Origin of the sequence: Mesorhizobium sp. M0018, from assembly GCF_040323955.1 — a bacterium.
Classification (GTDB): domain Bacteria; phylum Pseudomonadota; class Alphaproteobacteria; order Rhizobiales; family Rhizobiaceae; genus Mesorhizobium.
In genome coordinates, this window is record NZ_JAMYVL010000001.1 from 111,966 (window position 1) to 168,504 (window position 56,539).

The window sequence follows — 56,539 nt, forward strand, 5'->3', positions numbered from 1 at the left end:
GATGCTGATGTGCCCGAATTCGCCGGCGCCGCCGGCGATGCCGCTCACCAGCCGACCGTGCTGGACAATGGCCCCGCCGACGCCCAGATCGACCTTGAACAGCACGAAGTCGTCCTGGCCGACGGCCGCACCCCACATCAGCTCCGCAATGGCCGAGCAGTTGCTCTCATTGTCGGCGAAGATCGGCTGTTCGAGGACCGGCCCGAACACATCGCGGATGTTGACCCCGGCCCAGGTCGGAACGATACTCGCGCGCAGCACCACTCCTTCGCGGCTGACTGGGCCCGAGACGGAGACCCCAACCCCCAGGAGCCCCGCCATCGGCAGACCGTTCTCTTCATAGCATCGGGCAATTACTGACTTGGCGAGCTGGGCCGCTTGTTGCGGCTGGTAGTCCAGACCCATGGGGATGGTTTGTTCGGCAACGAAAGAATGCGAGACGTCAGCGACGACACACCGCATCTCGTCGAGGCCCAGATGGATGCCGACGCAGGTGCCCGCAGCGGGATTGAGCGTCAATGTCGTGGCAGGCCTGCCAATACCCCTCGCCGCGTCATGATGGGCCGGGGATTCGATTACCATCCCCGACTTTCTCAAGCCATTGAGCGCGGTTGAAACCGTCGACCGCGCCAAACCGGTAATGCGGGTAATTTGCGACGCAGAAAGCACGCCGCGCTCGCGCAGGCATCGGACGATCAGGCTCTCCGGCGACGCGGACGGCCTGTCGATTAGCCAATTTCTAAGCGAAGGTTTGTTCATGATGGGCACAAAGCACGTTGACTGATAGCCCAGATATGTCATCTTGGAAAGAACGGAGATTACTGCATCTCGCCGGCCACGACCTCAAATCGCGGGCCACAAGCGGTCGATACGAACCGTGCATCATATATGGGAGTGAAACGATGAAATACCTGAGGACGGCCTTTGCGGCCGCTACCGCCCTCACCTTGATTACCGGAACAGCCCTCGCGGAGCCGAAGACCAACCTCTTGCATCAATGGGCCACCGGATCGGACGCCCAGGCTATCGCCAAGCTCGGCGAGATGTTTACCGCCAAGGGTGGCACCTGGCAGCAGACCTCCATCGCGGGCCATACGGCCAATACCCTGGCCAAACTGCGTGCCGATGTGATCGCCGGCAACGCCCCTCCCGCTGTGCAGCTAAAGGGCCCCGAGATCGCCGAATGGAACGAGACGGGCATGACAGCCAATCTCGACGACCTGGCGAAAGCGGAAAATTGGGAGAAGGTCGTCGCTCCCGAATTGCTGCCGGTGATGAAGCCGACCGGGAATTGGGTGGCCGCGCCGATGAACATCCACCGCATCAACTGGCTGTGGGCATCGCCGAAGGTCATGAAGGACGCGGGCGTCACCGAGATGCCGAAGACATGGGCGGAATTCAATGCCGCCTGCGACAAGATTGTGGCCAGCGGCAAGATCTGCATTTCGCACTCGACCGCCGACTGGACCGACTCGACCGTCTTCGAAGTGGTCGTGTACGGTCAGGACCTCGATCTCTACAAGAAAGCCTTCGTCGAGGGCGACGTCGACGCCATGCGCAGCGACGGCATGGTCAAGGCCTTCGAGCAGTTCCGCACCATGACCTCGAAGTACATGGACCCCGGCATGAACGGGCGTGACTGGGATACCATGTCGCATCTGGTCGGCCGCGGCGAGGCCGCCTTTCACATCATGGGCGACTGGACGATCGGCCTGCTGACGGCCGGCGGCTTCAAGGAGGGCACCGACTATGTCTGCGCCCAGGCGCCGACCGATTGGGGCAAGCCGGGCTTCATCCTGAATTCAGATTCGGTCGTGTTCTTCAAGCAGAAGGACCCGGACTATATCGAGGGACAGAAGCTGCTTGCCAGCATCATCCTGTCGCCCGAATTCCAGACCATTTTCAATCAGACCAAAGGGTCCATTCCGGCGCGCCTCGATGTCGATCTTTCGAACGGCTTCAATCCCTGCCAGCAACTCTCGCAAAAGGATTTGCAAGCCTCGATCGCCGCCGGCACGCTCGTGCGTTCGATGGCGCACAACATGACGGTTCCGCAAAAGGTCCGCGGCGCAATAATGGATAGCATCACGGAGTTTGTAGCAACGCCGGATATGAGTGCGCAGGACGCGGCCAATGCGATGGCGGATGCGGCCGAAGCGCAGAAGTGACGCTGCCGATGATGGCCGGGGGCGAAGCTCCCGGCCAGACCTCGCCGGAGCAGCCCGATGTCCACCCATGATCTGATTGTACCAGCCGCAGCTGCCGCGGCCCGTCCGTGGCGCGAGCGCCTGGGCACGATGGTGCCCATTCTGGTGCTGGCGCCGTCGATAGCGGCGAGTTTCATCTATGTTTTCGTCTTCACGCTCTGGACGCTCTACATCTCGCTGTCCAATTCGTCGCTGTTGCCGACCTATGGGTTCGTCGGCCTGGACAATTACGCTTCGCTCTGGGCAAACCGGCGCTGGAACATCGCCTATACCAATCTCTTCCTGTTCAGCGGCTTCTATATCGTTGGCTCGATGGCCGTTGGCCTGCTGCTCGCGATCGCGATCGACCAGCGCGTCCGCGGCGAGGCGGTTTGGCGCACCATCTTCCTCTATCCGTTGGCGGTGTCCTTCATCGTCACCGGTACGGTGTGGAGTTGGCTCTATAATCCTGTCGACGGTATCCAGGCCTTCGTTCGCGGGCTTGGCTGGACCGACTTCAGCTTCGCCCTGACGGCCAACCGCAACACTGCGATCTATGCGGTGATCATAACCGGTATCTGGCAGTCGTCCGGCTTCGCAATGGCACTTTTCCTGGCCGGTCTGCGGTCGGTCGATCCGGATCTCGTCAAGGCCGCGCAAATCGACGGCGCGTCGGTTTTCCGGACCTATCGGAGGGTCATCCTGCCAACCATCGCCCCGATATTCCTGGCGGTGGCGGTCATTCAGATACAATTCGCCATCAAGACCTTCGACCTGGTGGCGGCGTTGACGCGGGGCGGGCCAGGTGTGTCCACCACCTTCCCAGCCATCTATGTCTACGACCTGATGTTCCAGCGCGGCCAAATCGGTGAGGGTGCCGCCGCGGCGATGATGATGCTCGCGGCGGTCGCGGTGGTGCTGGTGCCGTACTCCTTGTGGATCGTCTGGCGCCGGCGGGCGGAGGGCCGCAATGGCTGAAATTGGCCCTAATGCCCGTTTTGATCCGGAAGAAGCCGCTGCCACGCGCCGGCATTTCTGGAGCCGCTTCCTTGTCTATGCCGTGCTGACGCTTTTCGCGGTCGTCTATCTCGTGCCGCTACTGGTGGTGATCTTCAACTCATTGCGCGAGCAGTCGGAGATTGCCCGCAACGGCCTCATCTCCGTACCGCGCAGCTTCCGGTTCGATGCGTGGGCGCAGGCCTGGGGATCCTACTGCGTCAGCGGTACCTGCGAGGGAATGAAGCGCAATTTCTTCAACTCCCTGGCCATGACGATCCCCGCCACCATCATCTCGACCATTCTCGGCGCCATGAACGGCTACATCCTCTCCAAATGGCGCTTCAGGGGCTCCGAACTGATCTTCAATCTGATGCTGCTCGGCGTATTCATGCCCGGCCAGATTTCGTTGATGCCGTGGGCGTTCCTGCTCGGCAAGCTCGGCCTGACCAATTCCACATACGGGCTGGTGTTGATCCACGTCGTCCAGGGCATCTCGTTCACCACCCTGTTCTGCCGCAATTTCTACGTCAGCATACCGGACGACCTGATCAAGGCGGCACGCATCGACGGCGCCGGGTTCTGGCGGATCTTCCGCAAGATCATCCTGCCCCTGTCGCCGCCCATCCTGATCGTCACCGTCATCTGGCAGTTCACCGGCATCTGGAACGAGTATCTGTTCGGCGTCGTCTTCACATCGGGCCAGCAGCAGCCGATCACAGCGGCACTGGTCGCGCTCACGGCCGGCGGCACGACCGCGCGTGCTTACGATGTGATGAGCGCAGCCGTGCTGATCGGCGCGTTGCCTCCGCTGCTGATCTATCTGTTTGGTGGAAAATACTTCGTGCGCGGCCTCACCCAGGGCGCCATAAAATGAGGCGTCGCCCATGTCCGCGTTGATGATCCGCAACCTTCACAAGAGCTACGGCTCGCTCGAGATTCTTGCCGGCATCGATCTCGAGGCTAAGACCGGAGAATTCGTCGCCCTTGTCGGCCCGTCGGGTTGCGGCAAGTCAACCTTGCTCGCCATGATCGCCGGACTGGAAACCGTCACGTCGGGCGAGATATGGATCGGCGACCGGCTGGTGAACTCGGTGCAACCCAAGGACCGCGATATTGCGATGGTGTTCCAGTCATACGCCCTCTATCCCACCATGACGGTGCGCCAGAACATCACCTTCGGCATGGAGAGCCGCGGCGTGCCAAAAGCGGCGCAGGCGGAAGCTGTCCAGCGGGTTACCGCACTCCTGCAGATCGAACAGCTGCTTAAACGCAAGCCCGGCCAGCTCTCGGGAGGCCAGCGGCAGCGCGTTGCGATGGGGCGTGCCCTCGTGCGCGACCCGAAGCTGTTTCTGTTCGACGAGCCCTTGTCCAACCTCGACGCCAAGCTGCGCGTCGACATGCGTACCGAAATCAAGAAGCTTCACCATCGCGTCGGCAAGACCACGGTGTATGTCACCCACGATCAGGTCGAGGCGATGACGCTTGCATCCCGCATTGCGGTGATGAACCAGGGCTCGGTACAGCAGTTCGACACGCCGAAACGGATCTACGACCGGCCGACCAACATGTTCGTTGCCGGTTTCATGGGATCGCCGGCGATGAATTTCATTCCCGCCCGGCTTACGGGCTCGACCAGCATCTCGGTACGCGCCGCTGACGGCAGCGACGTCAGCCTCGCCCTTGCCGCGCCGATGCCCGCCGGCGCGCCAAAGGACGTCGTGCTCGGTATCCGGCCGGAACACATCTACCGTTTCACGACCGATCTGAAGTCGCGCAAACCTGCTGTAGCGTCCATGCAGGCGCCGGTCGAATTGGTCGAGCCTACCGGGGCCGAGACGCTTGCCGTGCTCAGGCTGGGTGACCTGGAGATCACCGGCCGTTTCGAGCCGGATGACGCTCCCGTCATGGGCGAGACGATAACGCTCGGCATCGACATGTCACGCGCCTGTCTGTTCGATCCAACAACCAAGGCGCTTCTGTAGTTTGATGTCCGTACAATTCGCGACTTATCCGAGCTTGACCGATCGGGTCGTGCTGATCTCCGGCGGCGCCTCCGGTATTGGCGCCGATATGGTCCGCGCCTTCGTGGCGAACGGCGCCCGGATAGCCTTTCTCGATGTGCAGGACGAACCAGCGGAGGCGTTGGTGCGCGAGCTCGCTGGTGCCGCCGGGCAGGCTCCGTTATATCTCCATTGCGATGTGACCGACGTCGATGCGCTAAAGGCGTCGGTAGCAGGCGTGCGCGCGCGGCTTGGTCCGGTCGCCGTCCTGGTGAATAACGCAGCCAATGATCAGCGCCATCCCGTCGACGCGATAACGGCCGACTATTGGGACCGCAGCTTCGATGTCAATCTGAGGCATCACTTCTTCGCCGCGCAGGCAGTGCATCCGCATATGAAGGAACTCGGCTTCGGCTCGATCATAAACTTCTCCTCCATTGCCTGGCGGTTCGGAGCGGACCAGATGGTGGCCTATGCCACCGCCAAGGGGGCCGTGGTGGCGCTGACGCGTGCGTTGGCGCGGTCGTTCGGACCGGATAACATCCGCGTCAATGCGATCGAACCCGGCGCCGTCATGACCGAGCGGCAGCGCGAGCTGTGGTTCAAGACGCAGGAGGCAGTCGAACAGACGGTGCAGCGGCAATTGATCCGCCGCGTCCTGCTGGGCGAGGAGATTGCACGCACGGTGCTCTTCCTGGCAGCCGACGACAGCCGCATGATCACCAAACAGTCCATTACCGTCGATGCCGGTCTGCGCTAGTGACGCCTCTCCGCTCTCCATTGGAACCGCCAAGCTGATGCTTCGTCTCGGCCTCAACCCCTACGGACTGACCTATCATCTCGGACTGCAGGGCCGCGGCACGCCGCGGCACAATCCGCACGGCGCGGGGCTGGAAGGCTTCATCACGCTGGGGCAGGAACTGGGCGCACGCACGCTCGAGATCTACGAACCCTGGTTGACCGACTTGACTGACGCCGAAATCGTCGCGCTGCGCAGGCGTCTTGCCGCGCTGGACATCGTCCCGGTGGTGAGCGGCGGACTGGTGGTGGCAGGTCCGCTGGACACCGCCTTCCGGGCTGCGCGCCTGCTCGAGGCGACGACGATCCGTATCGCACTGACGCCTGTCCTGTGCGGCGACCGCAATGCGTGGGGTCCGAAATGGAGCGAGTTCAACGCAACGATTCGCGCTGCCTTGACGGAATGGGGGCCGCGTGCGGCGGCCGAGGGACGCGTGCTCGGCATCGAGAACCATCAGGACTTCGGCAGCGACGAACTGGTTGCGTTCTGCGAACTTGGCGGACCGGGTGTCGGCATCACCTACGACACCGGCAACACCTTTCCTGTCGGCGAGGCGCCGCTTGCCTTCACGCGCCGGATCGCGCCCCATGTCCGCCACGTTCACCTCAAGGACTATCGCGTCCAGTTCACGGATGAGGGCTACCGTCTGGTCCGCTGCGCGATCGGCGACGGCGCCGTGCCTTTCGCCGAACTGGCAGCCATCCTTGGCGAGCACCACGACACGCTGACGGCGGTGCTTGAGCCCGGCGCGCTGGAGGCTCGTCACGTTCGCTGTCTCACCGACGACTGGTGGAACGGATATGCGCCGAAGACCGCCCGCGAATTCGCGGCCTGCCTGAGTGCTGCGCGCCTGAACCGCCTTGGGGACGACGCCGACTACCGCACGCCATGGGAGCGCAATGATGACGGTGCGCTCGTTTCGTACGAGCTCGACATGATCCGGCGCAGCGCCGCCAACATGATGAAATTCGATTTCATTGCAATGGAGAAATCAGCATGACTGCCCGAGAACTCAGCGGCCTGACCGCCTTCGTCACCGGCTCGGGACGCGGCCTCGGCCGCGTGATGGCCGACCGCTTGGCCGAACTTGGCGCAAACGTCGCGGTCCACGACCTCGATTGGGCCCGGCCATCTCAATATGGCGAATTCGCGGACCTCGGCGACTCTGCCAGGGGCTTGGAGAAGCACGGGACGCGCATCACCGCGGTCACCGGCAACATCGGCGACAAGCAAGCTGTCGCGGAAATGAAGAGGAAGATCGAGGCGGAGCTCGGCGACGTGCACGTCTTGGTAAACTGCGCCGGCGGCGACATCGGCGCCAAGGGCGTAAAGCCCAATCCCAACAACGCACTGGACATCGACTACGAAGACATCAAGGTTCTAACCGAGAACAACCTCATCGGCACGATGCTGGTCTGCCAGGCGTTCGTTCCGCCGATGGTCAAGCGTGGCTCGGGCTCGGTGATCAACATCGCCTCGGCGGCAGCGCATATCGGCTGCTCGCCCGAGGTGGTCTACTCGACGCTCAAGGCGGCTGTCGTCCATTATACGCGCTGCCTCGCCAAGGAACTGATCGACGATGGCGTACGCGTCAATGCGGTGAGCCCCGGCGCCACCAAGACCGCACGGTTCCAGGCGAGCCGCGTGGTCGATCCACAGCGCATGGATTCGAGCAAGAAATCGCTGAACCGGTATGCGGAGCCTGAAGAGATCGCCGAAGCGGTTGCCTTCCTCGCCGGTCCGCGCGCGCGCTTCATCAACGGGCAGGTAATCCGCGTCGATGGCGGTTTCACGATCTTTCCAGGTTAGGCCGCGATCGTCCAGACCAGCAACTTCGGCATCGCGCGCTGTAGATAGCTCCGCCCGAGTTCGGCCAGAACTATGCACTGCATTACAGTCGGAGCTTGACAAAAACGGCGGTATAGCGGGTATATTAATCGAATAATATGTCGCCATCCATTGTGAGGAAGGCGGTGGCAAACCTGGAGGAGACCAAGATGCGCCGCTACAAGTCAGTCGGGTTCCTGCACGGTGTGGTTTTAGGCGTGGCCCTGACGACCGCGAGTGCAGCCCATGCCGAGACCCTGACGCTCTATTGGAACGCCGGCCACGCGTATCAAGCTTATGCCGACGCAATAGCAAAGTTCGAGGCCGATCATCCCGGATGGTCGGTGCAGTGGGAGAAATTCCAGTGGCCGGATATGCGCACCAAGCTGGTGGCGGATTTTGCTGCGAAGAGCCCGCCCGATCTCGTCGCCGAACCCGGCGGCTGGGTGCAGGAATTCGGCCAGCGGAATCTGCTGCGGCCGCTGAACGACTTCATCGAACAAGACGGCAAGGCGATCGGCTATCCCGACGACTGGCAAGCCTATTCCGTGGAGCGCAACAAACTCGGCGGCCAGTACTATGGCATCCAGATCCACCTCACCTGCGCCACCCTCGTCTACAACGTCGATATGCTGAAGCAGGCGGGCTTCGACGCGCCGCCTGCGACCTGGGAGGAGTTCCTGAAGGTTGCCAAGGCGACGACGACCGGCGCCCGCTTCGGCTTCGCTCCCAACCCGAGCATCGGATATTATTCGTCGTGGCTGCTGCAGAACGGCGTAAGCTATTACGATCCCAAGACAAACAAGGTCAATCTCGACAGTCCTGAGGCGATCGAAGCGATCCAGTTCCTCGCCGACCTGATCCACAAGGAAAAAGCAGCGACCAAGCCGGCGGCGGGTGCTGACTATGAGGGTCCGCAAAAGCTGTTCACGGCCAACCGGGTCGCAATGATCATAACCGGTCCGTGGGACGTGAAGCCGATCCGCTCGGGCAACCCGAAGCTCAACTGGGCGGTTGCGCCATCACTCAAGCACAAGGTGCAGGCGACGTTCGCGGGCGGCGTCAGCGTGATGATCCCTAAGGACGCCAAGCACCCGAAGGAGGCCTGGGAGTTGTTGAAGCGGCTCGTCGCGCTCGACACGGAACTAGCGGCTACCAAGGAAGCGGGCATGACGATGCCGCGCAAATCCTGGGCCGAAAACGCCGAGGTTCAGGCCGATCCGGTCATCGGCAGCTTCAGCAAATGCCTGCCTTACGCGCAAGACGTCACCGCCGAGCTGCGCCTCACCGGCAAGCACGCGCGAATCGAGAAGCTTCTGCAAAGTGCGCTCGAGGATATCATCTACAATCAGAAGCCAGCAGCCGAGATCATGCCGAAATTCGCGGCCGAGGCCAACGTCATCCTGGCCAACAACTAGGCCGATGTTTATCAGCGGCAGCACCGATACGGCCGATACGGACATTCGCGTCGGCGCGATGCCGACCCGGCGAGCTGCCCGCTTCAGCCGGCGCACCAGACAAACGCTTCTCGCTTACCTGCTGCTGTCGCCAGCAATCCTCTATTTCTCGGTCTATTTCTTCTATCCGATAGGACTGGAGTTTTGGGCGAGCCTGTACAGCGGCCAGCCGCTGATCGGCGAGAGCCGATTCGCCGGACTGGACAACTACGTTGCTGCGCTCGGCGACGCGCGCGTTCGGCAGTCGCTCTTCGTGACGCTGGCCTTCGCGATAGGCGTCACCGCGGCCAGCATCGCCATTGGCCTCGGACTGGCGGTCGTGCTCAACCGGCCGATCCCGGGGCGCACTCTGATCCGCGCAATCATCTTCTTTCCCTACATCACCTCCTTCGTGATCGTCGCGTTGATGTGGCAGGCAATTCTCGATCCCTACACTGGCATCTTGAACAGCTTCCTTGCCGAGCTTGGGCTGCCGACCCAGAATTGGCTCGGCGACACCTCGACCGCGTTGCCGACCCTCATCGCCATCACGGTCTGGAAGGATGTCGGCTATGCCATGCTGATCTACCTCTCCGCGTTGCAGTCGATCCCGTCCGACTTCTATGATGCCGCATCCATCGACGGCGCCACGCCGACGCAGCAATTCCGCTATCTGACCTGGCCGTTGTTGACGCCGACCACGCTGTTCATCGCGGTCGTCAGCACGATCAGCCAACTGCAGGAGCTGGCGCCGGCCTACCTGATAACCAAGGGCGGACCGGCCGACGCGACGCGGTTCTTCAGCCTGCACGTGTTCGAGGCAGCCTTCTTCGAGCTCAACATCGGCTACGCCTCGGCGCTGTCTTTCCTGATGTTCCTGCTGATCCTGGCCATCACCTTCGTTCAGTTCCGCCTGCTCAACCGCGAAACCACCTATTGAGGTTGGCATGACATTGGCAAAAACGCTCCCGTCCTACCTACTGCTGCTCTTCTGCGTGGCGCTGTCGATCTTTCCGTTCCTCTACATGCTTTCGCTGTCGCTGCAGAGCGATGCCGACGTCTTCAGCGGCATTCCGATTCTGATCCCCGAGACGTGGCAATTCACGAATTACATCGACATCTGGCAGAAGGCGCCGTTCGCGCGTTTCACGCTCAACAGCTTCATCATCGCCGGCGGGATTACCTTCCTCCATCTGATCTTCGATCCGTTGATCGGCTACGTCTTCGCGAAGATGGAATTCGCCGGTAAGCGCGTCATGTTTGTCGCGGTGCTGTCTACGCTGATGATCCCATTCTTCATCCGCATGATCCCGCTCTATGTGCTCACCGCGCGGATGGGATGGCTCAACACCTATCAGGGCCTTATCCTTCCATTCGCCATGAGCGCCTATGGAATCTTCCTGATGCGGCAGTTCATCCGTCCGATTCCCGACGAGTTGCTTGACGCTGCACGGATGGACGGCTGCTCGGAACTCGGCCTTTACTGGCGCATCGTGCTGCCGCAGGTCCGTCCGGCACTGGCGACGCTGGCCCTCCTCACCTTCGTGTTCCAGTGGAACGAATTCCTCTGGCCGCTGGTCGCCGTCAACACCACCGAAATGCGGCCGATCACGACGGGACTGACGCTTTTCAACCAGGAATTCTTCACCCAGTGGAACCTGACGGCGACGGGCGGGATCATTCTCTTCATCCCGAGCCTGCTGCTGTTCCTCTTCACGCAGCGCTACTTCGTCCGCAGCGTGATGCTGGCAGGCATGAAATGACCATTCGGAGCCATTGCACCCTATGACGTCCCGCCGACCGAACGTAATCGTCTTCTTCACCGACCAGCAGCGTTGGGACACCGTTGGCGTCCATGGCAATCCGCTCGAGCTTACGCCAAATTTCGACCGCCTCGCCGGGACCGGCACGTTCGTGGCGAATTCGTTTACCTGCCAGCCCGTTTGCGGACCCGCCCGCTCCGTATTCCAGACGGGGCGGTACCCGACCATCACCGGCTGCTACCGCAACGACATCCCACTGCCGAAGAGCGAGCGCACGCTCGCGCATCATTTCACCGCGGCAGGTTATGACACCGCCTACATCGGCAAGTGGCACCTGGGGTCCGCCGAGCCGGTCACCCAGGAACAACGCGGCGGCTATCGCTACTGGCTGGCCTCCAACATCCTGGAGTTCACTTCCGGCCCCTTCGACACCGTCGTCCACGACAATGACGGCAAGGCGGTGAAGCTGCCGGGATACCGCGTCGATGCCCTAACCGACGCTGCAATCCGCTATGTCGCATCGAGGGAAGACGAGCCGTTCTTTCTATTCCTGTCCTTCCTCGAGCCGCATCACCAGAACCAGACGGACAACTACCCTGCCCCGCTCGGATACGAGGACAGGATCCGCAAGAAGCTCGCCATTCCCGGCGATCTCGCCGCACTTGGCGGCACGACAGCGGAACATTTCCCCGGCTATCTGGGCATGGTCGCACGCCTCGACGAGGCGTTTGGACGGCTGATCGAGGCGCTCTACAGCCTTGGCCGGCTTGACGACACGATCATCCTCTTCACCTCCGACCACGGATGTCACTTCAAGACTCGCAACAACGAATACAAGCGTTCCTGTCATGAGGCGTCGATCCGCGTGCCGACGCTATTCCACGGCCCCGGCTTCCAGCGCATCGGCACATATGAAGGCCTGGTCAGCCTCGTCGATCTCGCGCCGACCCTGCTCGCCGCGGCCGGCCTGAAAGTGCCCAATTCGATGCAGGGCGTCTCGCTGCTCGACGCACTGCAGGGCGAACGGCCGCCGCGCGACGAGATATTCATTCAAATCAGCGAGCACCATGTCGGCCGCGCCTTGCGCACCAGACGGTGGAAATATGAGGTCGAGGCACCGGGAAAAGACGGCTGGCGGGATTCCGGCAGCGATTTCTATGTCGAGGCGAGACTCTACGACCTCGATGCCGATCCAAACGAACTAATCAATCTCATAGCTTCGCCCGATCACGCAGCGACGCGTGCATGGCTGCGAGGCCGCATCGTTGCCCTGATGGAGGAGGCCGGCGAGGCAAGGCCCGAGATCCTTGCCGCCGGGCATGGAAGCTGGAATGAAATCCGGCTGAGCGACAGCTGATCATGTCACGTCGCGCAGCGGATCCAACAATGCACGAGAGAAGTTCCGATCGCAGAAAGGCGCCGACCATGGCCGATGTCGCCCGGCGCGCCAATGTATCGACCGCTGCCGTGTCGTACCTGCTCAGCGGCGACAGCACGCGCCTGAAGTTCGTCGGCAAGGAGGCGCGGCAGCGCATCCTCGAGGCCGTCGCTGAGCTCAACTATGTGCAAAACCGCACCGCGCGGCAGCTGCGCCGCCAGCAGGCCGAGCGAATCTGCCTTGTACTGCCTCGTCTCGGCGTGCCGTTCAGCGACCGGATCGCGCAGGATATCCAATCTGGAGCGGCGCTGAGGGGATTTTCGACAATTATCACCGCGGGAGACACGTTCGAACGAACCGACCGGATCGTGAGGGAAATCGAGAGCGGGCTGGCAGACGGCATTATCGCCGACTGGCAGCATCTCTCCGAGCCCGAGGTGATGCTTTTGGCCGCGCGCCTGGCGGCCGCGGGCCGGCCAGCGGTGATCTTCCATCCGACCATCGAGCCGGCAGGCTTCTCGGTTGTGCGCCAGCATACCGGCAGGGCCGTTTTCGAGGCACTCGACTACCTCTACCGAGCCGGCCATCGCTGCATCGCCTATATGGTGCATGAGCAAGCGGTGGACGGGAGCCGTCTCGCCGCCTATCGCAGCTTCCTGCAAGCACGCGGCCTTCCGCTGCGAGACGACCTGGTGATCGGCGGTGCAGAGGCGCGCAAGGCTGCGTTTGCCAATGCTACGGCGCTGGCCGCCCGCGCGGATCGGCCGACCGCGCTTTTCGTCGAATCCGATCTTGCCGCCGTGACCGCCCTGCACGCATTCGAGGAGGCCGGCCTCTCCGTGCCCGGCGACATTGCAGTCATCGGCTGCGGCAATATTGACGAGGGCGAATTCAGTCATCCGGCATTGACGACAATCGGCCCCGAAACTGCCCACTACGACCATCTTGCCGATCATCTGATCTCATTGATCTCGGCAACACCGGGCGCAATACCTACCCTTTTCAGCGTTTCGTGGCAGTTGGTCCGTCGCGCGTCCGCATGAGCAGGATCGTCGCTATTTGACGCCCACGCTTTCAGGCCAGAGGACCTGGATTTCCTTTGGCAGCGCATCCCGCACCTTTGCCGACTGGCCAAGGTCGATATGCCGTGCAAGCACACGCAGCACAGAGCGTGCCGCATCCTCGGGATCGACAGGACGGGTCGATTTCAATTCATCGGCGATGTGTTGCAGGAATTTCTCGAGCGAGCGTGTCTTGTCGGGCATGTCGGCGGGCCGATAGCGATCATAGTAGGCGCCGCGCACGAGCAGCGGCAGTTCCGCTCCCAATTTGGCCGCCAGTCCGATCTGCAGCCTGTCGCGAAGGGTTCGCAGAACGGCGCCCAATGTATGCCAGGCGACGTGTCGATCCGGACCAAGATCCGCCATGATCTCGTCAAGCCAGATGTTTGTTATTTGCAGCGTTTTGTCGAAAACGTCCAAGCCGGTTGCGCTCATCGTCGCCTCCTCGAAAGGTTCTGCGGGCGAAACGGCGACCGGAGATTATTGTTTCGTGGTCCTGTGAAAATCGTCCTGGCAAAGCGGCGGAAACCGGTTCGGTCGGAGAGCCTGTCGGCGTCAGGTCTGCTCGACACTCTGCATCTGCTGGATTTCGGCGATCTGAAGCGGCCGTTTTCACCCCGTTGAGTGCAGTCACAGCGGCCAGATTGTCGCCCTTTTCATCCCACCGCACCGGCTCGCGATAGGCGATTCCCCTGAAACGGATATCGCGCACCGCCGCCAGAACGTCGCGCCGGCTCGGATATCCCTTGGATGCAGTGCTGGCGTCTTTGATCGCGGCAAGGAGAAGGCAGGCCGAATCGTAGGCGTTCGCGGCATATTGCGCTTCGGCTTCACCGCCCGAGGATCTTGCCGGCTTCGGCGAGCGTCGCTTCCAAGCAACCCCTTCGCGCGTCAACCACGCCCGTTCAACCTTCCCACAGTTGTATTCGGCGCCCTGCGTTCCCGTCATTGAAGTCGTCCTTGCTGATCCGAAAGGTGGTTGTCCTCCCCCGAACTGAGCTTGTGCTCATCGGTTCCGAACGCCGTCTCAGCAATGAGACCGGTCCTCACGTTGCCCGAGCCCGGGTATCTCTTGACTGACTGAGCGGCCCGCGCCGACAATGGCATTGGGAAGACGGCGGGATGGCGCCCACGGTGTTCGGCACCACTTGGCGATCAAGCTGCGAAAGGGCTGTCATGGATTGGAAGCTGGAGCTGGTCCCGGTCCCCGTATCGGACGTCGATAGAGCAATTGCCTTTTATGTTGGGAAGGTCGGCTTTCATCTCGATCACGACCACACCGTAAGCGACGAGATACGTTTCGTGCAATTGACGCCGCCCGGTTCGGCCTGTTCGATTGCCATGGGCAAGGGCCTCGTCGACAGCCCCCCGGGATCCATAAGGGGCCTGCAACTCGTCGTGCCCGATATCGATGAGGCTCACCGGTACCTGGCCGCTCAAGGTATCGAGGTCAGCGATATCAAGGATTTTCCCTGGGGCAGATTTGTCTTCTTTGAGGATCCCGACGGCAACACCTGGTCTGTCCAGCAACTTCCACCTCGCAGCTGAGGCGGCACGCTGCGGCAGGGTCGTGCCCCGACACAGATAGCGCGGGATGCACGGTTCAATTCGAACGCATCCCGGCCTAACGCCTCTTCTCGTCGAAGGCGGCATTCCAATTGTGATAAGGCGCGCGATAGGTGGGGATGCGGTCCTCGACATCGACAAGCGCTTCGAACGGTTTGTGCGGTTCGGCCTGATACCAGAAGGCGACCGACGAAATGTCGTCCGAGCGGCGATTGGCGTGACCGTGCTCGATGGTCACCCGGATGCGTTTGTGGAAGATGACCGGGTCCTCTATGTGCCAGCGATAGAGCGTAACCGGCTCGGTCCAGTTCGGCCCGCCGGCGGCGATGATGCCGTGATAGGGCGCGCTGTAGTCCTGTGTCGGGCACCATGCCGTATTGAAATAATCTTCCGTGCCGGTGCCGTGCAGCGTCGGCGGCCAGGCATCGTTGGCGCCGGGGCCGGTCTCGCCGCGATCGTCGATCAGTTCGGCCTTCGGTCCGATGCGCGGATCGGGCTTGCGCACTGTATCCGGCACGGAAATGCCCGGCTCGCCATCGACGAAGATCATGTCGTCGCCCTCGCCATACCAGTCCCATAGTGCGGAACGCCGCCGCGAATAGACGGAATAGAGTACGCCGACATAGTGGCCATGACCTTCCGCCTCCAGGATGGTGTAGTTGCCGTTCCCGTCGGTGTTTTCCCCGCCAAACAGGACCTGCTCGTTGGCCAATCCCGTCTCGTCTATGCCGTCAGGTCGCTGCTGACTGTATTGGGCGTGGAAGCGGCCCAGGCCTTCCTCGAGTTCCTCATGCAGTTCGAGATCGACATAGTAATAGAAAAGCAGGTCGTCCTCAGCTTCATTGGCGACGGTGAAGCGCATGTGGCTGGCAAACGGCATCGGAAAGTAGCAGTTGAAGGCCTTGCCATCCTCGGGGCTTGCCTGGACCGGCAGGCTGGCAAAATTGCGGGTGCGGGCATGCCCCATGCCGAAGAAATCACCGATCGGCGTTTCGATGCTCGGATACTCCTCGCCATCCCAGTAAGCGCGCAGCACGATCTTGCGCAGGAAGTCCTCACTCTTGCAGGCGAGCGTCGCCCAGATATGCGTGACAATGCCGGCACCGTCATGCTCGGCAATCACCACCGTCTGGCCGGGTTCAACATGCAGCCGGTCGTCATTGCCGCCGGTGCGGTCGTAGCTCGAGAACCGGCGGGTTTTGGCGTCGCGCAATTTGGCGAGCCCGCGAAGCGGCGACAAGCCGGCATTATCCATGTGTTTCTCCTCTTGCTTCAGCGGTTATTTCAGGCCGCTTGTCTTGATCGATTCCATGATCTGGCGTTGGAAGATCACGAAAAGAACCAGCATCGGCACGGCGACGATGGTCGAGGCGGCCATGACGTAGTTCCAGGCGGCGGCGTACTGGCTCTTGAAGTTCGCAATGGCTACCTGCACCACCCAGAGATCGAGGTCCGATGTGATCGTCAACGGCCACAGGAAAGCATTCCAGTTGGCGAGGAAGAACAGGATCGCCAGTGCCGACAGGATCGGCCGGCTGAGCGGCAGGATGATGCTCCAATAGATGCGCCAGTAGCCGGCACCATCCATGATCGCCGCTTCTTCCAGTTCCCTGGGCAGCGACAGGTAGTATTGCCTGAGCAGAAAGATGCCGAACGCGTTGAAGATCGCCGGAATGATCAGCCCGGCATAGCTGTCCAGCATGTGCAGCATCCGCGTCAGGATGAACAGCGGCACGATGATTACCGGCAGCGACACCAGAAAGGTCGAGAACATGGCGAGGAACAGCGTGTCGCGGCCCGGAAAACGCAGCCGTGCGAGCGAATAGCCGGCCATCGAATGAAAGAACAGCGCGGCGACCGTCACCGTCGCCGACACGAAGAACGAATTGAAGAGATAGCGCAGGAACGGCACCTCGGTCAGCACATAGAGGAAATTGCCGAGCGTCGGGCGTTCCGGAATGAGGCTCGGCGTGAAGACGTCGCTCGCCGGCTTGAGCGAGATGACCAGCATCCAGACAAGCGGGAATACCGTCATCAGGCCAAGTGCGGCGGTTGCCAGCATCCAGGCAAGTCTCGCCGCTCGTATCTGCGAACGGCCGGAAGGAGTTCGGCCGTCAGTCATGCTCGAAACGTCCGCCGCGCGTCAGCACGAAGAAGAAGACCGTGACCAGCATCAGCGCCAGCACCAGCAGCGATGCCATTGCCGATGCATAGCCGAACGCGCCGAACTGGAATGCCTGCTTGTAGATGTAGATGATCAGCACCGAGGTCGAATTGACCGGACCGCCTTTGGTCATCACATAGATCAGGTCGAAGACCTGGCCGCCGGCGACAGCCGCGACGAGCGAGACCAGGAGGACGAAGAAGCTGGTCGGCTTGAGCAGGGGCAAAGTAATGTACCAGAAGCTTGTCACCGGCCCGGCACCGTCGATCTTTGCGGCTTCGTAGTACTCTGCCGGGATGTCCTGGAGCCCGCCGAGGAAGATCAGCATGTAGAAACCCATCAGGAACCAGACGCTGACCAGCACCAGCGTGAACAGCGCCAGATTTGGATCGCCGAGCAGCGAAATTCCGCCGAGGCCGACGCGCGGCGCCAGCCGGCTGACGATGCCGACCTTTTCGACCAGCATGAGCTGCCACACGAGCGCCACCACGACCAGGCTGACCATCTGCGGCGCAAAGAACATCGAGCGCATGACCGCGTTGAAGCGGTTGGTCTTCTGCACCAGAAGCGCCAGTCCCAGTCCGGCGACGTAGAGCGCCGGCACCAGCATGACGGCATAAGCTACCGTCACCTTCACGGACGACCAGAACAGCGGGTCGCCCCACATGCGCCTGTAATTGCCGAACCCGACGAACCTGTAGCCGCCGAAGCCGTTGACCTCGAAGAACCCGACGGCGAGCGACAGCAGCATCGGCACGCCGACGAACACCAGCAGGCCAACCGCATCGGGCAGGACGAACAGCCATGCGGCGCAGCGCTCCCTTTGCTTGGCGGTGAGGCCGCGGGCGGAATTCGCGCCCGCGGCTGGCGGTTTCATCTGATCCATGCTGGAAAGGGCCTAAAGGATCGGCGCGCCGGAATAGGAAGCGAGGAACGCATCGAGTTGCTGACTGGCCGTCGTCGCCGCCTGCTGGGCATCAACCCCGCCAAGCTGTGCCGACTGGATGGCGTCGGAGATGATCTTGTAGGCCTCCGGCGGAACCCGCGGCTCGGCGCGCGTCCCCGGATGGATCTCCTTGGCGAAGGTGCCGAACTTGCCGGTGCTGAAGACATCGGCGCCGGCCTTCAGCGCGCTGTTGCGCGGCGGCATGTCGCTCTTGGCGACAGTGCACCAGTTGACGACCCGGTCGATCGATGCCGGATCCATTGAGGCCAGCGCCCAGGCGCAGAACTGGGCGGAAGCATCCGGGTTCTTGCCTCCGGCATTGGCGACAAAGGCCCAGCCACCGCCGACGGTGACGTATTTGCCATTGGCCGGTGTCGGCAATTTGAAGATGCCGTAGGGCACGTCCTTGGCGTTGTTGTCCATCGCCGAAATACCCCAGATGCCGCAGTTCTGCATGGCGCACAGCCCTGCCCCGAGATTGGCGACTATGTCGAAGCCGCCGCCGACCACCTGACGCGGCGCCACGCCGGTATTGATGGCATCCTGCCAGAGTTTCAGCGCCTGGACGGTGGCCGGCGAATCGAAGGCGCTCTTGCCGTCCTTGCCCTGGAATTCGCCGCCGCCCTGCCACAGGAACGGATACCAGGTGAAGTTCTGGTAATAGCCGGGAGTCGTTTCGAACAGCACGCCGTAGCGACTGGGCGTCGTCAGCTTTTTGGCGACCGCCAACAGCTCGTCCCAGGTCTTCGGCACGTCGTTCTCGTTGAGCTTTGCATCCTCGAACGCTTTGACCGAATAGTAGAAGGCCATCGGCTCGACTTCCATCGGCACACCGTAGATCTTGCCGTCCACCATGCGGTTGGCGATGACGCTTTCCGGGAAATCGGCCTTGGCGGCATCCTCGATATGCGGCGTCAGGTCGGCAAGTACGCCGCCATTGTAATAACGCAGGAAATCGCCGGGGCTGATGAGGAAGATGTCAGGGCCCTCGCCCGACGCGAAGGCCGTTGCCAGCTTGGAACCGGAGATGTATTCGCTGTTGACGACATATTCGAGCTCGACCTTCTGGTCGTGGCCGTCGTTCCAGTCGGCCACCAGCTTCTCGAACCACTGGACCTGCGGCTTCACGTCTCCCCCAGGCGCATAGAACTGCCAGAATTTCAGCGGCGCTTCCTGAGCGCGCACGGCCATCCTGTTGATGAACGGGAAGCCTGTGAGGCCGGCGGCAGCGAAAGTGGCGCCGCCCTGGATCAGCCGACGGCGGTTCAGGCTGGCCAATGGCCGGTCGCGGGTCGTTTTGTCAGTCATCAATTCCTCCCTTGGATGTTGTTCGGTCGAACGTTGGCGAAGGGACCTCCGTTCCCTTTGCCGGCATCTGCGTCACGCGCTGTCGAATGGGCTCAACGCGCATGGGATCACTTCGGTGCGCGGCGCGCCCTCGACTTTGCCACCCAGCCGTTCGAGCAGCATTTCCGTGGCGCGCTTGGCAAGCATTGTCGGACTGTTGCCGACACAGGTCAGCTTCGGCCTGACATATTCCAGTTGAGGCAGGTCATCGAAGACTGCGATGGCGATATCCTGAGGGATATTGATCCCATGGTCGTAGAATTCGGTCAGCGCACCGGAGGCCATCAGATAATTGGCGAAGAACATCGCCGACGGCAGGTGTCCGCCGTGCTTCTCCCTGAGCCAGGTGACCGCTTCCCGCCCTGACGGGGCAAGATAGCTTCCCTCGAACCGCAGATCGGCGGAGATTGGCACGCCATTGTCGGCGAGCCCTTTTTCGAAACCGGCGGCACGCGCCATCGCCTCCTTGAAAAAGGATGGCCCGGTGACATGGGCGATGCGGCGATGGCCCCTCTTCGCCAGATACTCGCCCATCAGATAGCCGCCGCCGAAATCGTCCAGCTGGACGCTGTCGACAGCATGGTTCGGCAGATGGCCGATGAAGACGGCGGGCAGATCGAGGCTGAGCAGTTCGCTGTGCATGCCGTGCAGCGCGAAGTCGGCAACGATGACGCCGTCGACCCGCTTGCGCCCGATCTGGCGCAAATACTCGCGGCCGTGATCCTGTGAATGTCCGCCCGGCACGTCGGTGTTGAAGATCAGCATGTCGAGGCCGACCACTTCGAGCGTCGACTGCGCCGTTTTCACCAGCTCCGGATAGAACGGGTTGCGGATGTCCGGGATCAGCATCGCGATAATGTTGGTACGGCCGGTGCGCAGGCTCTGCGCCTGCGGGTTCGGGGTGTAGCCGAGTTCGTCGATCGCCGCTTGTACGCGCTCACGCAGCGATTTCGATACCCGGTCCGCATGGTTGATGACATGCGACACGGTCGTGCGCGACACGCCCGCTCGCGTGGCAACTTTGGAAATCGTGCTCATGGTGACAGGTTATGAGCACATGAATGCATTTGCAAATCGATTTTACCGATGTCTCGCAAATTAGGGCCATCAGGCGGATTGCGCAAAATGCCAAAAGAAAAGGCCGGACTGTTAAGCCCGGCCAAGTGTGAAGGTCTATAACCTCCAGAGGGGAACGCGCCGGACGCAATGGGAGGAGACATCCGACGCAATTCGCATATGGGTCTGTATTGGTGGCGTTTCAACGATGCGGCAGTAGACCAACGGCGTTGCTGCCATAGAGCCAGAAACGCAAAGCATTCGAAGGGGGCGGTGGATCGCAGCTGCCAGTTGGACACAAAGGTCGCCGAATGCAGGGTGGCTCCTGGCATAGGGACTTCAGTCTGTAGGCCTATCGACCAAGGACCCGCACAGCCAAACTTTGGTCCGAGGCTGCTATCGCAAAAGCCCGAAATGCGAGAGTTTCAGGAACTGAGTTCCGAGGAGCCCCGTTGCGATGCCGACTGTTATAGGAGGCCGCCATGGACCCGAGCATTCACCAGGCACGTTGGCTGCTTTTTCCGTTATTTGGCCTGTGTTTCGGGGTCGCGGCCATTGGATTTATTGTTGGCTGACAGTGGGAACTCGGCGCTATCGCGGAGAGACGCAACCACGGGAAGGCAAAAGGCTTGCGCAGTAAATAGTCCCTTCCTGCGCTAGCGAGACCCACCAGTTACCATCGTGGGACTGGTGGGCCTTGACGTTCCGGACGCAAACCATTGTTTTAAGCATCACACGAATTCGAACAGGAGGCAGTACGACAGAGCCGTATGATTAAGGGGAGTTCCGACATGCGACTGGCAAGTTCATTGATGACGACCCGGAAACGAAGGACCGGATCTTCACGAGGACGTCGTGTCGGCATTTCTGTAGTCGTCTTGACCTTCATTCTCGTCGTAAGCCCCTATCGCGTCGTGTTCGATGGATCATCGCAGCCGCTCGGCCCGCAGGCTGCCTGGGCCAAAGATGGCGGGAACGGCAATGGCGGGAACGGGAACGGGAACGGGAATGGGAACGGCAATTCGGGCAATTCGGGTGGAAACTCCGGCAATTCGAACTCGAACGCTGGTGCCGGCAAGGGCAAAGCAAAGTCGCAGGACGACAATCTCCCTGATCCCGCCCCTGCGGTAAACCCCGATAGCAAGCCAAAACTCTTTGTCAACGCATCCACAGGAGACCGGGTCGAGGTGAGCGGCCCGAGCATTGGCGTGGTGCATTCGAACGGACTCAGCGAACGCATCGACAGCGACCAATATGAAATGCGGGATGCCGAGGGCCGCATCATCATTCGGCGCCTGGCGACGCGTTCCGATCGGGACAGGTTGCTTGGAATGATCAACTGAGGGCCAGTTCACATGGCAGCGCAGTGCGGCAATTTCGGCTCAAGCATGATCGCGAACAGGCGGATGGCGGCGCTCAGTCGCGTCGCGCAAGGTCATGGCAGCTTCGGTCCTGTTGCTGACGTTGAGCTTGGCCAGGATTCGCGTCATGTGGTGCTTTATCGTCTTTTCATGGAGGTTCAGCCGAAGCCCGATCCGCTTGTTGCTCAGTCCCGCGGCAACCAGCGTCAGGATCTCCCTTTCGCGGCTGGTGAGGTCGGCAAGTCCGTCAGCTTTCGCCGGCTCTTTTGATTGAGCCGAGAGATCGGCCAACAGGCGCGCCGACAATTGTGGACAGACATATCGTTCGCCCGACGCTACCGTGCGCAGGATCGCAGCCAACGTCCTCGACCCGACCCCCTTCAGAACATAGCCCCTTGCCCCGCTCTGCAACGCGGTCATCACGTGCTGGTTTTCTTCCGAAACGGTCAGCATCACAATTTTCAGTGCCGGATGCCGCTCAAGGGCCGGTCCGATCACGCCAAGGCCACCTCCAGGAACCGATATGTCCATCAGCAGAATGTCGGGCCGCTGGTCTTCGATTATCCGCAGGGCATCGTCTCTGCTGCTTCCTTCACCGACGATCTCGAACCCGCCGATCTGATCGAGCGTGCGCACAACGCCTTCCCTGAACAGCGGGTGGTCGTCGACGATGGCGAGCTTGATGGCTACTGTCATGTCTGCCCCATTTCAACGATGTTGAGGGCCATTCTTACGACTGTGCCACTCTGTGAGGAAGTCACGGTAAACTGGCCCCCGAGGCTTTCCACACGCTCGCGCAGCCCTACGAGTCCCAGCCTCTCGGGACGCACGATTTGCGGGTCAAAGCCGGCGCCGGCGTCGGCCACTTCGATACAAACGCGCTCGCCGTCGAAATGTTTCTCGACCGACTGACCTTCACCTCCGGCATGACGGAATCCATTGTTCAGCGCCTCCTGGACGAAGCGGAAGATGCAGATCTTGGCCGCCGGCGACAATGGCGCATGGCCGCCGGTCATCGATAGCATCACTTTGACGCCGGTTCGTTCTTCGTGCGCCCGTACGGCAAGCTGGAGAATTTCACCCAGTTCGGCATGCTCGATATGCGGCAGGACAAGGCCCTTGCTGATGCTCCTGATCTCGCGCATGGCATCGTCCAGATGTGCTTTGATGGCCAGCAATTCCTGTGCACGCTTCGATTGCGACGTAGCGGGATCGGCAATGACGGGGCTGTCGATCCCCAGCGCCGCGAGAGCAACCAATTGCGCCGGGCCATCGTGCAAGTCCGCACCGATGCGCCTGAGATAGCGTTCGTTAAGTGCGGTGGCACGCTGCGAGGCACGCTGCACCCGCAGCCTCAACAGTCTGTTTTGCGCAAGCAGATCGGAAAGCTCGGCAATGCGCTGCTTCAACGAGCGGCTCTGCGAACTGATCATGCGGCTGCCACGGAACACGATTGCCGACAGCCCGAGAAAGAAGGCCGCTGTGACGGCGGCAACGTCCAGCCAGGTTCGAATGAGTGCCTGATGCAGGTTTCTTTCAAAATCAGTGGCGACCTCGTAGAATTCTGAAACGGCCACCACTTCCCCCGACCATGGCTGCAGCACCGGATTGTAGATCTCGAGAAGATGCAAGCCGCTGGCCCTTTCGGCCTCGCTGTCCGAATCGTCCAGCTTGTCGAACTCCGAGACCATTTGGCCTGCGAATGCCGCCCGGAGATTGTCGCTGGGTTCAAAGCGCTTGCCGATCAATGTCTTGTCGGTCGAATACAGGATGGTTCCGTCGCGACGCCAGAGCTTGAAGGATTCGAGCCTTGTGCCGAGTGCCCCTTGTCCCAGCGTTTCATCGAGCGCGTGGGCGACGCTCTCGTCGAGCACTTCGCTCTTGCGCATATCCGGAAGCAGCGGCGCGATGACGCTGTCCACGTAAAGAGCCGTTGCGGAAGCCGAATTCTGCGTGACCACGGTTTCTATATGATTCGTGACGGAAATCCCGACCACCACCATGGCTGACAGGGAAAATAGACCGCCCGCGAGCAGGAACTGCGTTGCCAGCGACAGCGCATTCCAACGGTCAACAAGGCTTGTCAGCCTGTGTGGCTTGGTGTTCCGAATGGCCCGCTCGGCAGCACGCCGCACCAGTGGCGCGATTCTGGAGAGCCGGCTAATCCGTTGTCGAACGTCGCTGAAAGACGCCATCCTAGGTGTGTAACCGATCAATCGCGATGGAACTAGGGCCTGATGAGAGGGCGAACAGCGTATCCGGCGCTTTTTTGGGCAAACCGTCTCATTGCGTCGTTCGGTAAAGCTCGGACGCGGCCTGCTTCAGTGCCGCCCGTCCATCCGGCCTCAGATACATCATGTGCCCGCCCTCCAGCACCTCGGTGCGAATGGGCTTTGCGCCGGCAAGCGAAGGAATTTGACCAAGCAGGTAGCGCGAGCCCATGTACGGCGTCACCAGGTCGCTGTAGCCGTTGACGATCAGCACGCCGAGGCTGGGGTTTAGCACGCGCGCCTGTTGAAGGTCGTCCATGACACCCGCATAGCCCTGACGCGTCGCGCTCGTCCCATAGTCCCAATTGCCGCTGACTTCACGGTTGAGAAGCCGATAGCTGATATCCGTGCGGAAGTTCAATTCATCACGCACATAGCCGACGAAAGCGGAGGTGAGCGCCGGCACGCTTCGGTCGAGCACCGGATCGGGACCCTCGACTCCCAGGCTCTCTGGCGCCACGTCCGCTGTCGCGATGTTGCCGTCATAGGCGCTGAGAACATTGCCCTTTGCCCGTGCAAACTCCTTGGCGAACAGCCCTATGGGAATGCGTGCAAAGTGCCGCTGGACGAGATCGAGCGGCAGACCGGTGATTGCGGCGACACGCTGGCTCGCCAGGCGTCCACCCTGCTCCAGCCCACCGGCCAGCGCGGCCAGATAATCGCCGAGCGCATAGCGTTCGACTTCCGCCAGCCGCTCCTGCAGGGCCGGGCCGGAAACGCCTTCGCTGTGTAGGCGCACTGCCGCCAGCGACGGCAGTTCCAGCGCCCAGTGGAGCGGCTGGAACTCGTCCGGGCGCACCAGCGTGAATTCGAGCGCCGGCGAAATCAGCACGACACCACTCGGGCTGATGCCGATGTCTTCCTGAAGCTTCCTGGCGAGCAATGCTGCTCGAAAGCCGCCATAGCTTTCGCCAGCCAGGAAGACAGGCGATGCCGTACGGTTCGTCTGCGCCAGATAGAGTCGGATAAACGCGCCTATCGACGCGGCGTCCTGGCTGACGCCCCAGAAGCTGTGTGCTTCCGTGCCGGGCGCTTCACGGCTGTAACCGGTTCCGACAGGGTCCACAAAGACCAGGTCGGTCATGTCGAGCCAGGTGTCGGGGTTATCGAACAGCCTCTGCGGCGACGGCAGGAAACTTCCATCGGCCGCTGTCGCCAGAACCCGCGGACCGAGCGCGCCGAGATGGAGATAGGCGGAAGCTGCTCCCGGACCGCCATTGAACACGAAGGTGATCGGGCGACGCGGATCCGGTCCCGTTTCTTTCCCTGCGTGCAGAGCATAGGCGACATAGAAAATCTCGGCGGTGATATCGCCTTTGCCGGACGGCAATGACAGCGTGCCGGCCTTGGCCTCGTAATCGAGCGTGCGTCCGGCAATGACGATCGAATGATCGGAAGTCTGCGGCGGTGGCAGGAGCGAGAGAACCCCGCCTGTGGGCGGCGGCCGCTGGGCCGTCTCCGCATGACCGAACCCAGTTCCGGCAACCAACAGCAGAAGAGCGAGGGCGATTTCTTGCAGCTTGATAGGCATGACGTCTCCGGAGCAATTGGCTGGAAACTAGCACACCGTCGGCCGAACCAAAGTCACAGCACCGTGCGCCAGTACATCTGACAAGAAGGGGTCGGATTTGGAAATCCGATGCCCAGGCGGAAGATAGGGCGCGAGGGTCACGGCGGCAGCCTAACCTCTTCCAGCAGATGCGTGCGGCGGAATGGCGGACCAACGACTTCGTGAATTTTCTGCCGGTTGACTCGATTGGCCCACTTCCTAGGTTTGCATTCGGGCCTCCCGTGCAATCCGAAGTTGGTATGACATCTTTCCACACCCGAAAGCTTGCCCTTCTCCTTCTATCGGCAAGCGCCGCCATCCTGTCTTCCTGCGTCATGCCCGACGACACGTCGAGCACTGCGAAGGAAGACGCCACGGCGGCGGCAGCCCGCAGGGAGATGGTCGGCCTTAGCGAGGCGGACGTTCGAATGTGCGCCGGCTTTCCTACCGCCACTGCCGATGTCGGCAAATCCGGCCAGATCTGGACCTATCAGCGCGTCGTTCAACGCGGCAATCTCAACATTGTCGTTCCGACCGTCGCCATTGGCCCCGTCCCGGCGCTGGGGGGTTCCGTCAACGTCGCCCCCGGCGGCTATTGCAACACGCAAATTCGAATGGTTGACGGTCATGTTGCCGAGGTTGCCTACGCCGGCGACAACAACCTGCCGAACAACCGCGATGCGCTCTGTGTCAGCACGGTAGACGCCTGTGTCGCCTACGCCCGTCAGTATCATCCAGGCAGGACAATGGGCAGATAGCGTGATGAGTGGCATTGCCGCTGATCTGAACGCCTGAGATTTCTGGTTTGCCGGCTAGTATCCTCGATCCCGATCGAGCATCACCGATTTGACCTGACATTCCCCGCTCTCAACCGCCGACCCCATCGCGAATAGCGGAGAAATAGCGGTCGGTTCCGACCTGCCCACCCTTGAGGGCAATTTCCAGCCCATCGATCGCCTTAATGCTTGAATGTGCCACACAAAGTGGCGAGCCCGGCGATGCCGGCAGCGGCATTCGCACAGTCAGCGCGTCTACGCCCATCTGGCCAAGTGCATGGCTCGACGTGTCGCCGCCGGCGATGACCACGCGCAGTAGCTTCTCTTGAAGCGTCAGTTCGCGGAGAACCTCGCCAAGGCCGTAGCCGAGCTTATGGCGGGCGCCTTCCCGGAGATCGATTTCTGCACCGCGGTCGGCCGCAGGCCCGAGCGCGGTGTAGAGGACGACGCTGCGCCCGGCCCGTAGGCTGGAGCGGCCGGTTGCCACCGCGCGCGCAATCGCGTCGTTCGAAGCCTCAGAAACCAGTTGGACTGGGTCGAGCTCGATCCCGTCGAAGCCGTCGGCCAGAGCATGACGGATCTGTCGTTCCGTCGTCGGCGAGCAGCTCCCCGAGACCACGGCGATCCTGTCGGCAGCGCCCGGCGGCGAAAAGGCGGATTTGGTATCCACGATCCGGTTCGATGCCCATTCGACCAGCAAGGCATATTCGATGCCTGAAGAGCCGACGACGAAATAACCGCCCGGCTTGCGAGCGCGCCAAATCTCCTTGCCGGCAAGTGCCTGGGTTTCCAGGCTATCGACATCGACAAGCACGATACCTGAGCCATTCTCCACAAGCCGGTCGAATGCTTTCGACCGCGACGCGGACTGCAGCGTCGCCAGGTCGACCAGGCCCGAGGCGAGGCTGGTCTGGCGCGACAGATGGATCAGCAGGTCGGATTCGTCCATCGGCGTGGTCGGATGGCGGCTCATCACGGGATGGCGGTCGATGCGGAAATATTTTTCGCGATAGGCCGCGAACAGATGACCGAAGGCGGTGTAGCGCTTCAGCTGCGGCGCGCCGACCACCAGCGGCACGCCGTCTTGCCGGAAAACCGAGCGGCCAATTTCGATCGCCCGGCCGATGCTGCCGATTGCCGGGCTGGAATCGAAGGTCGAGCAGACCTTGTAGTGGCAGATCTCGGCGTTGACGGTCTTCAGCCAGGCGAAGGCATCTCGCAGATGCGTGTCCATCCACTGCGGCGTCTCGCTGCGGCTGGTGCCGGCCAGCCCAAGGGCGCGGCAATGCGCAAATTGCGAAAGCAGCGCTTCGTCCGGCTGGCGCATGAACAGGACGGTCGGCACGCCGCCGAGCTCGAGCGCCTCCATAACGTCGGTCGAGCCGGTCAGGTCGTCGCCATAGTAACTCAGAAGCAGGTTTTGCATGGCGTCAGGCCGCCTCGCCGCCGCCGAACTTCTCGATCGACCGCGCCAGCTCGACATGGCTCAAGGCATAATCCGCCAACGAAATGTCCTGGACCGCCGCCTGCCAGGCCTGCTGCACGGCGCGCACGCCGGCGCCCGGCCCGTCCGGGTGGCTGACGATGCCACCGCCGCAGAGATAGAGAAGATCGACCGTCCGGCCGGTTCGCTGGAAGGTTTCAGGCGCCTGCCCGCCCCACTGGCCGGAGCCGGCGACCGGCAATGCGCAATCGGCCGGCGAAAAGATCGGCGTGGTCACCGCCTTGAAGGATTCGACGAAGGACCAGTCGGGTTCCCAGTATTTTGAGGCGATGCCGTTGATCTGGAACTGGTCGACGCCGAGCAGACGCCAGAACTGCTGCCAGACCTTGAAATCCATGCCAAGGCCGGGATGACGGGTGAGAATGTCCCAGCCATTGCGGTGGGCATGGAGCACAAGGCTGGAGCGTTTTCGAAGGTAAGCCATGCCGCCGAAACCGATCGAATTGATATTGACCACCGCGCAATTGCCGCCGGCCTTTGCCACCAGATCGTGGTTTCGCATCATCTCGTCGGGATCGGCATGTGAAATGCCGAAGGCATACATGACCTTCTTACCGGTCTTCTGCTCGTGATCGAGGATCAGCGGCATGATTGCCCTCACCCGCTCCGACAGCGGCGAATAGGCCGGGCTCATCAGCTTCTCGTCGTCCTTGATGAAGTCGACGCCGGCCGCAATCAGCTCTTGCACCATTGCGGCCGTCTCGGGCGGGCGGAGCCCCAGCGCCGGCTTGACGATGGTCCCGATGATCGGACGATCCGCGACACCGGTCAGCCTGCGGCTGCCCGTGACGCCGAATTGCGGGCCCGGATGCGCGCGCCGGTACTCCTCTGGTAGCCTCATGTCGACGACCCGGATACCGGACAGGCCCTTGATCGAAAAGGTGCCGCCGATGGTGATGGTCATCAACGCCGACAGGTCGGTACCGATGGCGTCCAGCGGAAACGCGATGTCGACGTCGGCGCGCTTGACCGGGCCGTTGCGCGCTTCGGGACCGGTTTCGGGAAGAGACGGCCGATCCGCATCCGGCAGATGCCGTATCGCCAGGACTCGCGCTGCGACCCTGGCCTTGAGCTCTTCGGTCTCGCCGGCCAGCGCGACGAAGGTTCCGGTCGACTGGTCGCTTGCGATCTTGGCCGCCAGCGCCTCGATATTGCCCGGCGTTTCGATGCGATAGGTGAGAACAATCATATTCGCGCGGCCTGCCGGGTGGTTCGAAAAAGGTTCCTTGGCCCTTGAAATCTGGTATAATGAGTACATAAGCTTTGCAAGCCCTATCCGGCTTGGCGGTAAGGGCGAGCCGGCAGCAGGCGTTCCGGAATTCACGGCGGAAATGCTAGATAGGGGCCGGTCAAAGGAGTGATTCGCGACGATGAACCGTTCGGAGCCGATCGTCCGGCGCAAGCTTTCCGACGAAGTATTCTTGAGACTGAAGCGCCTGATCACCAGCGGCGAATTGCTGCCGGGTGACGACATGCCGTCGGAGCGCGAATTGATGGAGCGCTTCGAGGTCGGCAGGCCGGCGATCCGCGAGGCAATGCAGGCGTTGAGCAATATGGGCCTCGTCGCGATCTCGCATGGCGAGCGGGCGAAAGTGCTGCAGCTGACCGCCAAGTCGATCATCAAACAGGTCGACGGCGCCGCCAAGATCATCCTGTCGTCGTCGAAGGACACGCTGGAGCACCTCAAGAACGCGCGTATCTTCTTCGAGCGCGGCATGGTCAGGGAAGCCGCAGAGAAGGCAACCGCCGAGGACGTGCAGCGGTTGCGCGCAACGGTTGCCGAGCAGCGCAGCCATCGTGGCGACTCGGAAGCCTTTATATCCGCCGACATGAAATTCCACACCCAGATCGCGGCAATATCCGGCAACCCGATCTATGTCGCCGTCAGCGAGGCAATGCTTGGCTGGCTAAAGGAATACCACACCGAAATGCTGATCTGGACCGGCAAGGAAAAGTTCACGCTGACCGAGCACGAAGAGATCATCGGACGCATCGAGGCCAAGGATGCGGATGGCGCCGAGAAGGCGATGATCAAGCACCTCGAACGCTCGCGTGCGCTTTACGTGATGAACTCCGGCAGCTGAAAATCAAGAGCAAGGTCCCGACCGCAGCGGCCGGCACCTTGCTCTCGGCCTACTGACTGACCACAGATCAGCCTGAGCCTGGACCGACGCAGTTTTCTATTGCGTCTGAATCCGATGTATGTGCCGCGTGTTTTCATTCAACGATTTCAGCATTTGCATCTTCCCAGCCATGGATTTCCGCGGCCCGCTTTCGTCAGCAAGCCCGCATAGGCCCTCCTGGAGGCGCCGCGCTTGTTCTGGGATTGGCAATTCTTGCAAAGACTATGCTAGGCTTGCCATCCGAGAACGATACTGGAGTACCGCAATGGCTGACAGGGGCCTCCACGTTGTGATCTGGCTGCCGTCGAATTTCTATTCGGCCGTCGTCTCGACGCTCGTGGAAATGTTTCAGCTTGTGAATGACGTCTGCCGTTCGCAGGTTCTCTCCTGTGAGTTCGTTTCAAGGAGCGCGCCGTCGGCATCGAGCACCGGAATTTCCTTCCCGACAAAGGCTCAACCATCCCGGAAAATGGATGTCCTGATTCTCATTGCCATGCCGGGTGTCGAGATTCCGGAGCTTCTGCGCTCGCTCGACGAGGAGAGTGAGCATTCAAAACCGCTGATCGCGCTCGCGCAGCAGCAGGACGCAATCATCGCAGCACATTGCGGCGCGTGTTATCTGCTCGCCACTTCGGGATTGTTGGACGGCAAGCGCGCAACGATATCCTGGTGGCTGAAGAACGAGGCAAGCCGCCGGTTTCCGCAAGTGCGATGGGACGCTTCCCGCCTGCTCATTCGCCAGGACCGCCTTTACACATGTGGAGGCGGGTTTTCCGGACTCGAACTCGCCAGGGCTTTGCTGATCGATCTGGGCTTCGAGAAGGAAGAGCGGATCATTCGAAAACTTCTGGTTCTTCCTCCGCCGCGCAAATTCCAGAGTCCCTACGAATTTCTTCTCGACAAAATTTCGAACGACGCCAGCCCATTCGAGAACAAGCTGCGCGAGCTCTCGAACGACAAGATGTCAGAAATCGATTTGAAATTTCTTGCAACCGAATTGGCAATGTCTTCGCGAACCCTGTCTCGCAGGTTTTTCGACGAGCTCCAGACAACGCCGGGAAAATGGATCCAGGAAAGGCGGCTGGAGTTGGCAAGGTCCATGCTTGAGGAAACGAAACTGAGCGTCTCAGAAATCTGCTATCGGGTGGGATATCAGGACGTCGCTTCGTTCAGCCGTCTTTTTTCCAAGACAACTGGAATGGCACCAGGCGAGTTTCGAAAGCAAGTCCGGTGACAAGTCGGCAGCGGAAGTGCTGCGGCTACGGGCAACCGCTGCGGAACTGCGGCGATTCATGAACCCCGGCGTGACTTCAGCCAATCCGGACGATTGCGTAGGGCGTCATGACAAGACGGTCTCGGCCCGACGCGTCGCGCTGAATCTGGCGTGACGTTCGTCCATCCCAGATATTCAGAAAACCCTGATCGGAACCGAGCCCGGAAACATCGACTGGAAGGTCGTCCGGAGTAAGGTTCGCCAGCCAGACGATGATCTTGCCTGTCTGGGAGTGGCCGGCCAGTGCCAGCACCCGCGTCTCATCGGTCGTTGTCGCCGCCACATGCGCATGGCCGGCCAGATCGCAAAGTCCTTTCACCGCGTGGAAAATCGGCCGGGGTGTACCTTCTTTGACAGGTTCGCCCGACGAGGCCAGCACGCCGAGTGGTCCGGTGAAGCTGCAGAGCGTCAGCATTTCGAGCCCGGCCGGCGCGACGCGCGCCGCATAGCCGATCGTCCATGCGGCCCCGAACAGCCCGGCATGGCGAGGGTCGCGGTCGGCCATGGCAATGCGCTGATTGTCGGGATTGGCCTTGGTCGCGCCGCCATAAGGGTTCTGGCGCATGGCAATGGTCGACGGCCCGACCCGATAAGGTATTGTTCCGAAGATCGTTCGTACTGACGCCGTGATGAAAGGCAATGCTTCCAGCGATTGCATGACGCTGAGATCGTCGGCGGCGTGCACGATCGGGCAGGTGCAATGCGTGACGAAATCGAGCGGGTCGGCCGGCACACGCTTGCGATTGAGTTCGGTGAAATAGCTGAACATGCCGCCGCCGAGGCGGCTGTCGGGAAAGGAGCGCCGCGCCGCGGCGTAGACGTCTTCGAGCGGCGGGCAGTGCGGCCACGCGCTGCCCGGTGGCGTCGACTGCCGGTCGACCGAAGGCGAGACGGCAATGGCCGAAAGCTTGAGCCCGGCCTGGCGCACCCTGTCGGCGACGCCTGAAAGCTCGGCGTCGAGATCGCCGTCGCCGGCAATGACACATTCGAGCGTTGTCCGGACCGGATAGGCGGCGGCGAGCCGGGCGTAGGATCGCAAGGCGTCGAGCCCATGGCCACGCGTCGGGTCGTAGTGGAACATCAATTGCTGCGGACCAAGCTCGCACAGCATCGGCAGCTTGCCCAGCGCCGCCTCGACCTCATCCGGGTAGATGATCACGCCAACATCCGGCAGCGCCGGTCCGGCTTGGCCGAGCGTGACGCGAACTGGGTCCGCGATTGCCGCAGCGGCCGGCACTTTCCCGCGACCCTCTATCCGCAAACTAGTGGTCTGGCGGAAGGTCTTGCCGGCAGGCAGCACATAGGGCCATGGCAGCGCGAGCGGCCGGACATAGGTCTTGTAGGAGGCATCCGACCAGTTGCGCTGGTCCTCCATCTCGAACGTGTCGCCTTGCATCCGGCATTCGGCGGTGACGCCCGGCCGGATCTCATGGGTGATCGCCCGCAGATCCTTGAAAGGCTGCCAGGCATCGATCAGCTCTGGAAGCCGCGTCGCGACCACGCTGCCATCGGTATGCTCGACCGTGACCGGGCTGCCGGCCAGCCCGGCAATTGGATGCAGGATGCAGAAGCCGCAGCGATTGGTCTCGAAATCGTTGTCGGGAAGAGCGCTCACGTCGAAGATCAGCTGGCCATCGGCCGAGCCCTTGATGGTCGCACGGAAGTCGAGCCGGCTTCCCTCTGGTCCGAAACAACCTGCCGAATAGCTGACGAAGAAAGCGTCATCGCCCTGGTCGATGATTAAATCGGTGAGCGCCGGCTCGTAGGTGCCCCAGTCGCGATCCCTGACGATGAAGGCGACGGCGCGCAGAACCTCGGTGCCGCCATGCCGGATGGTGCGCAGATTGCCGTTGACGAAGTCCGCCGTCAGCGCGCCGGCGCGCAGCTTGACCGGTTCGGCTTCAACGGCACGTGTGCCGTAGAGGAGGAAGGCGTCGGCTGTCATTTCAGCAAGGCGTCGAGTTGCACCGGCTCCCGGCTTGCGGCGCCAGCGTACGCAGCCTCGACCAGCGCTAGTGTCTTGAGGTTGTCCGCGCCCGAGGTCGCGGGCTCGGTTCCCTTGGTCAGGCAGTCGACCCAATGCTTTTGAATGGCGACGACGCTTTCCTGGATGTTGTACCACGGCCGTGATGCCCAGGCCAGCAGCGGCGGCGAGACGTCGCTCACAGCTGTCCCGCTCCTGCCGGTGACGGTGAGGCGGTAGCCCTGCGCCAGCCGGATCGTGCCGTCGCTGCCGTCGATCTCGATCAGCGTCTCGGGGAACGGCTCTGTCGCGAGCCTGCTGGCGTAGCTGCAGTCGACCACGGAAGTGGCTCCGCCCGTGTGGTCCATCAGCATCGTCGCAACGTCCTCCCCGGCAATGCCTGGATTGATGCGCGCCGTTCGCGCAGTGACGGTCGAGACGTCGCCCAGCAGGAAGCGGGCTATGTCGAGGATGTGGATACCCAGATCCTCGATGATGAAGCGCTTTCCCGTCGCCAGATAAGGCTGGCCGGAAAACACGTCATAGGCAGAGCGGAACGAGATCCGTCCGAAAAAGGGGGTGCCGATTTCGCCGCTGTCGAGCACGGTACGCACCGCCTGGATCGGCGACTGCCAGCGAAAATTCTCATGCACCATCAGCGGCACGCCGGCGTCAGCACAGGCCTTTACCATCGCCTTGGCGTCGGCAAGCGTCGGCGCAAACGGTTTTTGGCAGATTGCCGGAACGCCGTGCTGCGCCGCCATCTCCACGAGCATTCTGTGGCTTGGTGCCGTGGTGGCGATGTCGACGAAATCCAGCCTTTCGCCGGCAAACAGCGCTGCCGCGTCGGTATAGCGCCGTGCGACCCCGAACTGGTCGCCAATGATCCGTAGCCGGTCCGGATCGCGGTCGCAGATGGCGGTGATCGAGGCGCCCTCTATATCGCGCCAGGCATGCATCTGGTTGATGGCAAAGAAGCCGCAGCCGATCAGCGCTCCACGCAGTTCCGCCATGTCAGCCGGCCTTTGCCATCTGCATCAGCGTGACACGGCTCTGCAGCCGGCGCTGTGCCTGGTCGACGACGACGGCGACGATGATGACGAGGCCCTTGATCACCATCTGCCAGAACGAACTCACTCCCATCATCACCAGCCCGTCCGAAAGAATGCCGATTACGAAGGCGCCGACAATGGTGCCGCCGATCGTGCCGCGACCGCCCGACATCGAGGTGCCGCCGAGCACCGCCGCGGCAATGGCGTTGAGCTCGAAGCTCTCTCCGGTCGCCGGATGCGACGCCATCAGCTCCGACGAGATGATCAGCCCGACGATCGCCGCGCAGAAGCCGGAGAACATGTAGACGAACATCTTCACCATATTGACGCGGACGCCCGAAATCCGCGCCGCCCGTTCATTGCCACCAACCGCGAAGATGTGGCGGCCGAGCGGGGTGTATTTGGCGAGATAGGCCGCCCCTAGCGCAACGACGAGCAAAATCCAGAGCGCGACCGGCAGGCCGAGCAACCGGCCGGCGCCGAGAAAGCCGAATCCGGTGGTGCCGAGCTCCGGCTTGCCGACGAGATTGGGGAAAGTACGGCCGTCGGACGACAGCAGCGCCAGGCCGCGCGCGACATAGAGCACGCCGAGCGTGGCGATGAACGGCGCAACGTTGAGCCTGGTGATCAGCAAGCCGTTGACGGCGCCGATCAATATGCCGACGGCAAGCGTGATCAGCGCGATCTCGAAGACGTTGAAATAGATGGTATAGCCGACCTGCAGGTCGATGCCGTTGAGCACGAGATAGCCGGCCACCATGCCGCACAGGCCGACGATCGAGCCGACCGACAGGTCGATGCCGCCGGTGATGATGACGAAGGTCATGCCCATTGCGAGGAATGCGTTCAGCGCCACATGCTTCGACATCAGGATAAGATTGGCGGCCGATAGGAAATTGGGGGCGGCTATCGAGAAGAATAACAGCACGGCGATCAGCGCGATGAACGTCCTCGCCTTCATCAGCGTCAGCAGGACCGAGCCGCCCGACATGGAGTTGACCGCCGCCTTGGCTGGGATGTCAGTCATGCGTCTTGCTCTCCGTGCGGGACCGGTCCGTGGCCGAAGGCGGAGGCAGCGACGAGTGCGGCCTCCGTCGCCTCGGCGCGGTCGAACATGCCGGTCAGTTTTCCATTGCTCATCACCGCGATGCGGTCGGACAACGCCATCACTTCGTCGAGATCGGAGGTGGCAAACAGAATCCCCAGGCCGTCGCGCGACAGCTTGCGCATGGTGCGGAACACGTCGGCCTTGGCGCCGACGTCGATGCCGCGGCTGGGCTCGTCCATCAACAGCACCTTCGGCCCGGTGAGCAGCGCCTTGCCGATCACCACCTTCTGCTGGTTGCCGCCTGACAGCGACGAGACTTCCTGCGCCGGATCGGCGACCTTGATCGCCAGTTCGCGCACCGTCCGGGCCACCGCCTGTCTTTCGGCGGCACCACGAATGTGGAACAGGCGCACGAACCGCGACAGGCTGGCCAGCGTCAGATTGCTGGCGACGGAGAGGATTGACACCAGCCCTTCGCGCTGGCGGTCTTCGGGGATCAGCGCCAGGCCGCGCCGGATGCGCCGCGTCGTGTCGCGCTCGTGCACTTTCTTGCCGGCAATGAATATCGTGCCCGTCGAATGGCCGTGGCGGCCCATGATGCAGTCGAACAGCTCGCTGCGTCCGGCGCCCATCAGGCCATAGATGCCGAGAATTTCGCCGGCGCGCAGCGATAGCGAGACGTGATCGACCGCAAGCCCGCCGGTGACGCGCGGCAGGCAGATGTCCTCGGCGCGGAATATTTCCTCGCCCGGCACATGGCCGTCGGCCTTGGCGAAGTCCTTGGCGTCCGAGCCGATCATCTGCCGCACGATCCACTGGGTGTCGACGTCTTTCATCTCCGCCTGGCCGGTGATGCGCCCGTCGCGCAGCACCGTAATGGTGTCGCCGATGCGGATCAGCTCCTCGAGCCGGTGCGAGATGTAGACGATTGCCACGCCGCGTGCCTTGAGGTCGGCAATCACCTTGAACAGGATCTCGACTTCCGCCGCGCTGAGCGCCGAGGTCGGTTCATCCATGATCAGGATGCGCGCATCGAGCGAAACCGCCTTGGCGATCTCGACCAACTGCTGCTGGCCGATGCGCAGATCCTCGACCAGCATGTCGGGCCGGATGCCGGCTTCCAGGCGTTCAAGGAACTCCGCCGCGCGGCGCTCCTGCTCCTTGCGGTCGATCTTGCGGAAGCGGTTGGTGATCTCGCGGGTGGCGAAAATATTTTCGGCGACAGTCAGATTGCCGAACAGATTCAGCTCCTGGAAAACCATGCCGATGCCGCGGCTCACGGCATCACCGGAAGACGAGAATGAAACCTCCTCGCCGTCCAGCAGGATGCGCCCGAGCGTCGGTTGCTCGACGCCGGCGATGATCTTCATCAGCGTCGATTTGCCGGCTCCGTTTTCGCCGACCAGCACGTTGACCGCGCCTTTGCGCACTTCGAAATTCGCCCGCTTGACCGCGACGGTGCCGGAATAGACTTTCGAGACGTCCTCCAGCTTCAGGATGACATCTTGATCGCCGCTCATGACTTCGGCCCGATCTTTGCCTCCGCCGGCGTCACCAGCGGCAGGTCCTGGCCACTGCCCGGCGTATAGGCGCCAAGTACCTCGACGCTGCGGCCCTCGAGTGCCTCGCGCGGCAGCTTGGAAAGCACGGTCTTGTCGGCATAGGCGTTGAAAGCCTTGCCGAACTGGGCGAAGTCGATCTGGTTGGTGAAATCGTTGAACTGGATGAAGTCGAGGCTGTCGCGCAGCGCGGTTCCGCGCATGGCGGGTCCGATCTGCACCCGCGCGTCCGCCTTGCCGTCGCCGTCGGCATCGACGTCCATCGTCGCCGCGCGTGACTGTGTGTTGGCTGCCACGACCTTGCCCTCGAGCCGAACGGCGAAGGTCCATGGCGAATTCGCCTGCTTCTTCGGGTTGCCGTATTTGGCGCCGGCAGCGGCGGGATCGGTCTTGGCCAAGGTGTGAACCTCGGCAAACGGCCCGGCCTTCTGCTGCAGATAGGGTATGACTTTCGCCGCCCAGATGTCCGCGACCATCTTGTCGGGATCGAATGCGGAGCCAGTGCCGCCGTTTTCCGCCGACGGCGTCGGCAGGATCTTGCAGGCGGTCAGGCTGCCTATTGCTGCGAGGAACAACGCGACAAAGATCGGCCGGGTCAGCGTGTTGAACATGTCGGCTCGTTCGGCATGGCGGTCAGGAGCACCCAGAGAAATGGAGGCAAGGGCGAAATGGAAGCAAGGGACGAACCGGAGGCTCGTCCCTTGCTGCTTGATGTTACGCCGGCTCAGTTGGTGAGCGCGAACGTCTCCAGCTTGGCGGCATTGTCGCCATTGACCAGGACGCAGTCCATCAGCTGCTTTTCCTCAGCCGGGGACTTCTTGTTCTTGATGAAGTCGTTGGCCTGCTCGACCGCCATCTGCGCCTGCGCGAAGGCCGGCTGCAGGACTGTCGCCTTGATGCCGCCGGAGGTGATCGAGTCGCGCACGTCGTTCGACCCGTCGAAGCCGACGACGATGACGTCCTTGCGGCCGGCAGCGGCAAGTGCCGCATGAGCGCCCATCGCCATCGTGTCGTTGCCGGAGATCACGCCCTTGATATCGGGATTGGCCTGGAGGATCGATTCCATCTTTGAATAGGCCTCGGTCTGGCTCCAATTGGCCGACTGCTGCGCCACCATCTTCAGGTCCGGATAGTCGTCGATGACGTCGTGGTAACCCTTGGAGCGGATGCCGGCATTGGTGTCGGATTCCTTGCCGACGAGCTCGACGAAATTACCCTTCTCGCCCATCAGCTTGACGAATTCCTGCGCGCCGAGCTGGGCGCCCTGATAATTGTTGGAGACGATCTGCGCGACGGCAACGCCGGTGGCATTGATCTCGCGATCGATCAGGAAGGAAGGAACGCCTGCGTCCTTGGCCTTCTGCACCGCGGCGACGGTGGCGTCGGCGCCGGCATTGTCGAGGATGATCGCCTTGGCGCCGCGGCCAATCGCCGTGTCGATCAATTCGGACTGCTTGTTGGCGTCGTCGTCATGGACGAGCACCAACGCCTCGTACCCGAGTTCCTTGGCCTTCGCCTCCGCGCCGACAGCTTCCGCCTTGAAGAACGGATTGTCATGCGAGGGCGTGATGATGGCGATCAAATCCGCCGCATAGGCGGGTGCGGCGGTGCCAAGCGCCAGCATGCCGGCAAAAGCCGCAAGCGTCATTCTGCGTGTCAGTTTCATGTATTCCTCCCGTTGAAAATCCGTGCCTTATCCCAAGGCTATATGCATTCGATTTCGTTAGCCGGCCGTAGGCGGCGGGTCGCGTCAGATTCACAAGCCCTTGGCCGGCTTCACCTCGACGGATCGCTCCCCCTATCCTCCACTCATCCAGCGCCTGATCCTGCTGCGAAGCTTGACGGTCCGATCCATCGAACAGCTAAGCCAACTGGTATAATGAGTCAATGACAATTTCAGGTGACATGTTCCGGAGAACGCGTTGCTGCCCTCAAGTGATGCGCTGAATGCTCGCGGCAATCTCCTCCGGCTCGAACACCCGCCTCCAGTCGTCGCGCATCAGCACCGGCTTGCCGAACTCTATCGCCTTGTTGCAGGCGTCGGAGAACACGCCTTTGGTCTCGCCGAAGATGACGGCGCCAAGCACGTTCATATGACCAAGCAGGAAGTCGAGCGCCGCCTGCTTGTCGACCCCGCGCGCCACCACCTCGTCAACGGCCTCCTTCATGACGACGAGCAGCGAGGCGCATACCGTTTCCGAAAGGCCGGGCTCGAGCAGCGCCATCTGATCGACGGTGACGCGATGCGAGCGCATGACCGGGGCCCAGATGATCTTGGCGATCGCCTCACCCTTGGCGAAATCCTCCTCCGGTCCCTGCATCAAGGCGCTGACCATGTGTTGCTTGGCCTTGACGCCGCCGAAATAGTCCTTCTTCGCCGCCATGTCGGTCTCGTCGTTGAAGATCGGCGGATGGCACGGGTGAGTGACGAAATACGTCAGGTCCGACCGCTTCGGCAAATGCCCGGCGAAAGGTGCCGCGGCGTCGAGCACGACGACCATCGTGCCTGATGCAAGCTTGCTCTCGATGTTCGCCGCGACCTTGCCGATATGCGTGTCCGGCACCGCCAGGATCACCACATCGGCGCCATCAAGCGCCTCATCGGCGCTGACGGCATCGATGCCGAGGCCCGACTTAAGCCGCTCGCGGCCGGCGTCGCTGACCTCGACATGGCGTATCGTATAGGGAGATCCGCGAAAATTGGTCGACAGACGGTAACCCATTTTGCCGCCCGCACCAAACAGCGCAATCGTTGTCATGTGTCCGTTACTCCTGAATTCCAACGACGGCCCTGCCGATCGTCATCCCATTGACTTGTATGCACATTGCCGCCGGTCGGCGGATTAGAGAACGCAGGGGAGCCGCCGCTCAAATGACGATGCCATGGACGATGTCTCGGGCGCCCGGATGTCCAGCACAGCGCAGCTACGCGGAGCATGCTACCTCAGGTACACATTATACCAGCATACCAAATTGGCAAGCGGCCATGGCACGGCTCTGACCACTTGTTTGGCCGTCGTTTACCTCCTGTTCAACGGCAAGGAGCGATCATCGCGCTGAACCGCCGATCGGCGGGATGATTCGCAGCCGACAAAGGCCCATGCTCGAAACGTCACTCTACAGCCCGGTCAAGGCCTTCCTGGAAGGCCTGGGTTTCATGGTCAAGGGCGAGATCGGCGGCTGCGATCTGCTGGCGCTGAGTGCCGACTCTCCACCGATCGTCGTCATCTGCGAGCTGAAGCTGAAGTTCAACCTCGAACTGGTCCTCCAGGGCGTCGACCGTATGGCGGCGAGCGACGAGGTCTGGCTAGCGGCATGCATGTCGGCCCGTGGCAAGGGCCGTGAGAGCGATGTGAGATACCGCAATCTCTGCCGTCGCCTCGGCTTTGGCCTGCTTGGCGTGCGACCGAACGGCGAAGTTCAGGTGCTGCTCAGCCCGACGGCATTGGCTCCGCGTCGGGATCCCCGGCGCCGCTCGAAGCTGATCGATGAACATCGGCGTCGGCAGGGCGATCCTGTCGCCGGCGGCGGCTCGCGTGCGCCGATCATGACCGCTTATCGCCAGCAGGCGCTGGCATGCGCCGCAGCCCTCGCCGATGGCCCAAAGCGGCCGCGTGACTTGAAGCCCAACCTGCCGAACGCGCCTAAGATCCTGCTGCACAATGTGTATCGCTGGTTCGCGCGCACCGATCGCGGGATCTACGAACTGACCGCTCAGGGCCGTGAGGCGTTGCAGCGCTGGCCGCAGCCCGATCGCAGCCACACCGCTGCCTGAGACAGGCAACGCCGGATTTCGCGCCCTGCTTTCCGCGACAATCACGGCTTTCGGCAAGACATCACCTCGCTCACGGAACCATATTTCGACACGATGGTTTTGTCGTCACCGAATTGATCGTCCGCTGAGCAAACGGAAGGAACGGCCATGCGCCTATCGACGACAATTGCCACACTTTCGGCACTGGCCCTTGCCTCGCCGGTCTATGCGCAATCCGTGGGACCAGAGCTTGCCCCTGTCCCGCCGACGGCCCCGCAAAGCCTGCCAGAGCAAGCCACGCCCGAAGGGACCACTCCCGACCAGGCTACACCTGACCAAGCCTTCTCCGCCCAGAATTTCACCGCAGTGACAATCGTGGCGATGGAGGATCTGCCTCCTGACATCAAGGCACAGGCGGAGGCCGTCGTCACCCAGACCAGCGCCGAGGATTTGCGCATCCTGCAAAGTTCGATCGACGCATCGCCGCAGGCGGCATCGGCGCTGGCGGCGAACGGGCTTAATTCCACGCAGGTCGTCGCAGCCAATATCGACGGCGACGGCACGCTGACGCTGATCATCCAGACGACGACGTGAGCGGCTGAAAGCGGACAAGCCGGCTCCGGCACGGAACCAAAGCCCGCTTGATCGCGGAGGACTGTCATGGCCGAGGCTGCAGTTCGCAACTTCACCATCAATTTCGGGCCACAACATCCCTCCGCTCACGGCGTCCTGCGGCTGGTGCTCGAACTCGACGGCGAGATCGTGGAACGCGCCGATCCCCATATCGGCCTGCTGCATCGCGGCACCGAAAAGCTCATCGAGTACAAGAACTACCTGCAGGCCTTGCCCTATTTCGACCGGCTCGACTACGTCGCGCCGATGAACCAGGAGCATGCATTCTGTCTCGCCGCCGAGAAGCTCCTCGAAATATCGGTTCCGAAACGCGGACAGCTCATCCGCGTGCTTTTCTGCGAAATAGGCCGGCTGTTATCGCACCTCCTCAACGTCACCACGCAAGCCATGGACATCGGCGCGCTGACGCCGCCGCTCTGGGGTTTCGCCGAGCGCGAGAAGCTGATGGTCTTTTATGAGCGCGCGTCCGGCGCCCGCATGCACGCGAATTATTTCAGGGTCGGCGGCGTGCATCAGGATCTGCCGCCGGAACTCCTAGACGACATCTGGAAGTTCTGTGATCCGTTCCTCAAGGTCTGCGACAATCTCGAAGAGCTGTTGACCGAGAACCGCATCTTCAAGCAGCGCAATGTCGATGTCGGGGTGATCGGCCTCGATGATGCCTGGGCCTGGGGCTTTTCCGGCGTGATGGTGCGCGGATCGGGCGCGTCCTGGGACCTGCGCAAGGCGCAGCCATACGAATGCTATTCGGAGATGGATTTCGATATCCCAGTCGGCAAGCATGGCGACTGCTACGACCGCTATCTCGTCCGCATGGAGGAAATGCGCCAGTCGGTCCGGATCATGCGGCAATGTCTGGAAAAGTTGCGCTCACCAGAAGGCCAGGGACCGGTCGCGATTCCGAGCCACAAGATCACGCCGCCGCCGCGTGCCACGATGAAGCGCTCGATGGAAGCGACGATCCACCACTTCAAACTTTATACCGAAGGCATTCGCGTGCCGAGCGGTGAAGTCTATGCCGCCGTCGAGGCGCCGAAGGGTGAATTCGGCGTCTACCTCGTGTCGGACGGGGGCAACGTTCCCTACCGATGCAAGATCCGCGCACCTTCCTTCGCCCACCTGCAAGCGATGGATTTCCTGTCCCGAGGCCATATGATCGCCGATGTTGCCGCGATCATCGGCTCGCTCGACATCGTGTTCGGAGAAATCGATCGCTAGTTTAGCCAGGTCGCAGGATCTTCCCCGATCGCAGGATCATTCGTCGTTAGTAGCCGCGCAGGCAGGCCTGGACGGCGCTCGACCACCGGTCAGACGAAGGCTCTCACCTGTGGCGGGCCAGCTCAAATTCTCACATCAAAGACGGACGCATGGCCGCGACAAGGCGCAGCCAAGCGTCGAGGAGTTTCACAATCTGCGCGGCCCGACGGCGCACGAGCCCTTCCAAGTTCGGAAGCGCTCTCCACGGCGCGGAAAGAACGCGTGTTCCGCCGTTCCTCGTACCGCCTCAATGCACGATCAAGCCCTTCATCCAGGCAACAAATCTGTTGCCGCGAACTATCCCGCGCACCCTGGCAGCGGCCCATCTCGCTTGCATCGTAGCGCCGACATGGCAATGGCAGACGATTTGGTGCAACTGCCGGTCGCTCAGTTCGAAGAAGCGCTTTGCCTCACCATAGGTATCATCGCTGAGGCCCATGGCACGCAGAACCGGATCCTCGAAGGCGACAGTGAGCGGCGTCCCAGCGCCACGCGATCTGTCGCGCGCTTCCCTGTTCATATATTCGGTGCCTGGAAGCGCCCCAAGGCATCGCGTCGGGTTTTGTTCGAGAAGTTCCGCCCAACGTTCAATCCGCTGGGTTCGAGTCATCGCCGGATACGCCGCGAAGGACTCAACTTCCGCGACGGCCTGCAGTTGGTCGAGTGTTTGATGTTTCATGGTCGGCTCCTGTCGACAGGTGAATTCGCCCACGCCTATATGAGCAATTATCGCGCCATGGAGCGCTGACAAGGCCGGACCGCCGCAACATGAGGCGTACGGATCACCTGCCCGGTGAAGCGGCGCTCGAATTCCGACGCGCCCCCGCCTGTGTTCGATGTCGACCCGTTAACCGAACCCGTTTCCGGACAGGAACTTTTGCGGAAGCTTGCCGTTTGGCTTTGCGTCCGCTTCGGCGGCTGCAATATCAATCTTGAAAGCAATTCCGTTGGACACGAAGCCTCAACGCGTCGAGCAAGACGTCGAGCCTGTAAATGAAACCCGGGAGCAACCGGCCCCGGTTCGAGAATCTCGTGAGCGATCGGCAGAGCCCCGGCAGGAAAAACCCGACGGGAATGCCTCGCAACGAAAGGCCGGTCTGCTCGGCTTTCTCAGGCGCCATCCCTATGCGGCCGCAGCCATCGCGCTTGCGCTGTTGCTCGTCGTGGCAGGCATCGCGATCTGGTGGCTGAACGCTCGCCAGTACGAATCGACCGACGACGCCTTCATAGATGCGCGCATAGTGACGATCGGTGCGCAAATAGCCGGCCGCATTACCGAGCTGGCGGTTACCGACAATCAGCACGTACAGGCGGGCGATGTCCTCCTGCGTATCGACGACAGCGACTATCAGGCAAACCTGAAGCAGGCCGACGCCGGCGTCGCCGCGGCCGAGGCCGAAATCGTCAATGTCGCCGCGCAGATCGAGGCTCAAAAAGCAAAGGTAAACGCTGCCCAGAGGCAGGTTGCACAGGCCAAGGCAGCGCTGGATTTCGCCAAGGCCGAGGATCAACGCAATCGCGAACTCCTGGCCAGGGGCACGGCAACGCAGCAGCAGGCGCAGCAGGCGGCATCGACGTTGCGTCAGGACCAGGCTGCGCTGGACAGCGCCGAGGCCAATGTCGCCTCGGCAAAAAGCCAGGTTTCGGTCTTGCAGGCACAGGCCAGGAGTGCCGAGGCGCAGCTCGAGCAGGCCAAGGCCAGCCAGGAGCAAGCCCGCACGACGCTGTCACGCACGACTATCACAGCACCCGCAGCCGGGCGGGCAACGAGCATTTCTGCGGCTAACGGCACCTACGCCCAACCTGGCCAGGTATTGATGATGTTCGTTCCCGACGAGGTCTGGGTGAAGGCCAATTTCAAGGAGACGCAGCTCGATCTGATGCGGCAGGGACAGCCGGTCGACATCGACATCGACGCCTACCCGGACAAGTCCTTCCATGGTCGCGTCGACAGTATTCAGGCCGGCAGCGGCACCGCCTTCAGCCTCCTGCCGGCCGAAAATGCCACCGGCAATTACGTCAAGGTGGTGCAGCGCGTGCCGGTCAAGATCGTCTTCGACAAGCCGCCGGATGTGCTTCTCGGGCCAGGCCTGTCGGTGGTGCCGACGGTCAAGGTGCGATGAGCGGCGAAACCGCCAGAAATCAGGGTGAAAGCCGATCCGCCGCCGGGACGCACAATCCCTGGCTTATCGCCGTCGTCGTCTCCATCGCCACTTTCATGCTGGTGCTCGACACCTCGATCGCCAATGTCGCCCTGCGCAACATCGCCGGCAGCCTGGCGGCCGGAATGGACGAAAGCACCTGGGTGATTACCACCTATCTCGTTGCCAACTCGGTGATCATCCCGGTCAGCGGCTGGCTGGCAAGCGTCATCGGCCGCAAGCGCTACTACATGCTCTGCGTTGCGACCTTTACCGTCGCGTCGCTGCTGTGCGGACTGGCGCCCAACCTGGAACTGCTCATCCTGTTCAGGGTCCTTCAGGGACTCGGCGGCGGCGGCATGGCGCCAAGCGAGCAATCGATCCTTGCCGATACCTTTCCGCCAGAAAAGCGCTCGCAGGCCTTCGCGCTTTACGGCATTGCCGTCATCGTGGCACCGACGGTCGGGCCGACGATCGGCGGCTGGCTGACCGACCATTTCTCCTGGCACTGGATCTTCTTCATCAACGTGCCGTTCGGCATCCTGTCGCTGGCCCTGGTGCAATGGCTGTTGGTCGAACCGGACGTACTCGAACGCGAACGCAAGGAACGGCTGAAAGGCGGCCTGAAGATCGACGGGATCGGGTTCGTCCTGGTAGCGACGGCATTGGGGTGCCTGGAGATTTTTCTCGACCGGGGCCAGCGCTACGATTGGTTCGCCTCGGATTTCATCACCACTTTCGCAGTGATTTCCGCGATCGCGTTCCTGCTGCTTATCCCATGGGAACTCAGTCGCAGCGATCCGGTCGTCGACATGCGCCTATTATTCACGCGCCAGTTCGGCACGGCGTTCCTGGTCATGATGGCGGTCGGTGCTATCCTGTTCAGCACCACCCAGATCGTGCCTCAGCTGCAGCAGACGACATTTGCCTACACCGCGACGCTCTCGGGCCTTTCGATGATGCCGGGCGGCATCGCCATGTTGATCTTGATGCCGGTGTCCGGATTTGTAGGCAGCATCGTGCAGCCCAAATATCTGATCATGATGGGCATGTCGGTGGTCGCAGTGGCCCTTTGGCATATGACCTCGCTTACTCCGGACGCCAGCTTCCGCTTCTTTGCCTTTGCCCGTGTTTTCCTGATGGTCGGGCTGCCGTTCCTGTTCATTCCCATCTCGACCGCGGCCTATGTCGGCCTGCCCCCGCAGAAGACCAACCAGGCATCTGCGCTGATCAACGTTGCACGCAATATCGGCGGCAGCATCGGCGTCTCGCTGTCCAACACCGTCATTGCGCAAAGCTCCCAGATCCATCAATCGAATCTGGTCGGCCACACCGTGCAGTCGTCGCCCGCCTATCAGCAGGCGCTTCGGCAGGCGACCGAGCATTTCGTCGCCCAGGGTTCGCCAATGGTCGAGGCGAAGCAGCAGGCGATCGCCTGGCTTGGTCAGTTGATCGCTCGCCAGGCCACGCTGCTCGCCTATGTCGATGTCTTCCGCTACTGCGCGGTGGCAACCGCCCTGCTCGTTCCGCTGGCGCTGCTGCTGCGGTCAAGCAAGTCAGGCGGCAGCCAGCCGAATCCGGAGATGGGCTGACCCGCAGGCGCGACGGTGTAGTTCCAAAAACGGGCAAGCCGGGAACCAGCCGACCCGTTGCGTTGTTCTGCGCCAAGAGGAGATGATTACGATGGCCACTATTCCCACACCCGAGCCAACACCGACCCCGGTGCCACCGCCTCCCATCCCCGATCCCAAGCCCGTGCGTGAGCCGGACCCCGACAGGCTCCCCGACGAAGATCCCGTTCCCAACCCGGATGAAAACGACATTCCACCGAAGCGGATGGCTGTTACCCGGCAAGTGCCATGATCGTTCTGCAGCGTGCACGGGCGATTGCTTGCGCCAGTGGCGCTGCCTGTCAGATTTCGAGCATGGCGTAGGGGCGGCCCGTCGGCTTGGCGACATGCATGGCAACGTTATAGACCGACGCCCCGCCCGGCGTACGGCCCTCGTAGGCGCCGCGATGCGCATGACCATGCACCACCGCACTGACCTGGAACCGGTCTATTGTTTCGGCCAGGCGTGACGAACCGAGAAATGGGAAGATCTCCAGCGGCTCGCCTTCGACCGTCTCGACGACAGGCGCGTAGTGCAGAACGACAAGCGTGCGTTTGGCGCGGACCTGCCGCATCGCGTTTTCAAGCCGCATCGCTTCGTTCACGCTTTCCGCCACCATCGACTTGATGGCCGGTTCGCCGAAGGAGCCGAGCATGCGCGATCCAAAACCGCCAACGAAACCCTTGACCCCGACGAACCCGACCTCGTGAATCTCCGTCGCCTCGCCATCGAGCAGATGAACGCCCGCCTGGCGCAGAATGTCGGTGACCTGCTCGACGGCGCCTGACTCATAGTCGTGGTTGCCAAGTACGGCGACGACCGGGATCGTGCAGGCACGCAGTTCCTCGGCAAGGATTTCGGCCTCCCGAGGCTTGCCGAGATTGGTAAGGTCGCCGGTCAGCACGAGAACCTGGGCTTCGCGCGACATCTCGCCGAAAAGATCGCGGTACGACGCCTGGTCCTCCTTGCCGACATGCAGATCGCCAATGGCGGCGATCTTGAGTGTGCCGCCGTTTTCCGCCTTTGCCGAAGCAGGTTTGAGTTCGTCAGCCATCGCTATATTCTCCTTCACCGCCGACGTCGGCAAAGCCCCATTCCTTGACGTCGATCTCATAGTCGGTTCGTGAAAGCATGCGCCCGCGGCAGATCCGCATCCGGGAAGGCGGCAGTTCGCGCTGTTTGGCCAGCCGGTCGAGCAATTCGTCGAGCAGCCACGCCGGCACACGGTCTCGCTCCGTCGGATAGATCCATCGGAAGTTCAAGAGATGCATCAGCAAGACTTCCCAATGGACTTCCATGTAGGAAAGCAGCCTTTGCCAATCGATCTGGTCGTGCGCCTTGAGGATGGTGTGCGCGACGTCGGCGCCATCGTGGCGGCGGCGGTCCTGGATGAAGCTTTTGGACCAGATAAGCTCGGTTGGGCCGATGATCCGCACCTGGCTGCCCAGCAATTCGCCCTGACGGGCGTGCTCCAGCCACAGGTCGTCGACGGGCATTGTGCCGTTCATCGAGGCGAAAATGACGTCGAAAAAATGCGTGCCCTTGAACACTTTGCCGAGCCACCGGTCGTCCTCGACCACGACGGCGTAACCGATCCGCTTGAAATGGGCGAGGATGCGCGGGCAGTCGCCGGCCTTGCAGAAAATATCGAGATCCTTGGTCAGGCGGGTGATCCCGGTATAGGCGCTTACGGCATAGGTGCCGGCGACGAGAAAGGGGATGCCGGTCGTGACAAGCTCGCGGATCGCCTCGATATAAAAGACCTCCGCTTCGGCATTGCGAGGCGTCGGGGCGGCTTTTGGATCGACCGACGGAACGGATGCCGGGATGGCGCTTTCCGGTGGGGGATTAATGATCATAGCTATGGCTCCTGGCCCGGCAGACCAGCAGCCGCCTGTATCTAATAGCCAAGCACGCCCGATGGTTCCCGCCGTTACGCGGCACTGCCGCTCCCGCCGCTGCATCAGGCGAACACATCGCCGTCGCAGGCCTTCGAAGCGGTCATGGCTGTCGCCGTCGCGGCAGTGATGAAAAGACATGCGACCGGTTATTTTGGCGTCAGGATCGCAGTGCAATCAGCCTCAAGCGCGTCGAGGCGGAGTAGGCCCGCTATCATCCTCAGGTCCGGAAAGGATTGGCTTCAACATGGTTCCGGAGCTGTCGGAGGCGCTGCGCACCCGGCGCAACAGCCATTTGAGCGCCCGTAGCCAAACCGACTCTGTTTTCCGTAACGGTGCAGGCGGCGTGGCGAAAAGGCCATTCTCCATTTTGTAGTTCCTCACAGTCTCAGTCCAAATCAGCGTTCTTCAACGAGCAAAGCTTGTGTTGGTTCCGCGTCGCCATCGGCGGGAGCACGGGCTGGACGGGGCGAGGCCATCATTGGCGGGTTCGAGCGGGCTAGCCTTCTGCAGGGAGATCAGCGCCTCGCGAGATCAGCCTCGGCGATCAAGTGGCGGAATTCAGCTACCAGCCGGCGGGATTCGGCTCGTATCCTGATGCGCCGGCTCTGGACACGACCCGCGAAGGCTGAAATTGTGATCGTATTTCCAGTTGCAAATTTGGTTGGGCTCGGCGGGGATGGCGCTGGTTTCTGAAGACATTGCCCGCCATCCGGCGCTGCGTCGCCATGTCCAGGCTCAGTCGCGGACGCTTCTCCAGACCTATGAAGCGAACCCGCGGCTGGCCTCCGTATTCGCCACCCAACAACGTTGGCTGATGGCCCATATCGGTCTTGCCTTGTATTTCAATCGAGAGCCGGACGATCATCGCAAGGGACTTACGTCCGCACGGTTCATGGACGACATCTGCCGGCATTCGGTGGCCAGCCGCAACACCGCCGACGCCTTCCTGAAGGAGATGCTGCATTACGGCTTCATCCGGCATCTGCCGATCAAATGTGGGCGCATCCGCCCCTTTGAGCCGACCGCGGGCACTCTGGAGACGGTTGCCGGCTGGGTCATGGCTCATCTCAGAACGCTGGACAGCCTGGACAGCCTGGACAGCGGATTTCGACTGGCTGCATTCGTCGCACAACCGGACATGCTCGCCAAACTGCAGCCGCTGGTGGCCGACGGCCTGCTTTCGTCGCATGCCGTGCGGGAGCCGAGACAGACCTTTTCCTTGTTCACCTGGCTCGACAATGGCGGCATCGTCATGGATTGGCTGATGTCCGGCGTCGACCCCGATCATGCCGACCTGGACCGAATCCCGACCGGTGTCGTCTCAATTGGAGATTTCGCGAACTGGCTCAAGCTTTCCCGCACCCACCTGTCACGCAAATTGCGCGATGCCGAAGAACTCGGCAGCATCGGCTGGCTGGGCCAGCGCGGTCACTCGGTCATGTGGGTGTCGAGCGAGTTCTATCAGGAATACATGACCGCCCAGGCCATCAAGCTCGCCATCATCGATGCAGCCTTCGACAACTGTGTTGTAACTTCGCAAGCCAGCTGAACCGCGAGCCGACCGCCGTCGTGGCAGCCTTGGCGCCGCCGCGACGGAGATCTGGCATTTCAATCGATGTCGAACGACACGCCCTGCGCAAGCGGCAGCGCCTTGGAATAATTCACCGTATTGGTGGCGCGCCGCATATAGGCCTTCCAGGCATCGGAGCCGCTCTCGCGGCCGCCGCCGGTTTCCTTCTCGCCACCGAAGGCACCGCCGATCTCGGCCCCTGACGTGCCTATATTGACGTTGGCGATACCGCAGTCCGATCCGTCGACGCTAAGAAAGCGCTCGGATTCCTGCAGGTCGCGGGTAAAGATCGAGGATGACAGCCCCGCTCCCACCGCATTGTGTTCTTCTAGCACGGTGTCGAAGTCCGAATATTTCATCACATAGAGGATGGGCGCGAAGGTTTCCTCCGTCACCGGCGAAACCTGCCGCGGCATTTCGACCAGCGCCGGACGCACATAGTAGGCGTCGGGGTGACCGTTCTCGACCCGCATTCCGCCGGTTATCTTACCGCCATGCGAAGCCGCCTCCTCCAGCGCCTTCTGCATATTCTCGTAGGCAGCCTTGTCGATCAGCGGGCCAACCAGAGCACTTGTCTCCAGCGGATTGCCGACCGAGACGCTCTCATAAGCCTTCTTCAGGCGCGGAACGAGCTGGTCATAGACGCTCTCATGCACGAACAGGCGCCTGAGCGTCGTGCAGCGCTGGCCGGCCGTGCCCATGGCGCCGAAGGCGATTGCGCGGAGCGCCATGTCCAGATCGGCCGTCGGGCAGACGATGCCGGCATTGTTGCCGCCGAGCTCCAGCACGGCACGGGCAAAGCGCTTCGCCAGCCGTGGGCCGACATCCCTGCCCATGCGCGTCGAGCCGGTGGCCGAGACCAGCGGCACCCTGGGATGATCGACCAGGATCTCGCCGACGGCGCGATCGCCGATCAGCACGGGCGCCAGTCCCTGCGGCGCGTCAGCACCGAAACGTTTCACCGCGCGTGCAAAAATCGCTTCGCAGGCGAGCGCCGTCAGCGGTGTCTTCTCCGACGGCTTCCACACCACCGCGTCGCCGCAGACCAGCGCAAGTGCTGCGTTCCACGACCACACCGCGACCGGAAAGTTGAAGGCCGAGATGACGCCTACGACACCGAGCGGATGCCAGGTCTCCATCATGCGATGGCCGGGACGCTCGGTGGCGATGGTCAGGCCGTACAATTGCCGGGAAAGACCGACGGCGAAATCGCAGATGTCGATCATCTCCTGCACTTCGCCAAGACCTTCGGATGGGATCTTGCCGACTTCGATCGATACCAACCGGCCAAGCTCGGCCTTGTGTGTGCGCAATTCCTCGCCGAGCAGCCGCACCAGTTCGCCACGCTTGGGAGCTGGCACCTGCCGCCACGCCAGGAAAGCTCTGTGGGCATTGTCGATGGTCGTTGCCGCATCGGCCGGCGAGATGGTCTTCAGCGCGGCGATCTGCTCGCCGGTCACCGGGCTGCGCACGATAAGATCGCCGCCCGTAAGCGCGCGCTCGGCAACGCCCAGTTTCGCCAGAAGCCCGGCCGTTTCCTTCGCAATCGTCATTTTCATCCCTTTCAGATTCCGTCGCTCATATGGCGTCGGTCCGAGCCTTGCGCCATACCCGCTCCCTGCCGGTCGGCACACCAGGCGCTGTCATGGCGTGGCATTACGCGTTTCAGGGAGAAATCGCCACCCCGGCATGGTCCAAGCCGGCGTCCGACTGTTGAACCAGCCAGATAGAGCGAATCAGTGTGCCGTCTTGGCGGTTTCCCGCACGGCGCTTTCTTTCATCAGCCGGTCGATATGCATGCGGATATGCGCTGCCTCGGCGGCCGTGTTGGCAAGCGCGATGGCGCGGTCGAAAGCGACGCGCGCCTCCTCGCCGCGGCCAAGCTGCATCAGCAGTCCGCCCTTGAGGCCGAAGAAATGGAAATAGCCGGAAAGCCTTCCCTCCAGCGGCTCGATCATGGCGAGTGCGGCTTCCGGTCCACGCACCTTGGAGACCGCGACGGCGCGGTTGAGCGTCACCACCGGCGACGGCTGCATCTGCTCGAGCAGGCCGTAGAGCAGGTCGATCTCGTTCCAGTCCGTGTCCTCGGGCTTTTCCGCCCGCGCATGCAGTGCGGCGATCGCCGCTTGCACCTGGTAGGGACCGGGCTTGCGATGGCGCAACGCCTTATCGACCAGCGCCAGGCCTTCATCGATCATCTTGCGGCTCCACAGGCTGCGGTCCTGGTCTTCGAGCAGCACGATCTCGCCGTTCTCGTCGAAGCGAGCCGGCGAGCGTGCATGCTGCAGCAGCAATAGCGCCGTCAGCCCCATGATCTCCGGCTCGGTCTGGAACAGCCTGAGCAGCAGCCGGGCCAGCCGGATCGCCTCTTCGCAAAGCGGCGCACGCGCCGAAGCCTCGCCGCTGTTGCTGGAATAGCCTTCGTTGAAGATCAGGTAGACCATGGCGGCGACGGCGGCGAGCCGTTCGGAGCGCTCGACCGCTCCCGGCGTCTCGAACGGCACCCCGGCGTCGGCGATACGCGCCTTGGCGCGCGTGATACGCTGCTCCATTGCGCTTTCACCGACGAGGAAGGCGCGGGCGATCTGCTTGACCGTCAGGCCGGAGACGATGCGCAACGCCACCGCGATCTGCTGTGTGGCCGGCAGGTCGGGATGGCAGCAGATAAACAGCAGCCGCAAAATATCGTCGCGGTAATGCGCCCCGTCCAGCCGCTCGGCGACGTCGCTCTCGGCATCCTCTAGATCGGAGATCTGGTCCTCCTCCGGCAGCGGCGCCTGCTTGGCGCGCTTGCGCACCGCATCGATGCCGCTGTTGCGGCCGACGAAGATCAGCCAGGCTGCCGGATCGCGCGGCGGACCGTTTTTCGGCCAGTTGTTCAGTGCCCTCAGGCAGGCGTCCTGGAATGCTTCCTCCGCCGCGTCGAGGTCGCGGAAGTAGCGCAGCAATGCCCCCATCGCCTGCGGGCGAGCGGTGCTGATTGCCGTGCTGATCCAGGCGAGTTCGGTCATGCGGAAACCTTGGCGGGATTGAACAGCGAGACCGGCCGGATTTCGTAGGAGCCGCCGCTCGGGTTGACCTCGGAAAGCTCGCGCGCGAAGTCGACGGCCTCATCGAGGTCGGCGCATTCGAGCGTGTAAAAGCCGAGGAACTGTTCCTTGGTTTCGGCAAACGGGCCGTCGATGACGATCGATTCGCCCTTGACCTTCCTCAGCGTCGTCGCCGCGGTCGTCGGCAAGAGCCGCGCCACCGGGCCAAGCCGGCCCGCCTGGGCATATTTTTCCTGCACACCCAGAAGTTTTTCCATGACGGCGTCGTCCTGCTCCTTGCTCCAGGAGCAGACGACGTCTTCGGAGGCATAGCAGAGGATCGCGTAGAGCATGGGTCGTCCTTTTCTCTTTCAAAGGACGAAACACTAGGGCCGATGCCGACATGGCGTCGACAAAAAAATACGCTCCGGTCCCGGCGTCATTCCCTCGCCTTCAGCCATCTCAAGACCAAGGCCTCCTCGTCGTCGAGCCCGGCGATCGAGCGCTTGCCTTGGTTGGCATCCGCCATTTCGTCCAGCAGCCGTCCTTCGGGCCAGGCGCGGAACACTTCCGGATGGATGTAGCATTGGCGACAAACCGCGCGCGTATTGCCGAGCCGCTCGGCAACCTTGTCGATGATATTGTTCATCACCCGCTTTTGCTGCGCCTGGCTTTCCGGACGTTCGGTTTGCGCAAACAGCGACGCCGCATGGATGGTGCCACCCCAGGTTCTGAAGTGCTTGGAGCTGAACTCCGCTCCGGCGTTCTCCCTGATATAGCGGTTGACGTCGTCTGAGCGCACCGGATGCCTGTTTCCGTCCTCGTCGAGATACTGGAACAGTTTTTGGCCCGGCAGGTCCTGCGCTCCACGCACGACCTTGGCAATCCGGCGATCGACAAGCTTCAATCTCCATTCCTTGCCGGATTTACCGATGAAGGCAAAACGCAGGCTCGAGCCCTTGATGTCGACATGGCGGTCGCGCAGCGTGGTCAGCCCAAAACTCTTGTTGTCGCGGGCATAGGCGGCATTGCCGACACGGATCATCGTGTTGTCGAGCAGCCAGACGATAGCCGCCACGACGCGTTCCAGCGGCAGGCCGTGACGGCGCAAATCGACGTCGATCTGCCGCCGCAGTTCGGGCAGGCTTTCGGCGAAGGCGATCAGGCTCGAATATTTGACGCCGTCACGCTCCTCCGCCCAGTGCGGGTGATAGCGGTATTGTTTGCGGCCGCGCTGGTCCCGACCGGTCGCCTGGATGTGACCGTCGGCATCCGGCGAGATCCACACATCGGTCCAGGCCGGTGGAATGGCGAGCGCCTTGATGCGTGCCAGCGCCTCCCCGTCGACAGTCCGCCCGTCGGGTCCTTTGTACGAGAACCCCTTGCCCGAACGCAGCCGGCGAATACCGGGTTCAGTGTCGGTGACATAGTTGAGCGAGGCCCGAACGGCCGAGGCTTGCGCGCCGTTCTCCAGCGCTCCGTTCTGCGGCACCCCGTTTTTTGGTGCAGCTTTCCTCACAGCCGATTGGCCAGACGACGACCCGGATTTGTCCAGCATGTCCTCTCCACGGAATTTCCGTAGATAAGCCGCTTGCCGGCTGCGGGTTCCAACGCCTCTTGATCTCTTGGTTCCAGAACAGCCTATCGACGTCGCCGTGCAACGAAGACGTGCGTCGTCACGCCTTTTCGAGCACGACCGGAATGACGTCGACCGCTTGCTCCCCGACCTGCCCGCCGGTGGTTTTCAGCACGCCGACGATCGGCGCCACATCGGAGTAATCGCGGCCGTAGCCGACCGTGATATGGTCGTTGCTTGCCCGCATGCCATTGGTCGGATCGAATTCCTGCCAGCCGGCATCGCGCCCGCACCACACCTTGACCCAGGCGTGCATGGCGTCGGCACCTTCGAGCCGCGGCTTCCCGCGCGGCGGGATGGTGCGCAGGAACCCGCTGACATAGCCCGCGGGAATACCGAGGCCGCGCAGGCCGGCGATCATGATGTGGGAAAAATCCTGGCAGACGCCGCGCTTCAGGCCGAAGGCGTCGCTGGCCCGCGTCTGCACGGTGGTCGCCTCGCCGTCATAGGTGAAATCGCGGTGAATGCGGTTGCACAGAGCCATGGCCGTGCCGACTGTCGAACTGCCGGCACTGCCTTTCGCATAGGCAGTGATTGCCGCGTCGATGCCGGCATGATCGCTGGCGGCCAGAAAGTGATGCGGCGAAGCCGGCGCCAGCGAGTGCACTGCGCCGAGTTCTTCCCTCAGCCGGCGTATGTCCGGCGATACGTCGAGCCCGGGTTCGGGCCGCGATACCGACACACGCGCGCTCATCCTGATGTCGAGCGCATCATGCGCGTCACGAAAGGCGATCGAGGTGACACTGTTGCCGAAAAAGTCGGAAAAGTCGGAACGTTCGCTGGGCGCCGGCACAAAAGACAGTGAAGCGGCGATGACGCGTTGCACGCCAGGGATGGTCGGCGGCAGCACGCGCACCTGATGGCGGCCACCGCCGGCCGCCGCATCATAGTCGTAACGCAGGTGAAGCCTGATGTCGTAGAGCATGCTGTCTCTACCCGAAATAGGCTTTGGCGAGGCTGTTGTAGAGCCCGCCGATTTCATTGGCGAGATCGCCGAGGGCGTTGGCCGTCATGTCCGAGGGCTCCTTGATGGCGATCGACGTGTTGAGCTGCAGGATTTCCTTGGCCGCCGGCGACATATGGCCTTCAGCGCCGACAGCGGGCAGCAGCGCGATTTCGGCCTTCAGCCGTTCGAGCTGGAAAAGGATTGAGCGCGGGTTGAGCGGATCGAGCGCCAGAAGGTCGACCACCGTGCGCCGTCCCGCTTGCACCGGATATTGCCGACGGTGGGTCATGACGCTGTCGCCGATCTCCAGCATCATGTCGAGCGCACCTTCCGGCGCCTGGGCTCTGGTCAGCCGGGCGAGCGTGCGGGCGATCTGGATGCCGCGTTCGAGCCTGCGGCCGATTTCCAGGAAACGCCAGCCGGCAAAGCGGTACATATTCTCGTGCAGCAGGCCGGAAAACCCGGCCAGCTTGCGCAGGATGACCGTCATTGCCCTTGTCGCGTCGTCGCCCGGCGCCACTGTCGCGGCAAATTGGTGGATGGTCTTCGATAGATCCTTCAATGCCAGCCAGCCATCGGGCGAGAAGCGGTCGCGGATCTGCCCGGCGCTGTAAACGGCGCTGTCCAGCGTGCCGATGAGCCCCAATGGGATTGCCGTCTCGACGTCGATGCCGAACGGCGCGAGATAGTCGCTGATATCGGCGAGCAGCGGCATCTCGGGATCGGATGTCTCGGCCAGCCGCACATGGTAGGCGCGCAGGATGCGCACCGTGTCTTCCGACCGCTCGATATAGCGGCCGAGCCATGTCAGGTTCTCAGCCGCGCGGCTGGGCAGGCTGCCCGGCAGGGTTCGGGTGAAGCTGTCGTGCTCCTGCGGCAGCAGCGTCTCGCGCTCGACCGGCCTGTCGCTGACCACCCAGACATCCGCCGCCTGGCCGCCGCGCTGCATGGCAATGGCCGTCGGGTCGAGCGAAAAGCCGACACGGGCAAAACCGCCCGGCATCACCGTCCAGCCTTCCGGCGTCCGCGCCAGATAGACGCGCAGGCTTGCCGGC

The 56,539-nt window shown here is 62.1% G+C and carries 52 protein-coding genes (2 of these 52 only partly in view); 23 read left to right on the forward strand and 29 right to left on the reverse strand.

Going from position 1 to position 56,539, the window contains the following annotated elements; all coding sequences use genetic code 11:
* Positions 1-759 carry the 5' portion of an ROK family transcriptional regulator gene (locus NKJ81_RS00565; RefSeq protein ID WP_352539296.1) on the reverse strand. It extends 438 nt beyond the left edge of the window, so 759 of the gene's 1,197 nt are visible here — the first part of the coding sequence; the start codon lies at positions 757-759; the stop codon falls past the left edge of the window.
* A gap of 143 nt (positions 760-902) precedes the next feature.
* Here NKJ81_RS00565 and NKJ81_RS00570 point away from each other — a divergent pair, with 143 nt between their 5' ends.
* From NKJ81_RS00570 to NKJ81_RS00625, 12 genes are all read left to right on the forward strand, one after another.
* Positions 903-2,168 carry an ABC transporter substrate-binding protein gene (locus NKJ81_RS00570; protein ID WP_352539298.1) on the forward strand — a complete coding sequence of 422 codons (1,266 nt, stop codon included), beginning with the start codon at positions 903-905 and terminating at the stop codon, positions 2,166-2,168.
* A gap of 57 nt (positions 2,169-2,225) precedes the next feature.
* A complete protein-coding gene (locus tag NKJ81_RS00575; protein WP_352466746.1) occupies positions 2,226-3,164 on the forward strand; it encodes a carbohydrate ABC transporter permease in 939 nt (312 codons plus the stop codon).
* Positions 3,157-4,059 (forward strand): carbohydrate ABC transporter permease, encoded by a 903-nt coding sequence (locus tag NKJ81_RS00580; protein ID WP_352539299.1) that lies wholly within the window; start codon positions 3,157-3,159, stop codon positions 4,057-4,059. Before NKJ81_RS00575 ends, NKJ81_RS00580 begins: the two co-directional genes overlap by 8 nt.
* Before the next feature lie 10 nt (positions 4,060-4,069).
* On the forward strand, positions 4,070-5,167 hold the full coding sequence (locus tag NKJ81_RS00585) for an ABC transporter ATP-binding protein (RefSeq protein ID WP_352448125.1): 1,098 nt from the start codon (positions 4,070-4,072) through the stop codon (positions 5,165-5,167).
* A gap of 4 nt (positions 5,168-5,171) precedes the next feature.
* The gene (locus NKJ81_RS00590; protein WP_352539300.1) at positions 5,172-5,945 is read left to right on the forward strand and encodes an SDR family NAD(P)-dependent oxidoreductase; all 774 of its coding nucleotides are present in this window, start codon (positions 5,172-5,174) and stop codon (positions 5,943-5,945) included.
* Between the two features lie 37 nt (positions 5,946-5,982).
* Positions 5,983-6,984: a sugar phosphate isomerase/epimerase family protein gene (locus tag NKJ81_RS00595; protein WP_352539301.1), complete on the forward strand. Its 1,002-nt coding sequence runs from the start codon at positions 5,983-5,985 to the stop codon at positions 6,982-6,984.
* On the forward strand, positions 6,981-7,793 hold the full coding sequence (locus NKJ81_RS00600) for an SDR family NAD(P)-dependent oxidoreductase (protein ID WP_352448128.1): 813 nt from the start codon (positions 6,981-6,983) through the stop codon (positions 7,791-7,793). Before NKJ81_RS00595 ends, NKJ81_RS00600 begins: the two co-directional genes overlap by 4 nt.
* A gap of 188 nt (positions 7,794-7,981) precedes the next feature.
* Positions 7,982-9,229, forward strand: a complete 1,248-nt coding sequence (locus NKJ81_RS00605; protein ID WP_352539302.1) for an ABC transporter substrate-binding protein — start codon at positions 7,982-7,984, stop codon at positions 9,227-9,229.
* 4 nt (positions 9,230-9,233) lie between these two features.
* The gene (locus tag NKJ81_RS00610; RefSeq protein ID WP_023675501.1) at positions 9,234-10,187 is read left to right on the forward strand and encodes a carbohydrate ABC transporter permease; all 954 of its coding nucleotides are present in this window, start codon (positions 9,234-9,236) and stop codon (positions 10,185-10,187) included.
* Between the two features lie 7 nt (positions 10,188-10,194).
* Positions 10,195-11,010: a carbohydrate ABC transporter permease gene (locus NKJ81_RS00615; protein WP_352539303.1), complete on the forward strand. Its 816-nt coding sequence runs from the start codon at positions 10,195-10,197 to the stop codon at positions 11,008-11,010.
* Between the two features lie 22 nt (positions 11,011-11,032).
* Positions 11,033-12,367 carry a sulfatase family protein gene (locus tag NKJ81_RS00620; protein WP_352539304.1) on the forward strand — a complete coding sequence of 445 codons (1,335 nt, stop codon included), beginning with the start codon at positions 11,033-11,035 and terminating at the stop codon, positions 12,365-12,367.
* A gap of 68 nt (positions 12,368-12,435) precedes the next feature.
* Positions 12,436-13,431 (forward strand): LacI family DNA-binding transcriptional regulator, encoded by a 996-nt coding sequence (locus NKJ81_RS00625; RefSeq protein WP_352539305.1) that lies wholly within the window; start codon positions 12,436-12,438, stop codon positions 13,429-13,431.
* A 12-nt stretch (positions 13,432-13,443) separates the two neighbouring features.
* Here NKJ81_RS00625 and NKJ81_RS00630 read toward each other — a convergent pair whose 3' ends face one another.
* Both NKJ81_RS00630 and NKJ81_RS00635 read right to left on the reverse strand, forming a co-directional pair.
* Complete coding sequence (locus NKJ81_RS00630) at positions 13,444-13,884, reverse strand: DUF2267 domain-containing protein (protein WP_352448133.1); 441 nt, start codon at positions 13,882-13,884, stop codon at positions 13,444-13,446.
* Positions 13,823-14,398 carry a type 1 periplasmic-binding domain-containing protein gene (locus tag NKJ81_RS00635; RefSeq protein ID WP_352539306.1) on the reverse strand — a complete coding sequence of 192 codons (576 nt, stop codon included), beginning with the start codon at positions 14,396-14,398 and terminating at the stop codon, positions 13,823-13,825. Before NKJ81_RS00635 ends, NKJ81_RS00630 begins: the two co-directional genes overlap by 62 nt.
* Positions 14,399-14,571: 173 nt before the next feature.
* Between NKJ81_RS00635 and NKJ81_RS00640 the strand changes: the two genes are divergently transcribed.
* On the forward strand, positions 14,572-14,997 hold the full coding sequence (locus tag NKJ81_RS00640; RefSeq protein ID WP_352469607.1) for a VOC family protein: 426 nt from the start codon (positions 14,572-14,574) through the stop codon (positions 14,995-14,997).
* Between the two features lie 76 nt (positions 14,998-15,073).
* On the opposite strand, the gene NKJ81_RS00645 is transcribed toward NKJ81_RS00640, so the two are convergent.
* The 5 genes from NKJ81_RS00645 to NKJ81_RS00665 form a co-directional block, all read right to left on the reverse strand.
* The gene (locus NKJ81_RS00645) at positions 15,074-16,270 is read right to left on the reverse strand and encodes a glycoside hydrolase family 172 protein (protein WP_352539307.1); all 1,197 of its coding nucleotides are present in this window, start codon (positions 16,268-16,270) and stop codon (positions 15,074-15,076) included.
* Between the two features lie 24 nt (positions 16,271-16,294).
* Positions 16,295-17,137 carry a carbohydrate ABC transporter permease gene (locus NKJ81_RS00650; protein WP_352469604.1) on the reverse strand — a complete coding sequence of 281 codons (843 nt, stop codon included), beginning with the start codon at positions 17,135-17,137 and terminating at the stop codon, positions 16,295-16,297.
* Positions 17,130-18,056 carry a carbohydrate ABC transporter permease gene (locus tag NKJ81_RS00655; protein ID WP_352539308.1) on the reverse strand — a complete coding sequence of 309 codons (927 nt, stop codon included), beginning with the start codon at positions 18,054-18,056 and terminating at the stop codon, positions 17,130-17,132. The genes NKJ81_RS00650 and NKJ81_RS00655 overlap by 8 nt, the downstream gene beginning before the upstream one ends.
* A 21-nt stretch (positions 18,057-18,077) precedes the next feature.
* The gene (locus NKJ81_RS00660; RefSeq protein ID WP_352539309.1) at positions 18,078-19,433 is read right to left on the reverse strand and encodes an ABC transporter substrate-binding protein; all 1,356 of its coding nucleotides are present in this window, start codon (positions 19,431-19,433) and stop codon (positions 18,078-18,080) included.
* Between the two features lie 72 nt (positions 19,434-19,505).
* On the reverse strand, positions 19,506-20,510 hold the full coding sequence (locus NKJ81_RS00665) for a LacI family DNA-binding transcriptional regulator (protein WP_352469815.1): 1,005 nt from the start codon (positions 20,508-20,510) through the stop codon (positions 19,506-19,508).
* Between the two features lie 809 nt (positions 20,511-21,319).
* Between NKJ81_RS00665 and NKJ81_RS00670 the strand changes: the two genes are divergently transcribed.
* Entirely contained in the window at positions 21,320-21,871 is a 552-nt protein-coding gene (locus NKJ81_RS00670; RefSeq protein ID WP_352539310.1) for a hypothetical protein, read from the forward strand.
* A 39-nt stretch (positions 21,872-21,910) separates the two neighbouring features.
* Here the strand turns inward: NKJ81_RS00670 and NKJ81_RS00675 are convergent, their stop codons facing one another.
* The 3 genes from NKJ81_RS00675 to NKJ81_RS00685 form a co-directional block, all read right to left on the reverse strand.
* A complete protein-coding gene (locus tag NKJ81_RS00675) occupies positions 21,911-22,585 on the reverse strand; it encodes a LuxR C-terminal-related transcriptional regulator (protein ID WP_352448141.1) in 675 nt (224 codons plus the stop codon).
* A complete protein-coding gene (locus NKJ81_RS00680) occupies positions 22,582-23,811 on the reverse strand; it encodes a sensor histidine kinase (protein WP_352539311.1) in 1,230 nt (409 codons plus the stop codon). Before NKJ81_RS00680 ends, NKJ81_RS00675 begins: the two co-directional genes overlap by 4 nt.
* Before the next feature lie 361 nt (positions 23,812-24,172).
* Entirely contained in the window at positions 24,173-25,690 is a 1,518-nt protein-coding gene (locus NKJ81_RS00685) for a S10 family peptidase (RefSeq protein WP_352469598.1), read from the reverse strand.
* A 278-nt stretch (positions 25,691-25,968) separates the two neighbouring features.
* Here NKJ81_RS00685 and NKJ81_RS00690 point away from each other — a divergent pair, with 278 nt between their 5' ends.
* A complete protein-coding gene (locus NKJ81_RS00690) occupies positions 25,969-26,466 on the forward strand; it encodes a hypothetical protein (protein WP_352469597.1) in 498 nt (165 codons plus the stop codon).
* Between the two features lie 109 nt (positions 26,467-26,575).
* Here the strand turns inward: NKJ81_RS00690 and NKJ81_RS00695 are convergent, their stop codons facing one another.
* Together NKJ81_RS00695 and oiaX are read right to left on the reverse strand one after the other, a co-directional pair.
* The gene (locus NKJ81_RS00695) at positions 26,576-27,910 is read right to left on the reverse strand and encodes a four-carbon acid sugar kinase family protein (protein ID WP_352539312.1); all 1,335 of its coding nucleotides are present in this window, start codon (positions 27,908-27,910) and stop codon (positions 26,576-26,578) included.
* A gap of 4 nt (positions 27,911-27,914) precedes the next feature.
* On the reverse strand, positions 27,915-29,177 hold the full coding sequence (oiaX, locus tag NKJ81_RS00700; RefSeq protein WP_352539313.1) for a 3-oxo-isoapionate-4-phosphate decarboxylase OiaX: 1,263 nt from the start codon (positions 29,175-29,177) through the stop codon (positions 27,915-27,917).
* A 181-nt stretch (positions 29,178-29,358) separates the two neighbouring features.
* On the opposite strand from oiaX, the gene NKJ81_RS00705 reads away from it, so the two are divergent.
* A complete protein-coding gene (locus tag NKJ81_RS00705; protein ID WP_292663135.1) occupies positions 29,359-30,072 on the forward strand; it encodes a transcriptional regulator NanR in 714 nt (237 codons plus the stop codon).
* A 304-nt stretch (positions 30,073-30,376) separates the two neighbouring features.
* A complete protein-coding gene (locus NKJ81_RS00710) occupies positions 30,377-31,345 on the forward strand; it encodes a GlxA family transcriptional regulator (protein ID WP_352539314.1) in 969 nt (322 codons plus the stop codon).
* Positions 31,346-31,421: 76 nt separating this feature from the next.
* Here NKJ81_RS00710 and apnL read toward each other — a convergent pair whose 3' ends face one another.
* The 7 genes from apnL to NKJ81_RS00745 all read right to left on the reverse strand — a co-directional run bounded on the left by apnL (position 31,422) and on the right by NKJ81_RS00745 (position 39,765).
* Positions 31,422-33,329, reverse strand: coding sequence for a D-apionate lactonase (gene apnL, locus NKJ81_RS00715; protein WP_352539315.1), 1,908 nt, complete (start codon positions 33,327-33,329; stop codon positions 31,422-31,424).
* Positions 33,326-34,360, reverse strand: a complete 1,035-nt coding sequence (locus NKJ81_RS00720; RefSeq protein ID WP_352539316.1) for a Gfo/Idh/MocA family protein — start codon at positions 34,358-34,360, stop codon at positions 33,326-33,328. Before NKJ81_RS00720 ends, apnL begins: the two co-directional genes overlap by 4 nt.
* Position 34,361: 1 nt before the next feature.
* Positions 34,362-35,426, reverse strand: a complete 1,065-nt coding sequence (locus NKJ81_RS00725; RefSeq protein WP_023675478.1) for an ABC transporter permease — start codon at positions 35,424-35,426, stop codon at positions 34,362-34,364.
* Positions 35,423-36,967 (reverse strand): sugar ABC transporter ATP-binding protein, encoded by a 1,545-nt coding sequence (locus NKJ81_RS00730; protein ID WP_352469590.1) that lies wholly within the window; start codon positions 36,965-36,967, stop codon positions 35,423-35,425. The genes NKJ81_RS00725 and NKJ81_RS00730 overlap by 4 nt, the downstream gene beginning before the upstream one ends.
* Entirely contained in the window at positions 36,964-37,617 is a 654-nt protein-coding gene (locus tag NKJ81_RS00735) for a DUF2291 family protein (protein ID WP_352539317.1), read from the reverse strand. Before NKJ81_RS00735 ends, NKJ81_RS00730 begins: the two co-directional genes overlap by 4 nt.
* A 113-nt stretch (positions 37,618-37,730) precedes the next feature.
* On the reverse strand, positions 37,731-38,672 hold the full coding sequence (locus NKJ81_RS00740) for a D-ribose ABC transporter substrate-binding protein (protein WP_352469588.1): 942 nt from the start codon (positions 38,670-38,672) through the stop codon (positions 37,731-37,733).
* 265 nt (positions 38,673-38,937) lie between these two features.
* Positions 38,938-39,765: a phosphogluconate dehydrogenase C-terminal domain-containing protein gene (locus NKJ81_RS00745; protein ID WP_352539318.1), complete on the reverse strand. Its 828-nt coding sequence runs from the start codon at positions 39,763-39,765 to the stop codon at positions 38,938-38,940.
* A 341-nt stretch (positions 39,766-40,106) separates the two neighbouring features.
* Between NKJ81_RS00745 and NKJ81_RS00750 the strand changes: the two genes are divergently transcribed.
* The 3 genes from NKJ81_RS00750 to NKJ81_RS00760 all read left to right on the forward strand — a co-directional run bounded on the left by NKJ81_RS00750 (position 40,107) and on the right by NKJ81_RS00760 (position 42,611).
* Complete coding sequence (locus NKJ81_RS00750) at positions 40,107-40,781, forward strand: DUF2161 domain-containing phosphodiesterase (protein ID WP_352454118.1); 675 nt, start codon at positions 40,107-40,109, stop codon at positions 40,779-40,781.
* Between the two features lie 147 nt (positions 40,782-40,928).
* A complete protein-coding gene (locus NKJ81_RS00755; RefSeq protein WP_352539319.1) occupies positions 40,929-41,354 on the forward strand; it encodes a hypothetical protein in 426 nt (141 codons plus the stop codon).
* Positions 41,355-41,420: 66 nt separating this feature from the next.
* Positions 41,421-42,611, forward strand: coding sequence for an NADH-quinone oxidoreductase subunit D (locus NKJ81_RS00760; protein ID WP_352501918.1), 1,191 nt, complete (start codon positions 41,421-41,423; stop codon positions 42,609-42,611).
* A 286-nt stretch (positions 42,612-42,897) separates the two neighbouring features.
* On the opposite strand, the gene NKJ81_RS00765 is transcribed toward NKJ81_RS00760, so the two are convergent.
* Entirely contained in the window at positions 42,898-43,329 is a 432-nt protein-coding gene (locus NKJ81_RS00765; protein ID WP_023675469.1) for a hypothetical protein, read from the reverse strand.
* 268 nt (positions 43,330-43,597) lie between these two features.
* Between NKJ81_RS00765 and NKJ81_RS00770 the strand changes: the two genes are divergently transcribed.
* Complete coding sequence (locus tag NKJ81_RS00770) at positions 43,598-44,773, forward strand: HlyD family secretion protein (protein WP_352539320.1); 1,176 nt, start codon at positions 43,598-43,600, stop codon at positions 44,771-44,773.
* Complete coding sequence (locus tag NKJ81_RS00775; protein ID WP_352539321.1) at positions 44,770-46,383, forward strand: DHA2 family efflux MFS transporter permease subunit; 1,614 nt, start codon at positions 44,770-44,772, stop codon at positions 46,381-46,383. The genes NKJ81_RS00770 and NKJ81_RS00775 overlap by 4 nt, the downstream gene beginning before the upstream one ends.
* 320 nt (positions 46,384-46,703) lie before the next feature.
* Here the strand turns inward: NKJ81_RS00775 and NKJ81_RS00780 are convergent, their stop codons facing one another.
* Positions 46,704-47,456, reverse strand: coding sequence for a metallophosphoesterase family protein (locus NKJ81_RS00780; RefSeq protein WP_352469581.1), 753 nt, complete (start codon positions 47,454-47,456; stop codon positions 46,704-46,706).
* Entirely contained in the window at positions 47,449-48,261 is an 813-nt protein-coding gene (locus NKJ81_RS00785; protein ID WP_352539322.1) for a nucleotidyltransferase family protein, read from the reverse strand. Before NKJ81_RS00785 ends, NKJ81_RS00780 begins: the two co-directional genes overlap by 8 nt.
* 718 nt (positions 48,262-48,979) lie before the next feature.
* Between NKJ81_RS00785 and NKJ81_RS00790 the strand changes: the two genes are divergently transcribed.
* Positions 48,980-49,852, forward strand: a complete 873-nt coding sequence (locus NKJ81_RS00790) for a hypothetical protein (protein ID WP_352539484.1) — start codon at positions 48,980-48,982, stop codon at positions 49,850-49,852.
* Positions 49,853-49,911: 59 nt separating this feature from the next.
* Here the strand turns inward: NKJ81_RS00790 and amaB are convergent, their stop codons facing one another.
* The 6 genes from amaB to NKJ81_RS00820 all read right to left on the reverse strand — a co-directional run.
* Positions 49,912-51,426, reverse strand: coding sequence for an L-piperidine-6-carboxylate dehydrogenase (gene amaB, locus NKJ81_RS00795; protein WP_352501921.1), 1,515 nt, complete (start codon positions 51,424-51,426; stop codon positions 49,912-49,914).
* Positions 51,427-51,609: 183 nt separating this feature from the next.
* Positions 51,610-52,884 carry an RNA polymerase sigma factor gene (locus NKJ81_RS00800; RefSeq protein ID WP_352448164.1) on the reverse strand — a complete coding sequence of 425 codons (1,275 nt, stop codon included), beginning with the start codon at positions 52,882-52,884 and terminating at the stop codon, positions 51,610-51,612.
* Complete coding sequence (locus NKJ81_RS00805) at positions 52,881-53,255, reverse strand: YciI family protein (protein ID WP_254817007.1); 375 nt, start codon at positions 53,253-53,255, stop codon at positions 52,881-52,883. Before NKJ81_RS00805 ends, NKJ81_RS00800 begins: the two co-directional genes overlap by 4 nt.
* Before the next feature lie 86 nt (positions 53,256-53,341).
* On the reverse strand, positions 53,342-54,460 hold the full coding sequence (locus NKJ81_RS00810; RefSeq protein WP_352469574.1) for a DNA topoisomerase IB: 1,119 nt from the start codon (positions 54,458-54,460) through the stop codon (positions 53,342-53,344).
* Positions 54,461-54,578: 118 nt separating this feature from the next.
* Positions 54,579-55,463, reverse strand: coding sequence for a transglutaminase family protein (locus NKJ81_RS00815; RefSeq protein ID WP_352448166.1), 885 nt, complete (start codon positions 55,461-55,463; stop codon positions 54,579-54,581).
* A 7-nt stretch (positions 55,464-55,470) separates the two neighbouring features.
* Positions 55,471-56,539, reverse strand: the 3' end of a protein-coding gene (locus NKJ81_RS00820; RefSeq protein WP_352539323.1) for a circularly permuted type 2 ATP-grasp protein. It continues 1,343 nt past the right edge of the window; the window shows 1,069 of its 2,412 coding nt (coding positions 1,344-2,412); the start codon falls outside the window, past its right edge; the stop codon is at positions 55,471-55,473.

Bases quoted from the DNA above. Each gene is read 5' to 3' on its own strand.
- NKJ81_RS00570 (WP_352539298.1), top strand. From the start codon at position 903: ATGAAATACCTGAGGACGGCCTTTGCGGCCGCTACCGCCCTCACCTTG.
- NKJ81_RS00575 (WP_352466746.1), top strand. From the start codon at position 2,226: ATGTCCACCCATGATCTGATTGTACCAGCCGCAGCTGCCGCGGCCCGT.
- NKJ81_RS00580 (WP_352539299.1), top strand. From the start codon at position 3,157: ATGGCTGAAATTGGCCCTAATGCCCGTTTTGATCCGGAAGAAGCCGCT.
- NKJ81_RS00585 (WP_352448125.1), top strand. From the start codon at position 4,070: ATGTCCGCGTTGATGATCCGCAACCTTCACAAGAGCTACGGCTCGCTC.
- NKJ81_RS00590 (WP_352539300.1), top strand. From the start codon at position 5,172: ATGTCCGTACAATTCGCGACTTATCCGAGCTTGACCGATCGGGTCGTG.
- NKJ81_RS00595 (WP_352539301.1), top strand. From the start codon at position 5,983: ATGCTTCGTCTCGGCCTCAACCCCTACGGACTGACCTATCATCTCGGA.
- NKJ81_RS00600 (WP_352448128.1), top strand. From the start codon at position 6,981: ATGACTGCCCGAGAACTCAGCGGCCTGACCGCCTTCGTCACCGGCTCG.
- NKJ81_RS00605 (WP_352539302.1), top strand. From the start codon at position 7,982: ATGCGCCGCTACAAGTCAGTCGGGTTCCTGCACGGTGTGGTTTTAGGC.
- NKJ81_RS00610 (WP_023675501.1), top strand. From the start codon at position 9,234: ATGTTTATCAGCGGCAGCACCGATACGGCCGATACGGACATTCGCGTC.
- NKJ81_RS00615 (WP_352539303.1), top strand. From the start codon at position 10,195: ATGACATTGGCAAAAACGCTCCCGTCCTACCTACTGCTGCTCTTCTGC.
- NKJ81_RS00620 (WP_352539304.1), top strand. From the start codon at position 11,033: ATGACGTCCCGCCGACCGAACGTAATCGTCTTCTTCACCGACCAGCAG.
- NKJ81_RS00625 (WP_352539305.1), top strand. From the start codon at position 12,436: ATGGCCGATGTCGCCCGGCGCGCCAATGTATCGACCGCTGCCGTGTCG.
- NKJ81_RS00630 (WP_352448133.1), bottom strand. From the start codon at position 13,884: ATGAGCGCAACCGGCTTGGACGTTTTCGACAAAACGCTGCAAATAACA.
- NKJ81_RS00635 (WP_352539306.1), bottom strand. From the start codon at position 14,398: ATGACGGGAACGCAGGGCGCCGAATACAACTGTGGGAAGGTTGAACGG.
- NKJ81_RS00640 (WP_352469607.1), top strand. From the start codon at position 14,572: ATGGCGCCCACGGTGTTCGGCACCACTTGGCGATCAAGCTGCGAAAGG.
- NKJ81_RS00645 (WP_352539307.1), bottom strand. From the start codon at position 16,270: ATGGATAATGCCGGCTTGTCGCCGCTTCGCGGGCTCGCCAAATTGCGC.
- NKJ81_RS00650 (WP_352469604.1), bottom strand. From the start codon at position 17,137: ATGACTGACGGCCGAACTCCTTCCGGCCGTTCGCAGATACGAGCGGCG.
- NKJ81_RS00655 (WP_352539308.1), bottom strand. From the start codon at position 18,056: ATGAAACCGCCAGCCGCGGGCGCGAATTCCGCCCGCGGCCTCACCGCC.
- NKJ81_RS00660 (WP_352539309.1), bottom strand. From the start codon at position 19,433: ATGACTGACAAAACGACCCGCGACCGGCCATTGGCCAGCCTGAACCGC.
- NKJ81_RS00665 (WP_352469815.1), bottom strand. From the start codon at position 20,510: ATGAGCACGATTTCCAAAGTTGCCACGCGAGCGGGCGTGTCGCGCACG.
- NKJ81_RS00670 (WP_352539310.1), top strand. From the start codon at position 21,320: ATGCGACTGGCAAGTTCATTGATGACGACCCGGAAACGAAGGACCGGA.
- NKJ81_RS00675 (WP_352448141.1), bottom strand. From the start codon at position 22,585: ATGACAGTAGCCATCAAGCTCGCCATCGTCGACGACCACCCGCTGTTC.
- NKJ81_RS00685 (WP_352469598.1), bottom strand. From the start codon at position 25,690: ATGCCTATCAAGCTGCAAGAAATCGCCCTCGCTCTTCTGCTGTTGGTT.
- NKJ81_RS00690 (WP_352469597.1), top strand. From the start codon at position 25,969: ATGACATCTTTCCACACCCGAAAGCTTGCCCTTCTCCTTCTATCGGCA.
- NKJ81_RS00695 (WP_352539312.1), bottom strand. From the start codon at position 27,910: ATGCAAAACCTGCTTCTGAGTTACTATGGCGACGACCTGACCGGCTCG.
- oiaX (WP_352539313.1), bottom strand. From the start codon at position 29,177: ATGATTGTTCTCACCTATCGCATCGAAACGCCGGGCAATATCGAGGCG.
- NKJ81_RS00705 (WP_292663135.1), top strand. From the start codon at position 29,359: ATGAACCGTTCGGAGCCGATCGTCCGGCGCAAGCTTTCCGACGAAGTA.
- NKJ81_RS00710 (WP_352539314.1), top strand. From the start codon at position 30,377: ATGGCTGACAGGGGCCTCCACGTTGTGATCTGGCTGCCGTCGAATTTC.
- apnL (WP_352539315.1), bottom strand. From the start codon at position 33,329: ATGACAGCCGACGCCTTCCTCCTCTACGGCACACGTGCCGTTGAAGCC.
- NKJ81_RS00720 (WP_352539316.1), bottom strand. From the start codon at position 34,360: ATGGCGGAACTGCGTGGAGCGCTGATCGGCTGCGGCTTCTTTGCCATC.
- NKJ81_RS00725 (WP_023675478.1), bottom strand. From the start codon at position 35,426: ATGACTGACATCCCAGCCAAGGCGGCGGTCAACTCCATGTCGGGCGGC.
- NKJ81_RS00730 (WP_352469590.1), bottom strand. From the start codon at position 36,967: ATGAGCGGCGATCAAGATGTCATCCTGAAGCTGGAGGACGTCTCGAAA.
- NKJ81_RS00735 (WP_352539317.1), bottom strand. From the start codon at position 37,617: ATGTTCAACACGCTGACCCGGCCGATCTTTGTCGCGTTGTTCCTCGCA.
- NKJ81_RS00740 (WP_352469588.1), bottom strand. From the start codon at position 38,672: ATGAAACTGACACGCAGAATGACGCTTGCGGCTTTTGCCGGCATGCTG.
- NKJ81_RS00745 (WP_352539318.1), bottom strand. From the start codon at position 39,765: ATGACAACGATTGCGCTGTTTGGTGCGGGCGGCAAAATGGGTTACCGT.
- NKJ81_RS00750 (WP_352454118.1), top strand. From the start codon at position 40,107: ATGCTCGAAACGTCACTCTACAGCCCGGTCAAGGCCTTCCTGGAAGGC.
- NKJ81_RS00755 (WP_352539319.1), top strand. From the start codon at position 40,929: ATGCGCCTATCGACGACAATTGCCACACTTTCGGCACTGGCCCTTGCC.
- NKJ81_RS00760 (WP_352501918.1), top strand. From the start codon at position 41,421: ATGGCCGAGGCTGCAGTTCGCAACTTCACCATCAATTTCGGGCCACAA.
- NKJ81_RS00765 (WP_023675469.1), bottom strand. From the start codon at position 43,329: ATGAAACATCAAACACTCGACCAACTGCAGGCCGTCGCGGAAGTTGAG.
- NKJ81_RS00775 (WP_352539321.1), top strand. From the start codon at position 44,770: ATGAGCGGCGAAACCGCCAGAAATCAGGGTGAAAGCCGATCCGCCGCC.
- NKJ81_RS00780 (WP_352469581.1), bottom strand. From the start codon at position 47,456: ATGGCTGACGAACTCAAACCTGCTTCGGCAAAGGCGGAAAACGGCGGC.
- NKJ81_RS00785 (WP_352539322.1), bottom strand. From the start codon at position 48,261: ATGATCATTAATCCCCCACCGGAAAGCGCCATCCCGGCATCCGTTCCG.
- NKJ81_RS00790 (WP_352539484.1), top strand. From the start codon at position 48,980: ATGGCGCTGGTTTCTGAAGACATTGCCCGCCATCCGGCGCTGCGTCGC.
- amaB (WP_352501921.1), bottom strand. From the start codon at position 51,426: ATGACGATTGCGAAGGAAACGGCCGGGCTTCTGGCGAAACTGGGCGTT.
- NKJ81_RS00800 (WP_352448164.1), bottom strand. From the start codon at position 52,884: ATGACCGAACTCGCCTGGATCAGCACGGCAATCAGCACCGCTCGCCCG.
- NKJ81_RS00805 (WP_254817007.1), bottom strand. From the start codon at position 53,255: ATGCTCTACGCGATCCTCTGCTATGCCTCCGAAGACGTCGTCTGCTCC.
- NKJ81_RS00810 (WP_352469574.1), bottom strand. From the start codon at position 54,460: ATGCTGGACAAATCCGGGTCGTCGTCTGGCCAATCGGCTGTGAGGAAA.
- NKJ81_RS00815 (WP_352448166.1), bottom strand. From the start codon at position 55,463: ATGCTCTACGACATCAGGCTTCACCTGCGTTACGACTATGATGCGGCG.